The following is a 56,340-nucleotide window of genomic DNA, read 5'->3' on the forward strand; positions in this document are numbered from 1 at the left end:
TGCTCGGCACCGAGTCCGGGCGCACGGGGTCGAAGTAGCCCGGCTTGCAGTCCAGGGCGGGCCGGCTCCGGCCGACGCCGCGCGGGTCGAAGCCGATGACGTCGTACTGCGAGGCGACCGACTTGGGCAGCGCGGAGGCGACGAATCCGGCCAGCGACAGACCGCTGCCACCGGGGCCGCCGGGGTTGACCAGCAGCGGACCCTGGCTCTTTTGCGCGGTGTGCGGCACGCGCGAGAGGGCGAGCGTGATCTGCCGCCCGTGCGGCCTGTCGTGGTCCAGCGGCACCTTCAGCGAGGCGCACTGCAGCGTCGGATAGTCGGTGGTGCCGCAGCCCTTCCAGGTCAGTTTCGCGGCGGTGGGCGAGGGCGGTGTCTGCGCGGTGCTGGCGTCGGCCGGGAGCGCCGTGAAGGACCCGGCCACGACGACGACGGCACCGCACAGCACCGCTGCGCGTTTTCTCATGCGTCCTCCCAGGACGGAGGGTTGCGGACCGCGAGTCTCACGGTTCTCGCCGCATCGTCCCGGAAAGCGCCCCCGGAAGAACTCGTTCTGGCAAGACTTGACCCAATCGGGTCGCGGGATGCGCTCGAATGATCTCAAATGAGCGTTAGTTGGGTCGATTCGGTCACGGCCGGGGCCGGTGGCTCCGGTGGCCGGATCCGGCGGGGCATCCCCGCGTGCGCCGGCCCGATCCCGTACTCCTGCGCCAGCTCGTGGACCTGACGGGTGATCCGGCGCTGGTACCACTTCGGGGCGTAGGAGCCGTCCGCGTACAGCCGCGCGTAGCGGCGCACCAGGTGCGGGTGGTGCTGGGCCAGCCAGGCCATGAACCACTCCCGGGCGCCGGGCCGCAGGTGCAGCACCAGCGGTGTGACGGAGGTGGCGCCGGCGGCCGCGATCGCCCCCACGGTGGCGCGCAGTTGGGCCGGGTGGTCGCTCAGGAACGGCAGCACCGGAGCCATCAGGACGCCGCAGCCGAGGCCGTGCTCGGCGAGGGTGCGCACGACGTCCAGGCGGCGCTCCGGAGCCGGTGTGCCCGGCTCCACCGTGCGCCACAGCTCGGGGTCGGTGAAGCCGACCGAGACGGAGACGCCGACGTCCGTCACCCGCGCCGACTGCACCAGCAGGTCCAGGTCCCGCAGGATCAGCGTGCCCTTGGTCAGGATCGAGAACGGGTTGGCGTGGTCGCGCAGGGCGGCCAGGATGCCCGGCATCAGGCGGTAGCGGCCCTCGGCGCGCTGGTAGCAGTCGACGTTCGTGCCCATCGCGATGTGCTCGCCGGGCCAGCGGCGCGAGCCCAGCTGGCGGCGCAGCAGCTCCGGGGCGTTCACCTTCACCACGATCTGCGAGTCGAAGTCGATCCCCGCGTCGAGGTCCAGATAGGTGTGCGTCTTCCTGGCGAAGCAGTACACGCACGCGTGCGAGCAGCCGCGATAGGGGTTCACCGTCCACTCGAAGGGCATGCGCGAGGCCCCGGGCACCCGGTTGATGATCGAGCGCGCCCGCACCTCGTGGAAGGTGATCCCGCGGAACTCGGGTGTGTCGAAGGTGCGGCTGACGACCGCGTCCGCGCCGAACAGCGCGGCGTCGGCCGCGCGGCCGTGGCCGCCGGACTCCACTGTGAGGTTCTCCCACCGCATGACGCCTCCTCGGTAGCGCTGCCACCCGAGTGAAACACGTGTTCGAATTTACGCGCAAGGGCGGTTTCCGATCGCTTCGGGCCGTCCCGGGGCACCCCGATTTGGGGGCTCGTGGGCGGGGGTGGTTGGCTTGCCCCAACCCCGAGAAGCAAGTCCTGGAGGAACCGATGGCGCAGGTCGAGGCCACTACCGAGCGGGTCGTCGCGGCAGACGCGGAGAAGGTGTTCGACGCCCTCGCCGACTACAGCGGCACGCGCGCGAAGCTGCTGCCCGAGCAGTTCAGCGAGTACGAGGTGCGCGAGGGCGGCGACGGCGAGGGCTCCCTCGTCCACTGGAAGCTCCAGGCCACCAGCAAGCGGGTCCGCGACTGCCTGCTGGAGGTCACCGAGCCCACCGACGGCGAGCTCGTCGAGAAGGACCGCAACTCCTCGATGGTCACCACCTGGCGGGTCACCCCGGCGGGCGAGGGCACGTCCCGGGTCGTCGTGACCACCGTCTGGAACGGCGCCGGCGGCATCGGCGGCTTCTTCGAGAAGACGTTCGCGCCGAAGGGTCTCGGCCGGATCTACGACGCGGTGCTCGCGCGTCTCGCCGCCGAGGTCGAGAAGTAGAACGACCGAGGTCACCGAGCGCGACGGCCGGCGCCGCCAGGTGAAGCGGCCGGCGTCGCGCGGCAAGTCCCCGGTGCACGGCGGGCGTTGGCCCCCTCACCGGATCGAGTGGATCTCCCGGCGCCGCGCCGTTGCGCCGTAACTCGTCGCGCCTGCCCGTAGTTGTCGCCCAAGGCGGCAATCGCGTGGCAGCGTGACGAGGGAGCAGTAGTGGGCGGGACGACTTCGGTGTACGAGGAAGCGGCGCCGGCACCCCCGCGGGCCCCGGCCTCCCCGCCCGCCGTGACGGCCGAACTCAGCCCGCGCCGGGTGCGGTTGGTCTTCCTCGGGCTGATGCTGGCGCTGCTCCTCGCCGCCCTGGAGCAGATGATCGTCGCCACCGCGCTCCCGAAGATCGTCGGCGAGCTGCACGGCCTGGACCGGATGTCCTGGGCGATCACCGCCTATCTGCTGACCGCCACCGTCGGGCTCCCGGTCTACGGCAAGCTCGGCGATCTGCTGGGCCGCAAGGGCGTCTTCCAGTTCGCCATCGTGGTCTTCGTCATCGGCGCCGCGCTCGCCGGCCGGGCGCGGTCCATGGACCAGCTGATCGCCTTCCGCGCGGTCCAGGGGGCCGGCGCGGGCGGGCTGATGATCGGCGTGCAGGCGATCATCGCCGACATCGTGCCGCCCCGGCGGCGCGGCCGCTTCATGGGACTGATCGGCGCCGCGTTCGGCCTCGCGTCGGTCGCCGGGCCGCTGCTGGGCGGCTACTTCACCGACCACCTCTCCTGGCGCTGGTGCTTCTACTTCAACGTCCCCTTCGGACTGGTCACCCTGGCCGTCGTCACCGTCGTGCTGAAGCTGCCCAGGCCGAGGACCAGGCCGCGGCTCGACGTCCTCGGCGCGCTGCTGCTGGCCGCGGCCTCCACCTGCCTCGTGCTGCTGACCAGTTGGGGCGGCACCGAGTACGCGTGGGGCTCGCGGGAGATCATCGGGCTCGGCGCGGGGGCGGGGGCCGCCGTCGTGCTCTTCCTCGTCGCCGAGCACTTCGCGGCCGAGCCCCTCATCCCGCTCAGGCTGTTCCGGGACCCGGTCTTCAACGTCACGAGCCTGGTGGGCCTGGTGATCGGTGTCGCGCTGTTCGGCGCCGCCAGCTATCTGCCGACCTTCCTGCAGATGGTCGACGGGGCCTCCGCCACCGAGTCCGGCCTGCTGATGCTGCCGATGATGGGCGGGATCGTCGTCGCCTCCGTCGTCGCCGGGCAGCTCATCAGCCACACCGGACGCTACAAGCCGTACCCGGTGCTCGGCAGCGCCCTCTCCATGCTCGGCATGTGGCTGCTGTCCCGGCTGGAGGCCGACACGCCCCGCCTGCAGTACAGCGTCTGGATGGCCGTCCTCGGCGCCGGCATCGGCATGGTGATGCCGGTCCTGGTCCTCGCCGTGCAGAACTCGGTGCCGCCGGCCGACCTCGGCACCGCCACCAGCGCGAACAACTACTTCCGGCAGATCGGCGGCAGCGTCGGCGCCGCCGTCTTCGGCACCCTCTTCTCCCGCCGGCTCACCGACGCCCTCGCGCAGCGGCTGCCCGCGCGCGAGGGGGCGCGCCTGCCCGACCCCGAGTCGATCACCCCGCAGCTCGTGCGGGCCCTGCCCGCGCCGCTGCGCGACGACTACGTCCGGGCCTACGCCGACGCCATGCCCCGGATCTTCCTCTATCTGGTGCCGGTGCTCGCCCTCGGCCTCGTCATCGCCTTCTTCCTCAAGGAGATCCCCCTCTTGAACAGCGCAGCGCCCCACCACGCGGGCGAACCGGACTCCGCGGACGCCGCGCTCCCGCAGGCCCTGCCCCGGCCTTCGGCCGGGGGGACCGCCGTCCCGCTGCGCCCGCCCTCCGCCGCCGGCATCCCCGTCCGCGGCACGGTGCAGCACCCGGACGGGAGCGCCGTCCCGCGCGCGGCGCTCACGCTCATCGACGTGGCGGGGCAGCAGATCGGGCGGGGCGCGAGCGGCGAGGACGGGCGGTACGCGCTGTCCGCGCCAGGCTTCGGGCCGTACGTGCTCATCGCCGCCGCGGGCGGCCATCAGCCGCAGGCCGTGTCCGTGACCGTCGGTGAGCGCCCGGTGGAGCTGGACGTGGTCCTCGGCGGCGCCGGACGCCTCGCGGGCAGCGTGCTGACCGCCGAGGGAGTCCCCGTGCGGGACGCCTCCGTCACGCTCACCGATGCGCACGGCGAGGTCGTCGCCACCACCCGCAGCGGACGCGAGGGCGGTTACGTCTTCACCGAGCTGGTCGCGGGCGAGTACACCCTGGCCGCCGGCGCGCCCGCGCACCGCCCGGCCGCGCTCCCGGTCACGGTCCGGGCCGCCCGGGAGACCCGCCAGGACGTCGAGCTCGCGGGCGGCGCCGTGCTGCGCGGCACCGTGCGGGCGAGCGGCGGGCGGCCCGTCGAGGACGCGCGCGTGACGCTGCTCGACGCCGCGGGCAACGTCGTCGACACGCTCACCACCGGACCTGACGGAACGTTCCGGTTCGCCGACCTGTCGTCCGGCGAGTACACCGTGATCGCCGCGGGCTACCCGCCGGTCGCCACCGTGCTCCAGGTCGCCGGAGGCGGACGGACCGAGCGGGACCTGCAGGTGGGGCACGAGGACTGACGGCGCCGCGCCTGCCGGGCGTGGCCCGGCGGCGTGTCCGGCGTGGTGTGACGCAGCGTCACACGGGTCTGTGCGCCCCGGCGCACGCCCCCGCGCTCGGACGGCCGTGCCGCTGCACCAATTCCCCTGTTGCCGCACATCACCACCGGCCGGAGCCGTACGGTGGAGCAGGCGGCACAGATCTTCCGGAGCCGTGGGGAGAGAGGGCCTGGGCCATGGAGAACGGCACCGACCGTGGCACCGAGAGGGACGCACCTCCCCGCCGCGGGGACGGCGTGGCGGCGGAGCCTGCCGTGGTCGGCCGTGTCCCGCTGGCCGTGGTGGTCGTGGACCGCGACGGCCTCGTGTCCCACTGGAGCCGGGGCGCGGGCAAGCTGTTCGGGGTCCCCAAGGCCGAGGCGCTCGGGTGCTCGGCGGTCGACCTGCTGCCCGTCTCCGGCGCGCTGCCCGACGACGACGTCGCCCCCTACGGTGCCTTCGCCCCCTACGACGATCTCGGGCCCGACCTCGAATCCTCGCTGGACGGACGGCTCTCCTACCCGGCCGCGGGCCGTGCCCGGCTGACCGTTCCCGCTCCCGGCCCGGACCGCGCCGCGTCCGCGGACCGGCACGCGCGCGCCGACGTGCTGTGGTGGGCGTACCCCCTGGTGGGCCCCGGCCAGGAGCGGCTGCTCGTGCTCGCCGCCGACGCGGCCGGACTCCGCCAGGACGAACACGGCGACGACGACACGGACATGGCCTTCGAGCGCATCGCGCCCGGCTTCGCCCTGCACACCGACTTCCCCGGGGCCGAGCAGCTCGCCCGCCGGCTGCCCGAGATCCTGCCCAGCATGAGCGTCGGCGAGAGCGCCCGTATCGTCGCGCAGGTCCTCGAACTGGGCTATCCGATACTGGAGTTCAGCCAGAACGACCGGGTGCCGGTGACCCCCGACTGGGGCGTGCCGCGACGCGCCGAGCGCAGGGCCCGGCGCGAGCGTACCGCCCGTGCGAGGGCCGCGGGGCTGCCGGTGGCGCGCGAACCCGCCGACGTGGGCGAGGACCTGGAGTACGCCGCCGTACGGGAGCACCTGGAGTTCCTCAAGGAGGTCAGCGGGCACATCGGCACCTCCCTCGACCTGTCGCGCACCGTCGTCGAGGTCAGCAGGGCCGTCGTCCCCCGCTTCACGGACGTCGCCGGCACCTATCTGCGGGAACAGGTCGTCGCCGGCGAGGGCTTCCCCGACGGCGTGCCGGACACGACCACGCTGTGGCACCGGGTCGCGCTGGAGCACACCGACGAACCCGGGCGCTGGGACGACGTCGTGCCGGTCGGCGAGGCCATGCCCTTCCCGGCGCACACGCCCTTCTTCCAGTGCATGACCAGCGGCGAGCCCGTCCTGGTGCCGCGCATCGACGAGGAGACGGGCCACGCGATCGCAGCGCAGTTCGAGAAGCGCGACATCCGGCCGCTGATCACCCACCGCTCCATGCTGGTCGTGCCGCTCAAGGCGCGCAACGTCGTGCTCGGGTTCATGATCCTGCTGCGCCATCCGGAGCGGCCCGTCTTCAACGACATGGACCGCGTCACCGGCGCCGAACTCGCCGCGCGCGCGGGCCTCGTGCTCGACAACGCGCGCATGTACACCTACCAGGAGAGCGTCGCCGAGACCCTCCAGGACAGCATGCTGCCGCACATCCCGCCGCGCATGGCGGGCTGCGACATCGCCACCCGCTATCTGCCGGGCACGCTGCTCGGCCGGGTCGGCGGCGACTGGTTCGACTCGGTGAAGCTGCCCGGCGCCCGTACCGCCCTCGTCGTCGGCGACGTCATGGGACACGGCCTCAACTCCGCCGCGATGATGGGCCAGTTGCGGACGGCCGTACAGACCATGGCCGCCCTCGACCTGCCGCCCGCCCAGCTGCTGCGCAACCTCGACGACCTCGCGCAGCGGCTCGGCGACACCTACCTCGCGACGTGTCTGTACGCCGTGTACGACCCGATCGCGGGCGAGCTGGACATCGCCAACGCCGGGCACATCCCGCCCGTCCTGGTCCGCGCCCGGGACGGCCGCAGCGAGCTGCTCGACCTGCCGACGGGCGCGCCGATCGGTGTGGGCGGGGTGCCGTTCGAGGCGGTGCGCGTGCCCGTGGAGCCCGGCGACCGGCTCGTGATGTGCACCGACGGCCTCGTCGAGGTGCGCGGCGAGGACATCGAGCTGGGCCTGGCGACGCTCTGCGAGTCCGCGGCGCACCCGGCCGCCTCCATGGACGACGCCTGCGACATGATCATCCGCGCTCTCAACACCCGCGGCGGCCGCAAGGACGACGTGGCCCTGCTGATGGCCCGGCTCAACGGCGTGCGGCCGGACGACGTGGCCGGCTGGTGCCTGGCCCTCGACCCGATCGAGGTCGGCCGCGCGCGTGCCGTCGTCCGCGAACAGCTGCACGCCTGGGGGCTGCACCGACTCGTCCACCCCGCCGAGCTGCTGGTCGGCGAGCTGGTCACCAATGCCCTACGGCACTCCCACAGCCGCCCGGTCGAACTGCGGCTGATCCGGGGCGACACCCTGCTGTGCGAGGTGGACGACGACGACCACGAGCTGCCGGCGCTGCGCGACGCCGGTCCCTGCGACGAGTTCGGGCGCGGGCTGCGGGTGGTCAGCACGCTGGCCCGCGAGTGGGGCACCAGCCGCACGAAGACGGGCAAGACCGTCTGGTTCGAGCTGGCGCTGCCGCGGCGCTGACCGCCCGGCGGGGCCCGCGGGGCGCGCGGGAGCGCATGCCGCTCGAATACGGAGTGAAGGAACGCGCCATGCGCTTGTCGCCGTGACCGGGGCGCGATAGACCGTACTCGCCCGTCACTTGGGGCGGGCGCCGTCGCACCCTGGGGAGTCGGACATGAGCGTGACGAGTCGGTACCGCGAGGCCTGGGAGGGCTTCTGGCGCGAGGCCCCCGAGGAGCAGGGAGCCGTCTTCTGGGACGCGGAGCCGGCGCTGACCGCCGGTGTCCATCTGGCGCTGTTCGAGCCGCACCTCACCGACCCGGGGCTGGCGATGGTGGACCTGGGCTGCGGCAACGGCACCCAGACGCGCTTCCTCGCCGAACGCTTCGGGCACGTCGTCGGCGCCGACCTGTCGGACGCCGCCGTGGAGCACGCCCGGCACGCCGACCCGGCCGGGCAGGCCACGTACCGGGTGCTGGACGCCGTGGACAAGGGCGAGACGGAGACGCTGCACGCCGAGCTCGGCGACGCCAACGTCTATGTGCGCGGCGTCCTGCACCAGGCCGAGCCGGACGACCGGCAGCCGATGGCGGACGGGATCGCCGCGCTCGTCGGCGAGCGGGGCCGTGCCTTCCTCGTCGAGCTCTCCGAGGCGGCCAAGCCCGTCCTGCTGGGGCTGGCGCACGGCCCCGCGGGACCGCCGCCCAAGCTCGCCCCGATCTTCCAGCACGGCATCGCCCCGGGCGAAGTCGCGGACGAGGCGCTGCCCGCCTATGTGCGGGCGGCCGGTCTCACCGTGCTGGCGAGCGGTGAACTGCCCCTGACCACGACGGAGTTCGCCCCCGACGGCAGCCGGATCGAACTGCCGTCGAAGTGGCTGGTGGCGGGGCGCGCGCACTGAGGGCCGGCCCGCCGCCCGTCTGCGGGGCCTGCGGACCCCACCGGTGGCGGACGGGAGGCGGGGGACGTCCCGCGGGCCGGCGGCCTGGAGCGGCTGACACGGCCGCTTCCTGGCCCGTCGGGCCCGTGGCGCGTAACGTGACGCAGCATGAAGATCCTGATCAGCGCCGACATGGAGGGTGCCACGGGAGTGACCTGGCCGGCCGACGTGCTGCCCGGGACTCCGCAGTGGGAGCGGTGCCGCTCGATGTTCACCTCGGACGTGAACGCCGCCGTGCTGGGATTCTTCGACGGCGGGGCGGACGAGGTCGTCGTCAACGAGGCCCACTGGAGCATGCGGAACCTGCTCCTGGAGCGGCTGCACGAGCGCACCGAGATGCTCACCGGACGGCACAAGTCCCTGTCCATGGTGGAGGGCGTGCAGCACGGGGACGTGGACGGGATCGCCTTCGTCGGATATCACGCCGGGGCCGGGATGGAGGGGGTCCTGGCCCACACCTATCTCGCCAACTCCCTCACCGGCGTGTGGCTCAACGGCGTACGGGCCAGCGAGGGGCTGCTCAACGCGCACGTCGTGGCCGAGTTCGGGGTGCCCGTCGTCCTGGTCACGGGTGACGACGTGGCCTGCGAGGACGCGCTCGGATACGCGCCCGAGGCGCTGAAGGTCGCCGTCAAGGACCATGTCTCGCGGTACGCCGCCGTGTGCCGTACGCCCTCGCGCACCGCCTCCGACATCCGGGCCGCGGCCAAGGACGCCGCGCGGCTGGCGGTCCGTCACCGGCCGGTGCAGGAAGGGCCGTTCACCATGGCCCTGGAGTTCGACGCCGAGCACCTCGCGATGTCCGCCACCGTCGTGCCGGGCGTGGACCGGACCGGTGAGCGGAAGGTGGCGTACACCAGCGTCACCATGTACGAGTGCATCCGTACCTTCAAGGCGGTCACGACGATCGTCTCGGCCGCGGTGGAGGAGCAGTATGGCTGACGGACAGGCGCTGGACGAGGTCGTCGGGTTCACCTCCGAACTCATCCGCATCGACACGACCAACCGGGGCGGCGGGGACTGCCGGGAGCGGCCCGCCGCCGAGTACGCGGCCGAGCGGCTGGCCGGGGCGGGACTCGACCCCACGCTCCTGGAACGCACCGAGGGGCGCACCAACGTCGTCGCCCGGATCGAGGGGACCGACCCGTCCGCGGACGCCCTGCTCGTCCACGGTCACCTGGACGTCGTCCCGGCGCAGGCCGGCGACTGGAGCGTGCACCCCTTCTCCGGGGAGGTCCGCGACGGGGTGGTGTGGGGGCGCGGCGCGGTCGACATGAAGAACATGGACGCGATGATCCTCGCGATCGTGCGGTCCTGGGCGCGCGAGGGCGTCCGGCCCCGGCGTGACATCGTCGTCGCGTTCACCGCGGACGAGGAGGACAGCGCCCGGGACGGCTCCGGCTTCCTCGCCGACGCGCACGCGGAACTCTTCGAGGGCTGCACCGAGGGCGTCGGCGAGTCGGGGGCGTTCACCTTCCACGACGGCGGCGGCCTGCAGATCTACCCGGTCGCGGCCGGTGAGCGGGGCACGGGCTGGCTGAGGCTGACCGCGCGCGGGCGGGCCGGGCACGGCTCCAAGGTGAACAGGGAGAACGCCGTCACCCGGCTCTCGGCCGCCATCACCCGCATCGGCGAGTACGCGTGGCCGCCGCGGACGACCCCGACCGTGCGGACCGCGCTGAGCGCACTCGCCGGGCTCTACGGCCTGGAGGCCGACCTGGACGACGTCGACGGGCTGCTGAAGAAGCTCGGCCCGGCCGCGAAGCTGGTGGAGTCGACCGTCCGCAACAGCGCCAACCCGACCATGCTGGACGCCGGTTACAAGGTCAACGTGATCCCGGGCGAGGCCGTGGCGTACGTCGACGGCCGGTATCTGCCGGACGGCGAGGACGAGTTCCGCGCGACCCTGGACCGGCTCACGGGGCCGGACGTGGACTGGGAGTACCACCACCGCGAGGTGGCCCTCCAGGCACCCCTGGACTCACCGACGTACGCGAAGATGTGCGCGGCGCTCCAGGAGTTCGCGCCCGAGGGGCACATCGTGCCGTACTGCATGTCCGGCGGGACGGACGCCAAGCAGTTCTCGCGGCTCGGCATCACCGGATACGGCTTCACACCGCTGAGGCTGCCGGAGGGCTACGACTATCAGGCCATGTTCCACGGGGTCGACGAGCGGGTCCCGGTCGAGGCACTGCACTTCGGAGTGCGGGTACTCGACCGGTTCCTGCGGACGGCCTGACCGAGGTGGGGGAGAACGTGCAGACGCTGGCATACGGATCGTGGCCCTCGCCCATCCACGCGGCACTGGCCGCCGCGCACGACGGGCACCCCGAGTTCGTGGGATTCGTCGGCGACGAGGCGTGGTGGACGGAGCCGCGGCCCGGCGAGGGCGGCCGGCGCACCCTCGTGCGGCGGCGCCCCGACGGCCGCGAGGAGGCGGTGCTGCCCGCCCCGTGGAACGTGCGCAGCCGCGTCATCGAGTACGGCGGACAGCCCTGGGCCGGCACTGTGGTGGACGGCCGTCCGCTCGTGGTGTTCGTGAACTTCGCCGACCAGCGGCTCTACCGCTACGAGCCCGGCGGCGAACCGCGCCCCCTGACCCCGGTGTCCGCGGTGGGCGGCGGACTGCGCTGGGCGGAGCCGCAGGTGCTCACGGAGCGCGGTGAGGTGTGGGGCGTGCTGGAGGAGTTCACCGGCGAGGGGCCCACCGACGTGCGCCGCGTGCCGGCCGCGGTGCCGCTGGACGGCTCGGCCGCCCGGGACCGGGACGCCGTACGCGAACTCACCGACGACCGCCACCGGTTCGTCACCGGGCCCCGCCTCTCGCCCGACGGGCGGAGCGTCGCCTGGCTGGCCTGGGACCACCCGCGCATGCCGTGGGACGGCACGGAGCTGATCGTCGCCGCGGTCGACGACGCCGGAACCTTTCGGCGGGCCCGTACGGCGGCCGGGGGAGCCCAGGAGTCGATCGCCCAGGTGGAGTGGGCCGCCGACGGCGCGCTGCTGTACGCGAGCGACCGCACGGGCTGGTGGAACCTCTACCGCGACGGCGTTGCGCTCTGCCCGCGGGAGGAGGAGTTCGGCGGGCCGCTGTGGAACCTCGGCCGGCGCTGGTTCGCCCCGCTGCCCGGCGGCCCGATCGCCGTCGTGCACGGCCGCGGCGCCACCGCGCTCGGGATACTGGACCCCGAGACCGGTGAGGTGGTCGACGCGGCCGGCCCCTGGACCGAGTTCGCCCCCACGCTCGCGGTGCACGGCGAGCGGGTCGTGGCCGTCGGGGCCAGTCCGCGCAGCGCCTACGAGGTCGTGGAGCTGGACACGCGGACCGGCCGGGCCCGGGTGATCGGCGCCGAGCACGACGACGCCGTCGACCCCGCCCACTACCCCGAGCCGCAGATCCGCACCTTCACCGGACCGGCGGGACGCGACATCCACGCGCACATCTACCCGCCGCACAACCCGGGCTGCGTCGCCCCCGGCGACGAGCTGCCGCCCTACGTCGTCCGGGTGCACGGCGGCCCCACCAGCCGGGCGCCCCTCGTGCTCGACCTGGAGATCGCCTACTTCACCTCGCGCGGCATCGGCGTCGCGGAGGTCAACCACGGCGGCTCGACCGGGCACGGGCGCGAGTACCGGGGCCGGCTGCGCGAGCAGTGGGGCGTGGTCGACGTCGAGGACTGCGCGGCGGTCGCCCTGGCACTCGCCGAGGAGGGCACCGCCGACCGCGCCCGGCTGGCGATCCGCGGCGGCAGCGCGGGCGGCTGGACCTCGGCCGCCTCGCTCACCGCCACCGACGTGTACGCCTGCGGCACGATCCTGTACCCCATCCTCGACCTCGCCGGCTGGGGCGCGGGGGAGACCCACGACTTCGAGTCGCAGTACCTGGAGACGCTGGTCGGGCCGCTCGCCGAGGTGCCCGGCCGGTACGCGGAGCGCTCGCCCGCCGAGCACGCCGACCGCATCACCGCGCCCTTCCTGCTGCTGCAGGGCCTGGACGACGTGATCTGCCCGCCCGCGCAGTGCGCACGGTTCCTGGAGCGGATCCGGGGACGGAGCGTGCCGCACGCGTACATCGCCTTCGAGGGCGAGGGGCACGGGTTCCGGCGCGCGGACACCATGATCCGTGTCCTGGAGTCCGAACTCTCCCTGTACGCCCAGGTGTTCGGCCTGAACCCGCCGGGCGTCGCGACTCTGGAGCTGTCCGGATGAGCGGGCACGCCGGAGAACTGCGGCGGCCGTCCCGGCTCGCACCGGGTGCCCGGGTGGCCGTCGTCGCCCCGAGCGGGCCCGTGCCCGAGGAACGCGTGCAGGCCGGGCTCGACGTGCTGCGCGGCTGGGACCTCGACCCGGTGGTGGCCCCCCATGTGCTGGAGAGGCACCCCGAACTGGGATACCTGGCGGGCACGGACGCGGACCGCGCCGCCGATCTGCAGCGGGCCTGGTGCGACCCGTCGGTGGATGCGGTGCTGTGCGCGCGGGGCGGGTACGGGGCGCAGCGGATGGTCGACCTGCTCGACTGGGCGGCGATGCGGGCCGCCGGACCCAAGGTGCTGGTCGGCTTCAGCGACGTCACCACGCTGCACCAGGCGTTCGCCACCCGGCTGGGCCTGGTCACCCTGTACGGCCCGGCGGCCGCCGGCGTCGACTTCATCAAGAACGCGCGGGCGCAGGAGCACCTGCGGACCACGCTGTTCGCGCCGGAGGAGGCCCGTGTCATCGCCTCCGCGGGCGCCACCCTGGTGCCCGGCCGGGCCCGGGGTGTCACGCTGGGCGGCTGCCTGGCCCTGCTCGCCGCCGACCTCGGCACGCCGCACGCGCGCGACGGAGCCCGGGGCGGGCTGCTGCTGGTCGAGGACGTCGGCGAACGGCCGTACCGCATCGACCGGACGCTGACCCAGCTGCTGCGCAGCGGATGGCTGGACGGTGTCACCGGGATCGCGCTCGGGTCGTGGCAGGAGTGCGGTCCCTACGCCGACGTGCGCGCGGTGCTCGCCGACCGGCTCGCCGGCCTCGGTGTCCCCGTCGTCGAGGAGTTCGGATTCGGGCACTGCGCGGGCGCGTTGACCGTGCCCTTCGGTGTGACGGCCGAACTGGACGCGGACGCAGGAACCTTGACGCTCGCTCAGCCCGCCCTGCGCTGAACGCCCTTCACCGAATGTCCGCCGACAACACTCGACTGGGCGATTGACCTGCCGTGACACGTGTCACACGATGACAATCGGCCGGTACTTACTGGTCGGTAAGCAGGGCTGTCCCGAGTGTGGAGGTCTCAGTGTCCCGACGCGTGCCCAGATCCCGAGCCGCTCTCGCCCTCGCCCTGGGCGCGGCGCTCACCGCGCCCCTGGCACTCACCGCTCCAGCGGCCTCGACCGGCCAATACACCGTCTCCGCCCTGAAGTTCACCGTCCGCGCGGGCGGCCGCAGCTGCACGGTCGACGCCGATCTGTACCGCCCCGCGGGCGTCGACCGCGCCCACCCCGCCCCGGCCGTGCTCGCCACCAACGGCTTCGGCGGCAGCAAGTCCGACGGCTCGACCGACGCCATCGGCAAGGCCTTCGCCGAGCGCGGCTACGTCTCCCTGATCTACTCGGGCCTCGGCTTCGGCGACTCCGGCTGCCTGATCTCGCTCGACGACCCCGGTGTCGACGGCACGGCCGCCTCGCGGCTCGTCGACTTCCTCGGCGGCACGCGCGCCGCCGACGACGGCACCCGGGCCGACTACGTCACCCTGGACCGTGCGGGCGACCCGAGGGTCGGCATGATCGGCGGTTCGTACGGCGGTGCCGTCCAGCTGGCGACGGCCGCCGTCGACCACCGCGTCGACGCGCTCGTCCCCCTGATCACCTGGCACGACCTCGCCTACTCGCTCGACCCGAACAACGCCTCCCGCACCGTGCCCGGCGCCTTCAAGTGGCAGTGGACCAACGGCTTCTACCTCATCGGGGAGGGCCAGCCGCTGACCCGGCCGAACCTCGATCCCTCCCGCTTCGACGCGCTCACCTGCCCGCACTTCGTCACCAGGGCCTGCGACACCATCCGCACCCTGAACTCCGGGAGTTACCCCGCCGGCCCGACGGCCGCGATGCTCGCCTACGCCCGCAGCGTCTCCCCGGTGTCGTACCTGAGCCGGGTCAAGGCGCCCACCCTGCTGATCCAGGGGCAGGCCGACAGCCTGTTCAACCTCAACGAGGCGGCCGCCACCTACCGCACCCTGACCGCGCAGGGCACCACCGCCAAGATGATCTGGCAGTCGTGGGGGCACAGCGGCGGCATCACCGATCCGGCGATGGGCGAGCTCGACCTGAGCAAGGGCAACCTGGAGTCCTCCTACGTCGGCCGGCGGATCCTGGCCTGGTTCGACCGCTACCTGCGCGGACACGACACCGGCACCGGCCCGGCCTTCGCCTACTACCGCGACTGGATCACCGACCCCGCCCACACCTACGCCACCGCCGGCCGGCTCCCCGCGCTCAGCCGGACCTACTACCTCTCCGGCGACGGCAAGCTCGTCGACAACCGCCGGAAGGTCGCCCGCGGCAGCCGCACCTACGCCAACCTGCCGACGCCCTCGAGCCACTCGGAGAGCTCGCTGGCCGGGACCGCGGGACTTCCGGACCCGGGGCCGTACGACACTCCGGGCACCTACCTCGGCTGGACCGGCGCACCCTTCTCCCGGGCCACGGACGTCGTCGGCGCGCCCCGGGCCACGCTCAAGGTCCTCTCCCCGGCGGCCGCGCGGGTACAGGACTCCGGCGACGCGGCCGACCGGCTCGTCCTGTTCGCCAAGCTCTACGACATCGCGCCCGACGGCAGCACGACACTGGTGCACCGCCTGGTCGCACCGGTCCGGGTGCCGGACGTGGGCAAGACGTTCACCGTGACGCTGCCGGGCATCGTGCACCGCTATGAGAAGGGGCACCGCCTGCGGTTCGTGATCGCGGCGAGCGACGACGCCTACTTCGGCAACCGGGGGATCAAGCCGGTGACCGTGGTCAGCGCGCCCGGAAGCGCCGGGTCGCTGGAATTGCCCGTGCTGGGCGGATGACCCCGCCGTAGGGTGGCGGGATGCCGCACACCGTGTCCCGCTATCTCGCCGAAGGCCCTCGCGTGGGCATACGTCACTTCCGCCACGAGGACGGCGCCGAGTTCACCGCCCGCGCCCGCGAGAGCAAGGGGCTGCACCAGCCCTGGCTGTTCCCGCCGGACTCCCCGAGCGCGTACACCGCGTACGCGAGCCGGCTCATCGACGACCCGACCAAGGCCGGGTTCCTGGTCTGCGAGACGGGCGGCGGGGCGGACGGCGGGCACCCCGACGGGGCGATCGCCGGCTTCATCAACATCAACAACATCGTCGAGGGCGGCTTCCGGTGCGGCGCCCTCGGTTACGGCGCCTTCGCGCACGCGGCCGGGCGCGGGCTGATGCGCGAGGGCCTGGACCTGGTCCTCGGCCACGCCTTCGGCCCGATGCGGCTGCACCGCCTCGAGATCAACGTGCAGCCGCGCAACGCCGCGTCCATCGCCCTGGCCCGCTCCTGCGGCTTCCGCCTGGAGGGCTTCTCACCGAAGATGATCTACATCGACGGCGACTGGCGGGACCACGAGCGGTGGGCGATCACCGCCGAGATGCGGGCTTCCGGTTGATCTTCATGGTGTCGAGGTCGGTCACGGTCGACCTCAGGCCCCGGAAGCCGTAGCCGAGACCGGTGAGCGTGGTCCCGGCGCGGTCCTCGGCGATCGCGCCCGCCATCTCCTCCCCGTCCGCCGCGTCGGACACCACCACGTAGCGCATCGAGAAATGCTTCAGCGGCGCCGGTTCGTACGACAGCGAGCCCTCCTCGGTGAACCGCATGCTCGCCATGCCGTGCGCACCGGCCTCGGCGAGCAGCCGCTGCCGGGCCCGCTCGGTCAGCCCGTCCCAGATGCCGCGGACGATCACCCGGTACGTGTGCTGCTCGCTCATCCCTGCTCCCTGTTCCCTGTCCCGGTCCGTCGAGGGCCCGACCGTACGTCGGCGAGGACGGAGAGCGCACGGAATTTCGCCGTCGGCGCCTTTGCGCAATCCTGACCGGTACCTCCCCTGGCCGGTCCGCCGGCGAGCGGCTTCCATGGTGATCGTGACGACGATCCGACGTGAGGTACTGACGCTGCCCGCGGCGCAGTTGGGTCCGGACAACCCCCTGCCCCCGCTGCGCCTGCTCCACGAGGCGCACCGCGTCGAGGACCGCGACCTGCCGGAGCTGCCGCGCGACATGGCGCGCCAGGCATGCTACGAGCCCCTGCGCAGCCTGCTCCCGGTGCGCGTGCGGGACGGCTACGGCAGAGCACGCGAGCCCCGGCGCGTCGACGCCCTCGTACTCGAGAACGACCGGCTGCGCGCCACCGTCCTGCCCGGACTCGGCGGCCGGGTCGCCTCCCTCCTGCACCGGCCGACCGGCCGTGAACTCCTCTACCGCAACCCCGTGTTCCAGCCCGCCAACTTCGCGCTCAACGGCGCCTGGTTCTCCGGCGGCATCGAGTGGAACATCGGCGCCACCGGCCACACCACCCTCTCCTGCGCCCCGCTGCACGCCGCCCGCGTCCCCGCCCCCGACGGCGGCGAGATGCTCCGGCTGTGGGAGTGGGAGCGGCTGCGCGACCTGCCCTTCCAGATCGACCTCTGGCTGCCGGCGCACTCCGACTTCCTGCATGTCGGCGTCCGTGTCCGCAACCCGCACGAGCGGCCCGCGCCGGTCTACTGGTGGTCCAACATCGCCGTGCCGGAGGAGCGCCGGGTCCTGGCACCCGCCGTGGAGGCCTGGCACTTCGGCTACGAGCAGCGGCTGCGCCGGGTGCCCGTGCCGTCGTACCAGGGCGTCGACCGCACCTACCCGCTCAACAGCCCCTACGCCGCCGACTACTTCTACGAGCTGCCCGAGGACCGGCGCCGCTGGATCGCCGCCCTCGACGACCGCGGGCACGGCCTGGTGCAGACGTCCACCGACGTCCTGCGGGGCCGCAAGCTGTTCCTGTGGGGCACCGGCGGCGGGGGGCGGCGCTGGCAGGACTGGCTCACCGAGCCGGGCACCGGCGGCTACTGCGAGATCCAGGCGGGGCTCGCCCGCACCCAGCTGGAGCATGTGCGCCTGGAGGCGGAGAGCGAGGTGAGCTGGCTGGAGGCGTACGGGCCGCTGGACGCGGCGCCCGAAGGGCCCTCCTGGGCGGCCGTCGTGGACGGCGCCGAGGCCCGGCTGCAGGCCGCGCTGCCCCGCGCGGACGTCGACGCCGCCCACGCCGCCTGGATGCCGCACGCCGACGCCGAACCCGGCGAGATCCTCGCCACCGGCTCCGGCTGGGGAGCGCTCGAAGTGCTGCGCGCCGACCTCAAGCTGCCCGGTACGCCGTTCGGCGCCGGCACGCTCGGCGAGGCCCAGGAGCCCTGGCTGCACCTGTTGCGGTCCGGTGCCCTGCCCGAGCCGCGCCGGGTGCGGCCGCCCGGCGAGACGCTGGTCGCCCCGCACTGGCGGGACATGCTGGAGACCGCGCCCGCGAGCCCGCTCACCGAGTACCACCTGGGCGTGGCCCAGTGGCACGCCGGCGACCTGGCGCAGGCGGTGCGCAGCTGGGAGCGGGCCCTCGAACTCGCCCCGTCCCTGTGGCCGTTGCTGCGCTGCCTGGCCGTCGCGGACCGGGAGGCGGGCCAGCACGAGCGGGCCGCGGACCGTTACACCGACGCCTTCGACGACCTGTGCCACGAGCGGCGCGACGACGGGGAGCGGTGGACGGCGGCCACCGCCGCACTGGGCCGCGAGGCGATCGAGACCCTGCTCGCCGTGCGCCGCACCGAGCAGGCGCGCGCCGTCTGGGAGCGGCTGCACCCGGCCACCCGGGTGCGGGGCCGATTCCGGCTGCTGGAGGCACAGTTGCTGCTCGCGGAGGGGCGGCGGGAGGAGGCGCGGGACGTCTTCCGGGCCGGCTTCGAGGTGGCCGACCTGCGGGAGGGCGCGGAGGCCGTCGGCCTGCTGTGGGCACGGCTGACCGACGAACCGCTCCCGGCGCACTACGACTTCAGGATGCGGCCCCCCGAGTCCTGAGAGCAGCCGGGCCCTGGCCGCCTACGCGTTGCGGTCCACGTACTCGTAGATCGCGCCGTCCGGGTGCATGGCGATCAGGTTGCGGCCCACCGGGGTCGCCACCGGGCCGGCGATGATGTGCGCGCCGAGCTCGGTGAGCACCCGGTGGGCCTCGTCGACGTCCTTGACGGCGATGGTCGCGGCGACCTTGCGCAGCACCTCGATCTCGGCCTCGGACCCGCTCATCAGCAGGAAGCAGCCGACCGCCGCCACCTGGACGCCGCCGCGTTCGAAGCGGAGGGCCCGGCCGCCCGCGAGCCGTTCGTAGAAGGGGACCGCGGTCTCCAGGTCGTCGACGCAGATGCGCAGCGTGGCTCCCAGAATGTCCATGCGACGAGCCTAGTTGGGGCGGCCGGGGAAGGTGATCGTTTCGGTCGATCGGCCCTCTGCGGGCCGGCGCCGTGCCCGCCGGCCGGCCCGGAGCGCGTTATGCGTACGCCGGTACGGGTACCCGCGAGCCATGGAAGGCCCGGAACATCCGGAACATCCGGAACATCTGGACAAGCACCTGGCCGACGGGCCGGCGCGGGTCGCGCGCGATGCCGTGCGCGAGGAACCGCAGCCGCACTTCCGGGTGTGATGCCAGGTGCCCGGGAGAGGAGGCGGAACGGTGCCGGAGCACAGCAGGACCGTGGTGGTGACCGGAGCCAGCGGCGGCGTGGGGCGGGCCACGGCCCGGGCGTTCGCCGCCCGTGGCGACCGGGTCGCCCTGCTGGCCCGGGGACGCGAAGGACTCGCCGCGGCCGCCGACGACGTGCAGCGGTCCGGGGGCGAGGCCCTGGTCGTGCCCGTGGACATGGCCGACGCCAAGGCCGTGGACAACGCGGCCCAGGAGGTCGCCGACACCTTCGGGCACATCGACGTCTGGGTCAACAACGCCTTCACCGGAGTGTTCGCACCGTTCACCGAGATCACCCCGGACGAGTTCCGCCGGGTGACCGAAGTGACCTATCTGGGCTGTGTGTTCGGCACCCGGGCCGCGCTGCACCACATGCTGCCGCGGGACCGGGGCACCCTCGTGCAGGTCGGCTCCGCGCTCGCCTACCGCGGGATTCCGCTGCAGTCGGCGTACTGCGGGGCCAAGCACGCGATCCAGGGATTCAACGAGTCGCTGCGCTGCGAGCTGCTGCACTCGGGCACCGGTGTGCGGACCACGATGGTGCAGCTGCCGGCCATGAACACCCCGCAGTTCGACTGGGTGCTGAGCCGGATGCCGGGGCGGGCCCGGCCCGTCGCGCCGGTGTACCAGCCGGAGGTCGCCGCCCGCGCGGTCGTGCACGCGGCGTCCCACCCGCGGCGGCGGGAGTACTGGGTCGGCGCCTCGACGGTGGGCACGCTGCTCGCCAACGCCGTCGTCCCCGGGCTGCTCGAGCGCTACCTCGCCCGCACCGGCTTCGCCGCCCAGCAGGACGAGGGCGAGCACCGTGCGTCCGGCAACCTGTGGAGCCCGGCGGACGGGCCGCACGGCCGGGACTTCGGAGCGCGCGGCCGCTTCGACGCGGAGTCGCACGGCGACAGCGCCCAGGAGTGGATGTCCCGCAACCGCGGCCGCGTCGCGACGGCCCTCACCGTCGGTGCGGGCGTCCTGGCGGCCGGCAGGCTGGCCCGCAGGGCACGGGCCTGAGGCGCCGCACCGGCACACGCCGGGCCGCTCCTCAGGCCACCTGGTACTCCGCCACGTCGTCCGTCCGCAGTGTCAGCCCGTGCCCGAGACCGGTCAGCGGCCGCACCGTGCCGCCCGTCGGATCGAGCGCCCCGTCGAAGAACATGTCCTCGATGCGCACATGGTCGTGGAACCACTCGAGGTGGCGGACGTTGGGGACCGAGGCGGCCGCGGCGGCGTGGACGTGCGGGGCGCAGTGGGCGGAGATCTCCAGGCCGTGCGCCTGTGCCAGCGCGGCGGCGCGCAGGAACTCCGTCAGGCCGCCGCACCGGGTCGCGTCGACCTGGAGGCAGTCGACGGCGCCCGCCGAGATCATGCGGGCGAAGTAGGGCAGGTCGTAGCCGTACTCGCCGGCGGCCACGTCGCACACGAGCGCGTCGCGGACCAGCCCAAGGCCCTGCAGGTCGTCGGAGGAGACCGGCTCCTCGAACCAGCCGACGCCCAGGTCGGCCAGGGCCCGGCCGACCCGGACCGCCTGCTTGCGGGTGTAGGCGCCGTTGGCGTCGACGTACAACTCCGCCTCGGGGCCGATGACATGGCGGGCCGCGCGGACCCGGGCCAGATCGCGGGAGACCTCCCGGCCCCAGTTCTCCCCGATCTTGATCTTGACGCGCGGGATGTGCTGCCCGTGCACCCAGCCGTTGAGCTGCGCGGCCAGGTGCGTGTCGTGGTACGTGGTGAACCCGCCGCTGCCGTAGACCGGGACCTGCTCGCGGCAGACGCCGAGCAGGCGGGCCAGCGGGAGTCCGAGCAGGCGGGCCTTGAGGTCCCACAGGGCGATGTCGACGGCCGACACGGCGCAGCCGGCGATCCCCGGGCGGCCCGCGTTGCGCACGGTGCGGCACATGGCGTCGTGGGCGGCGGGGACGTCGAGGGCGCTGCGGCCCTCCAGCAGCGGCGCGAGCTGGTCGCGGACGAACGCGCCGACCGCCGGGGGACCGTACGTCCAGCCCGTGCCGGACGTCTCGTCCGCCGCCACCTCCACGATCACCATGGTCGTGGACGACCACGCCAGCGTGCCGTCCGCCTCGGGTGCGTCGGTCGGCACGGTGTACACGGACACGACGGGACGGTGCAGTTTCATCGGCGCTCCTTCAGGACTCCTGGAGCTGCGGCAGCACCTTCGTACGGTAGAAGTCGAAGAAGCCGCGCTGGTCCGGTCCGATCTGGTTGACGTAGACCCGGTCGAAGCCGGCGTCCGCGAAGGCGCGCAGGGCCGCGACGTGTTCCTCGACGTCGTCGCCGCACACCGTGTTCTCGCGGACCGCGGCCTCGGTGACCAGCGGCCCGAGCTGCTCGAAGTGCCGCGGCGAGGGCAGGATCTGGCTCGTCTCGCCCGGCAGGAACTGGTTGGACCACCGCTCGCGGACGGTACGCACCGCCTCGTCGCGGTCGGTGCCGTAGCAGACCTTCGTGCCGCCGCTCACCGGTTTGCCGCCCCCGCCCCCCTTGCGGAACTGCTCCACCATCGGCTCCTCGGGCGTCATCGTGATGTAGCCGTCGCCCACGCGTGCCGCCAGCTTCGTGGCGGCCGGGCCGAAGCCGGAGATGTCGATCGGGACGGGCTCGTCGGGAACCGTGTAGAGGCGGGCGTTCCGCACCGTGTAGTGGGTCCCCTGGTGGGTGACCTCCTCGCCGGTGAACAGCCGGCGCATGATCAGGATCGACTCCTCCAGCATCTCCATGCGGACGGTCGCGGGCGGCCAGGCGTGTCCGAGGATGTGCTCGTTCAGGGCCTCGCCCGTGCCCACGCCGAGCCGGAACCGGCCGTTCGTCATCACGGCCGTGGTGGCCGCGGCCTGCGCCACCACCGCCGGGTGGATCCGTACGGTCGGGCAGGTGACGGCGGTCTGGACCGGCAGCGACACCGCCTCCGACAGGGCGCCGAGCACGGACCACACGAAGGGGCTCTGGCCCTGTGCGTCGTTCCAGGGGTGGTAGTGGTCCGAGATCCACAGCGAGCGGAAGCCGGCCTGCTCGGCCATCCTCGCCTGCTCGACGAGGTCCGCGGGAGCGAACTCCTCACAGGAGAGGAAACAGCCGTACTCGGGCATGGGAGGCACCTCCGACAGGTTCCGGGTCCATGGGGGACGCCGCCCGGGTACCCGGGGCCCGGGGAGGCAACCGGTCCACCTTCGGGTGCGGTGACCGGTTTGGGCGCCCTGGTCAGGGGGACGCGGAAGGTTCCGTACGACGCACGACACACGACGCACGACGGACGCGACGGCGCCGGGGGGCGAACCACGGCTCGACCCCGCACCGTGCTCGCCGGTACCGGCTTCGCCGGGTGCCCGCACCCCGCGAAGGCCGAGCGCCGGCCGTCTGCCCCGGCCCCGTCCGGCGCCACCGGCACAGCAGCGGAGGGAGACTCATGAACACCGATGAACTCGTCGAGCTCGCACAGCAGTTGAGGGTGGACGGAGTGCGGGCGGCGCAGGCCGCGGGGTCCGGGCATCCGACGTCGTCGATGTCCGCCGCGGACCTGATGGCCGTCCTGCTCGCGCACCACATCCGCTACGACTTCGAGCGGCCCGCCCACCCCGGCAACGACCGCTTCGTGCTGTCCAAGGGACACGCCTCGCCCCTGCTCTACGCCGCCTACAAGGCGGCCGGCGCCATCGACGACGAGGAACTGCTCACCTTCCGCGAGCTGGGCAGCCGGCTCGAAGGGCATCCGACGCCGCGCAGGCTGCCGTGGGTCGAGACGGCGACCGGCTCGCTCGGCCAGGGGCTGCCCGTCGGCGTGGGCATCGCGCTGTCCGGCAAGCGGCTGGACCACGCCGGGTACCGCGTGTGGGTGCTGTGCGGGGACAGCGAGATGGCCGAGGGCTCCGTCTGGGAGGCCGCCGAGCAGGCGGCGTACGAGCATCTGGACAACCTCACCGCGATCGTCGACGTCAACCGGCTCGGCCAGCGCGGCCCCACCCGGCACGGGCACGACCTCGATGCCTACGCCCGCCGCTTCCAGGCCTTCGGCTGGCACACCGTCGAGGTGGACGGGCACGACGTGGCCGCGGTCGACCGCGCCTACGGCGAGGCGCTGTCCACCACCGGACAGCCGACCGCGATCATCGCCCGCACCCTCAAGGGCAAGGGCGTCGAGGCCGTCCAGGACCGCGAGGGGCTGCACGGCAAGCCGCTGCCCGACGCCGACGAGGCGATCGCCGAACTCGGCGGCCGGCGCGACCTCCGCGTCCGGGTGCAGGAGCCGCCCGCCGCCCGCATGCTGCACGCCGTCCGCGCCGGCCACGTCGAACTGCCCCGCTGGGACAAGGGGGACGAGGTCGCCACCCGCAACGCCTACGGGGAGGCGCTCACCGCCCTCGGCGGCGCACGCGGCGACGTCGTCGTCCTCGACGGCGAGGTCGGCGACTCCACCCGGTCCGAGTTCTTCGCCAAGGAGTACCCCGAGCGGTACTTCGAGTGCTACATCGCCGAGCAGCAGATGGTCGCGTCGGCCGTGGGCCTCGCCTCGCGCGGCTGGGTGCCCTACGCCGGCACGTTCGCGGCCTTCCTCACCCGCGCCCACGACTTCGTGCGCATGGCCTCCGTCAGCGGCGCCGGCATCAACCTCGTCGGCAGCCACGCGGGCAGCGCCATCGGCCAGGACGGCCCCTCCCAGATGGGCCTGGAGGACCTGGCGATGATGCGCGCCGTGCACGGCGCGACCGTGCTGTACCCGTGCGACGCCAACCAGACCGCCCAGCTCGTCGCCGCGATGGCCGGCTGCGAGGGCATCCGGTACCTGCGCACCTCGCGCGGCGAGAGCGAGGTGGTCTACGGCCCCGACGAGGAGTTCCCGATCGGCGGCAGCAAGGTGCTGCGCTCCTCCTCCGAGGACCGGCTGACCCTGGTCGCCGCGGGCGTCACCGTGCCCGAGGCGCTGGCGGCGGCCGACGCGCTGGACCGCGACGGCATCCGGGCCCGCGTGATCGACCTCTACTCGGTCAAGCCCGTCGACCGGCCGACCCTGCGCGCGGCCGCCGAGGACACCGGCTGCCTGATCACCGTGGAGGACCACCACCCGGAGGGCGGCATCGGCGACGCCGTCCTGGACGCGTTCGTGGACGGCCGGCCCGTGCCGCGGCTGGTGCGCCTCGCCGTCCGTACGATGCCGGGCTCGGCCTCTCCCGAGGAACAGCTGCACGCGGCCGGCATCGACGCCGAGGCGATCGCCGCCGCCGGGAAGCTGCTGGTCGAGGAGGCGGTCGTGCGGTGAGTGACGAGGACGTACGCACCGTGCGGGCCGGGCGCCGCGCGGTGCGGGTCCACCGGCCCGGCAAGGTGCTCCTCCCGGCGCACGGCGACGCGGAGGAGTGCACCAAGGGCGACCTGGCCGACTACCACCGGTCCGCCGCGCCCTTGATGCTGCCGCAGCTGCGCGGCCGCCCGCTGATGCTGGAGCGGCACCCGGACGGGCTCGACGGCCCGCGCTTCATGCAGAAGAACACCCCGGACAGCTACCCGGAGTGGATCACCAGGGTCGAGGTCGCCAAGGAGGGCGGCACCGTCCGCCACACCGTGTGCGACGACACCGCCACCCTCCTCCACCTCGCGGACCAGGCCGCCGTCACCCTGCACCGCTGGCTGTCCCGGACCGGCGGCCTGGACCGGCCCGACCGCATGGTCTTCGACCTGGACCCGGCCGGGGACGACTTCGAGGCGGTGCGCGAGGCGGCCCGGCTGCTCGGCGCCCTGCTCGGCGAGCTGAGGCTGCCCTCGGGGCTGATGACCACCGGCTCGCGCGGACTGCACGTGGTCGTGCCGCTGAACGGGCACCACGACTTCGACGAGGTCCGTGCCTTCGCCCGGGACGTCGCCGACACCCTGGCCGGGGCGCATCCCGGCCGGCTCACCACCGCCGCCCGCAAGAAGGACCGCGGTGACCGGCTCTACCTCGACATCGCCCGCAACGCCTATGCGCAGACCGTCGTCGCGCCGCTCACCGTCCGGGCCCGTCCCGGCGCCCCCGTGGCCACCCCGATCGCCTGGTCCCAGCTGGACGACCCGGCCCTGCACGCCCGCCGCTGGACCGTCGCCGACGCCGTCGGACAGGCCCGTTCCGGCCCCTGGGACGGCGTCATGAGCCGCCGCCGCGCCCTGGGACCGGCCCGCCGCCGGCTCGACGCGCTGCGCTCCTCCTGAAGGTTTGGTTGTCGGCACAACGGCCACCCGCAATGAAGAGGTGGCCATGTCCCGCACGCGAGAGCGATCGGCGAGATCACCGGATCCGGTGCCCGCGAGAAGACGTCCGAGTCCCGGGCCGCGCGCCCGTGGGACCACGTCCTCGCGGTCCCCGTGCGGCAGGAGGGAGGAGCAGGAATGAGTACGTACGTCTACGGCATCACCGCGAGCTCTCACCCCGCGCTCCCCGAGGGGATGGAGGGTGTCGGCGATCCGCCGCGCCCGGTGCGCGTCCTGACGGAGGGCGGCCTCGCGGCCGTCGTGAGCGACGCACCCGAGGGGTTGCGGCCCGAGCGCAAGGACCTGCTCGCCCACCGGAACGTACTCGCCGAGGCGGGCGCGGCGGCCGTCGTGCTGCCCATGCGGTTCGGCAGCCTCGCGGAGGACGACGCCTCGGTCACGGATGTGCTCGCCGGCGGCGCCGACCACTACAGGGAGCGCCTCGGGGCGCTGGACGGCAAGGTCGAGTACAACGTCAAGGGCACGCACCAGGAAGAGGCGGTCCTGCACCGCGTGATGGCGGAGAACGCCGAGATCCGCTCCATGAGCGAGGCCAATCGGCGGTCGGGCGGCGGGAGCTACGACGACCGGCTGCGACTGGGCGAGATGGTCGTGGCCGCCGTGAAGGCGCGCGAGGTCGAGGACGCCGCCGACCTGCGGCGCGCGCTGGAATCCGGCGCCGACGATCTGAGCCTGGGCCCCGGGTCCAGCGGATGGCTGGCCAATCTCTCCTTCCTCGTGGACCGCGGGACGGCCGAGCACTTCCTGGCCGCCGTCGAGGAGTTCCGCAAGGGCCATCCGCACATCGAACTGCGCGTCAACGGACCGCTGCCGCCCTACAGCTTCGTGGAGCCCGACCCCGCGGAGCACGCGCGCGGCACGGCGGGTTCGGGCGCCGCCCGGGAGTGAGGACGCAGGGGACCGATCGAGGAAGCGGTCCGCCACGGCGCGGACGGAACTCGCCCGTGCGGACGCCGGGTTGCGGGAGCGGCCGGCCAGGCCGGAGTCTGAGCTGGAGCCCGGTCCGGCGTCCGGCCGCGGCCGCGCCAAGGAGAGGGAGGAGGGCTCCATGACAGCGCTGCGATACGTCTACGCCGTCTGCCGCCCCTTCGACGCGGCCCTGCAGGCCCAGCTGACGGGGGTGGCGGGCGACCCGCCACGCATGCTCAGCCACCGCGGCCTCGTCGCCGTCGTCAGCCACGTGCCGGAGCGGGACTTCGCCGAAGACCCGCTCCGGCGCCGTCTCGAGGACCCGGACTGGCTCACCGGGACCGCCCGCGCCCACCAGGGCGTGATCGACGCGCTCACCGCCGTCACCACCCCGCTGCCCCTGCGGCTGGGCACGGTCTTCCTCGACGACAGCGGCGTCCGCGTCATGATGGAGGCGCGCGAGGAGGCCTTCCGGCGCACCCTCGACCGGCTCGCCGGCCGGGTCGAATGGGGCGTGCGGGTGTACGCCGGGAACGAGCCGCCGAAGCCGTCCGAACCGGCGCCGCAGGCGGCGGCGCACGCGGACAGGCGGGAGCGGGCCGAGGAACGCGCGGGGCGGCTGCACGCGACGCTGTCCGCGTACGCCGAGGACGCGAAGCTGCACGCCCCGCAGGATTCCCCCCTCCCGGGCGCCACGGGACGGAATGTGCTCAACGCCGCCTATCTGGTGCCGCGCGGTCGTTGCGAGGAGTTCGTGGAAGCGGTGGGCCGCACGCAGGACGACCTGACGGGAATGCGCGTCGAGCTCACCGGGCCCTGGGCGGCCTACTCCTTCGTCGAAGAGGCGTCGAACCCGTACTGACCGCCGCCGCGCCGCTGCCCCGCACGGGAGAGCGGTTCAGGCGTCCTTGCGGCACAGGATCTCCCCGTGCAGCACACTGAACCAGCCGTCCTCCCGGGCGCCCCATTCCCGCCAGGCGTCGGACACCGCGCGCAGCTCCTTTGGGGTGGCGTGACCGCCCTCGGTGGCCCGGCCGGCGTAGGCCGAGGCCACCGTCCGGTCCGCCCACAGCCCGCTCCACCACGACCGCTCCTCGGGCGTGGCGAAGGTCCATGTGCTGGACGTCGCCGTGATGTCCCGCAGCCCGGCCCGCAGTGCCCAGGACTTGAGCCGCCGGCCGGCGTCCGGCTCTCCGCCGTTGGCCCGGGCCACCCGCCGGTACAGGTCCAGCCAGTCGTCCATCCCCTGGGACGCCGGGTACCAGGTCATGGCCGCGTAGTCGGAGTCGCGCACCGCGACGAACCCGGTCGGCCTCGTCACCCGCTTCATCTCGCGCAGCGCCTGCACCGGGTCGCCCACGTGCTGGAGCACCTGGTGCGCGTGCACCACGCAGAACGTGTCGTCGGGGAAGTCCAGGGCGTGCACGTCCGCGACCGCGAAGTCGGCGTTCGCCAGGCCGCGTTCGGCGGCCGTCGCCCGGGCCCGGTCCAGGATGCCCGGTTCGTGGTCCACGCCCGTGACGTGCCCGTCCGGGACCAGCGCCGCCAGGTCGGCGGTGATGGTGCCCGGGCCGCAGCCGATGTCCAGGATCCTCATGTGCGGCTTCAGGACGCCGAGCAGGTAGGCCGCGGAGTTGGCGGCGGTCCGCCAGGTGTGGGAGCGCAGCACCGACTCGTGGTGCCCGTGCGTGTAGACGGCGGTCTCCTGCTGCTTCGACATGGCTGAACTCCCTCGTTCGACATCGTGCCGGTGCGTGTCACGCTACGCCCGCATGCCGAATGATGAGATACGCGTTTTGGCATATGGACTGACGCTGCGTCAGTCACGGTGGCGGCGGTCGGGTGCCGGTTACCCTGAGGTGCCCGTTTCCTGTCCCACGGGCGGTGAACGACACCCCCGGAGGGTCCCGGCATGCGTCTGCTCCTCATACGCCACGGTCAGACCCCCTCGAACGTCGGCCTCCTGCTCGACACCGCCGTGCCCGGCGCGGGCCTGACCGCACTCGGCGAGCGGCAGGCCGCCGCCCTTCCCGCGGCGCTCGGCGACGAGGACATCCAGGCCCTGTACGCCTCCACGCTGGTGCGGACCCAGCTGACCGCGGCCCCGCTGGCGGCCGCGCGCGGCCTGGACGTCCAGGTGCGCGACGGCATCCGCGAGCTCGCCGCGGGCGACCTGGAGATGCTGCCCGGCGACACCGAGCAGGGCCGCCTCTACATGAAGACCGTGTTCGCCTGGGCGGACGGGGACACCGCGCTGCGGATGCCCGGCGGGGAGAGCGGCGAGGAGGCGCTCGGGCGCTACGACGCCGTGATCGCGGAGGCCGCCCGCAGCGGCGCCGGGACGGTCGCGATGGTCAGCCACGGCGCGGCGATCCGCGTGTGGACGGCGGCTCGCGCCGACAACGTCGACGTGCCCTTCGCCGCCGCCCGCCCCCTCGACAACACCGGTGTGGTGATCCTGGAGGGCTCGCCCGCCGACGGCTTCACGGCCCTGTCCTGGGCGGGCGCCCTGGTGGCCCCGGCGGGCGAGGGCGGCCCGACGGGCCGGCCCCTATAACCGTTTGCCCGCCCCTCACGGCGGCCCGCAGAATGCGATCTCATGGGACATCTGGAAGCAGCACACCTCGAGTACCACCTCCCCGACGGGAGGACGCTGCTCGGCGATGTCTCGTTCCGGGTCGGCGAAGGGGCCGCCGTGGCCCTCGTCGGCCCCAACGGCGCCGGCAAGACGACGCTGCTGCGGCTGATCTCCGGCGAGCTGAAACCGCACGGCGGCACCGTCACCGTCAGCGGCGGCCTGGGCGTGATGCGGCAGTTCGTGGGCTCCGTACGGGACGAGACGACCGTACGGGACCTGCTCGTGTCGGTCGCGCCGCCCCGCGTCCGGCAGGCCGCGCAGGCCGTCGACCGGGCCGAGCACGCCATCATGACCGTCGACGACGAGGCCGCCCAGCTCGGCTACGCGCAGGCGCTCGCCGACTGGGCCGAGGCGCGCGGCTACGAGGCGGAGACGCTGTGGGACATGTGCACCACGGCCGCGCTCGGGGTGCCGTACGAGAAGGCGCAGTGGCGGCAGGTGCGCACGCTCTCCGGCGGTGAGCAGAAGCGGCTCGTCCTGGAGGCCCTGTTCCGCGGCACCGACGAGGTATTGCTCCTCGACGAGCCGGACAACTACCTCGACGTGCCCGGCAAGCGGTGGCTGGAGGAGCGGCTGAAGGAGACCCGCAAGACGGTCCTCTTCGTCTCCCACGATCGCGAACTCCTCGCCCGCGCCGCCGAGAAGATCGTCTCCGTGGAGCCCTCGCCGGCGGGCGCCGACGCCTGGGTGCACGGCGGCGGCTTCGCCACGTACCACGAGGCGCGGCGCGAACGCTTCGCCCGCTTCGAGGAGTTGCGCAGGCGCTGGGACGAGAAGCACGCCCAGCTGAAGAAGCTGGTGCTCAACCTCCGTCAGGCGGCGAGCATCAGCCACGAGCTGGCATCCCGCTACCAGGCCGCGCAGACCCGGCTGCGCAAGTTCGAGGAGGCCGGCCCGCCGCCGGAGCCGCCCCGCGAGCAGGACATCACCATGCGCATCAAGGGCGGCCGCACCGGTGTCAGGGCCGTCACCTGCAAGGGCCTTGAGCTGACCGGCCTGATGCACCCCTTCGACCTGGAGATCTTCTACGGCGAACGGGTCGCCGTCCTCGGCTCCAACGGCTCCGGCAAGTCGCACTTCCTGCGCCTGCTGGCCGGTGACGACGTGGCGCACACGGGGGAGTGGAAGCTCGGGGCGCGGGTCGTGCCGGGGCACTTCGCACAGACCCACGCCCACCCCGAGCTGCAGGACCGCAAGCTGGTGGACATCCTCTGGCAGGAGCACGCGCAGGACCGCGGCGCGGCGATGTCGCGACTGCGCCGCTACGAGCTGACCGGCCAGGCCGAGCAGACCTTCGACCGCCTCTCCGGTGGTCAGCAGGCCCGTTTCCAGATCCTGCTGCTCGAACTCCAGGGCGTCACCTCCCTGCTCCTGGACGAGCCGACGGACAACCTCGACCTGGAGTCCGCGGAGGCCCTCCAGGAGGGGCTGGAGGCCTTCGACGGCACGGTGCTCGCGGTCACGCACGACCGGTGGTTCGCGCGGTCCTTCGACCGGTACCTGGTCTTCGGCAGCGACGGCCGCGTCCGCGAGAGCACGCAGGCCGTGTGGGACGAACGGCGGGTGGAGCGGGCGCGCTAGCCGCCGCCGGCCGGGGCGGCGGCGGGCCGCGGCGCTCACGGCGCGTGTCCCGCGGACGCCGGGAAGCGGCGGCACACGCGGAGGCCCGGGGGCCGGGATGTTCGTAAAGTGGAGGCAGTAGGTGAGATCCATGGCTTCCACATGGACGGACACGACGAGCGGGGTACCACCATGACCGGAGTCGACCCCAGCCGGCTGGACGACCAGCAGCTCATGAAGGAGCTGGAGACGATCCACCGCACACGCCACGACACGCTGCTGTACGGATCGACCGATGCGCTGCGGGCGCACAACGACCGCATGGCCCAGCTGGAGGGTGAGTTCCTGCGCCGCAACCCGCGGCGCATGGTGGCGGCGGGCCGCACCCGGGAGGGGGCCCGGGAACGCCGCTGCGGGGAGTCGGCGACTCCCCGCAGCTGAGACCGGTCAGCCCCCTGTCCGGGCGAACACCTGCGGGAACGCTGCGCGGGCCCGGCCAGGACGTGAGCACCCGGCCCCGGACCGCACCGCGAGCCCTTTCAGGGGCCTCCGGGGCGGTCCAGCGCCGTGGCCAGTTCCTGCACGTTCGTGTAGCGGTCGGTGCCGGGCAGCCGCTCCAGCGCCTCGACGAGGACGTCGGGCGCGTTCTTGCGGCGCAGCACGTCCGTCAGCTCGCCCGGTCCTGCGGGGAAGGAGCCGCGCCCCAGCAGCCGGGCCAGCTCCAGCCGGACCGTCTCGAACGAGGCGCCACCGCCTCCCGGCGCCACCGGGCCTCCCGCCACCTCGGGATCGTCGTCGGCGACCGGTTCCGGGTCGTGCCACTCCTCGGTCCGCGTGGGGCGCCCGGAACGGAGCAGCCCCTGCAGTTCGTGCTTCATCTCCTCGTCGCGGTGCGCGCTCAGCCGGTCGTTGCCTCGCTGCATGACTCCCTCCAGATCTTCGGGTCCGCACCGCGTACCCGGAGACCGGACGCCGACACGGGGTTCTCCCGACCCGCTCAGTTCTCGCGGTCCGACCGCTCGCGGTGCGGCAGGAACTCCTGGACCTTCGCCTTGAGGCCCTGCCTGACCATGCCGGCGCGGTCCGCGTCGCCCTTCAGGATCGCCGCGGCGGTGGCCTCCATCTGTTCCCAGGTGGCGTGCGGCGGGATCGGCGGGACCGCCGGGTCGGTGAGGAACTCGATCACCGCCGGGCCGTCCGCCTCCAGACCCGCGCGCCAGCCGGCCTCCACGTCCTCGGGCTTCTCCACCCGCACCCCGGTCAGCCCGAGCGAGCGGGCGAAGGCGGCGTACTGCACGTCCGGGATCTGCTGCGAGGGCAGGAAGGACGGGGCGCCCTCCATGGCGCGCATCTCCCAGGTGACCTGATTGAGGTCGTGGTTGTTCCACACGGCGACGACCAGCCGCGGGTCCTCCCACAGATCGCGGTACTTGGCCGCCGTGATCATCTCCGCCAGGCCGTTCATCTGCATCGCCCCGTCGCCGACCAGCGCGATCACCGGCCGGTCCGGGTGCGCGAACTTCGCGCCGATCGCGTACGGCACTCCGGGGCCCATCGTCGCGAGCGTGCCGGAGAGCGAGGAGCGCATGCCGGGCCGCATCGTCAGATGGCGGGCGTACCAGTTGGCCGCCGAACCGGAGTCGGAGGTGATGATCGCGTCGCCGGGGAGCATCGGGTCCAGCGCACGGGCCACGTACTCCGGGTTGATCGGGTCGGCGGACTGCTGCGCCCGCCGCTCCATCACCTCGTGCCAGCGCGTCACGTTCGCGCACACGGTGTCGTACCACGCGCCGCCGCGGTCCGCGCCGATCAGCGGGAGCAGCCGCTGCAGGGTCGCCTTCGCGTCGCCGACGAGATTCACCTCGTAGGGGTAGCGCATCCCGACCATGTGCGGGTCGATGTCGATCTGCACCGCGCGCGCCTGCCCGAACTCCGGCAGGAACTGTGTGTACGGGAAGGACGAGCCGATGGTCAGCAGGGTGTCGCAGTCCCGCATCAGCTCGTACGACGGACGTGTGCCGAGCAGCCCGACCGAGCCGGTGACGTAGGGGAGTTCGTCGCTGAGGACGTCCTTGCCCAGCAGCGCCTTGGCCACGCCCGCCTTCAGCCGCCCGGCGATCTCCTCCACCTCGGCCCGGGCTCCGGCGGCGCCCTGCCCGACCAGAATGGCTACCTTGTCACCGGAGTTGAGGATGTCGGCCGCCCGCTGCACGGAATCCTCGGAAGGGACCGAGGTCCACGAGCTGCGGTCGAGGCTGGAGGGCACCATCTTGAACTCGTGCGTGGGCGCGGTGTAGTCGAGCTCCTGCACGTCCCCGGGGACGATGACCGCGGTCGGGCAGCGGCGGGCGAGGGCGGTGCGGATCGCCCGGTCGAGGACGTTCGGCAGCTGCTCCGGGACCGTCACCGTCTCCACGAACTCCGAGGCGACGTCCTTGTACAGGGTGTGCAGGTCCACCTCCTGCTGGTACGAGCCGCCCATCGCGGTGCGGTGCGTCTGGCCGACGATCGCCAGCACCGGCACGTGGTCGAGCTTGGCGTCGTACAGGCCGTTGAGCAGGTGGATTGCGCCGGGGCCCGAGGTCGCGGCGCACACGCCGAGCCGGCCGCTGAACTTCGCGTAGCCGACCGCCTGGAACGCGGACATCTCCTCGTGCCGGGACTGGACGAAACGCGGCTGGTTCTCCGCGCGGCCCCAGGCGGCGAGCAGGCCGTTGATGCCGTCGCCGGGGTAGCCGAAGACGTGCTCCACACCCCACTCGCGCAGGCGCTGCAGAATGTGGTCGGAGACCTTGGTGCTCATGTGCGGGACCTCCCGTGCCCTTGACGTGAGAATGCGGCAGTCGTTCACCGGTCGGGTCACCCGGTCCACCGCCGGAAAACATGCGCGGGTGTTTGCGGCCTCGGCCGGTGGGCAGGCGGAGGTGAGTGCTTCGGACAGGAGGCACGTCCGTGGGTGCGGTACCGCACCGCCCCGGTCATGCCTGTCCGAGCGCGCGTCCGCCTTCCCACGGTGTCCGAGTCAGCGCACCACCAAGGGAGTTGCGACGCAGCATGCCCACCGATGTGAGCGCGAAGCACCACCCGCACGACGACGCCCCCGACACCGCCGAGGCATTCCGCCGGCTCGCGGGGCTCCCTCCGGGCCCGCGGCGCGACGCCGTGCGCGGGCAGATCGTCGAGGCCTGGCTGCCCATGGCCGAGCGGCTCGCGGGACGCTTCCGCAGCCGCGGCGAGAGCTTCGAGGACCTGCGCCAGGTCGCCTCCCTCGGCCTGGTCAAGGCCGTCGACCGGTACGACCCCGAGCGGGGCAGCGCCTTCGAGAGCTACGCGGTGCCCACCATCACCGGCGAGATCAAGCGGCACTTCCGTGACCACATGTGGACCGTGCACGTGCCGCGCCGGGTCCAGGACCTGCGCAACCGCGTCCGGTTCGCGACCCAGGACCTCTCCCAGGCCGCCGTGGGCCGCAGGCCCACCGTCGCGGAGATCGCCGCGTACGCCGACCTGACGGAGGAGGACGTCCGCGTCGGCCTTCAGGCCCTGGACAGCTTCGGCGCGCTCTCCCTCGACGCCGAGGTGCCCGGCAGCGACGACGGCTACTGTCTGAGCGACACCCTCGGCTCGCCCGACCCGGCGCTGGACACCGTGGTGGACCGCGAGTCGGTCCGGCCCCGGCTGGCCGCGCTGCCGGAACGGGAGCGGGCCATCCTGTACATGCGCTTCTTCGGCGACATGACGCAGAGCCGGATCGCCGAGCAGCTCGGCATCTCGCAGATGCACGTCTCGCGCCTGATCAGCCGCTGCTGCGACCGGATGCGGGACCAGATCATGCGCGAGGCCGCGTAGGCCGGTCGGGCCGCCCTGCGCGAGGCCGCGTCGGGCCGCCCCGCGCAGGCGCACCCGGCACGCGGCACGCCCCGGACGCCCGGCGGGTCCGTTCACCCGCTCGGGCGTCCTTGTCGCGCGAATGGGGCTCGGCCGCGCGCGCCTCACGGCGGGGCGGGCTGTGATGGGCTACGGGGCACGACCACCGTGCTCCTGAGAACCCGCCGGTCGAAGGAGCTCCACCCATGCGTTCCACCGCCCGTGTCCTCTCCGTGGCGGCCCTGGCCAGTGCCACGCTCGGTTTCGCCGCCTCGGCCGCCCTCGCGGACCCCGGGGCGGAGGTCACTCCGAGCACCGTCTCGCCGGGTGGCAGCGTGACCGTCTCGGTCTCCTGCGAAGCCACCGACGGCGAGGCACCCGCCACCATCGACGCCACCTCCGACGCCTTCGACGAGGGCACCGTCCAGCTGCGGCGGGTGCCCGGCAACGACGACATCGCCGCGGGCCCCGCCTACCGCGGCACGGCCCGCGTCTCCTCCGCCGAGGACTTCGCGGCGGACGACGGCCCCGACGGCGAAGCGGCCGGGGACGCCGCCCTGACCGTCGACGGCACCTGCCCGGCGGCGCCCGGCGGCACGGGCAAGCCCTGGCGTGCCACGTTCCACGCGAACCATGCCGGCGCGAGCGGCGGGGCGGTGACCGGCGGCGACGCCGGGGCGGTGCCGGGAGGCGACGGCGCTGTCGTTCCCGGCGGCGGTGTCGTCCCCGGTGGCGGCGGTGGCGGCGTCGTCCCGGGTGGCGACGGCACCGGCCGGCCCTGCGAGGAGCCCGTCGCCGGACCCTGTGCGGACGCGCCTCTCCGGCACGGCGTGCAGGCGGGCGAGGGCGGCACTTTCACCGACTCCGTGCCGGCTCTGGTGGGCGGCGGCATCCTGATGGCGGGAGCGCTGGGCGCGGCCGTGTACCGGCTGTGCCACCGGGGCTCCGTCCTGCGCGGCTGACCCCGCGCGCGACGGGCAACGCCGGCGGACGCCCATGGCACCGCGGCACCCCGGGTACCCGGGGTCCGAGGGCCACGACTGCGCGGAGGTACGCATGCGGCGGACGGACCCGGAAGGCCGCGGCCCCGTCCGTTACGGGCCCCCGCTTCCCGAGGACGGGCTGCCCGTGCCGCCCGGACTCGCGGCCGCGCTGACCGCCGCCGCGACCCGGACCGGCGGCGAGCCCATCGGCGGCGGACCCGAACTGATCCAGGCCGCCTGCGGCTACTGGGGCAGGCGGGGCCTGGCCGCCGAGCCCGCCCTGGTGGCCGCGGCCCCCGGCGCGCCCGCCCTGCTGCTCGCGCTGACCGCCGCGCTCGGCGGCGACGTCCTGGTGCCCAGGCCGTGCGCGGCCTGGTGGGGGCCGTACGCACGCCTGCTGGGAAGACCCGCCTTCCATGTCGCGACGCCGGCCGAGAGCGGCGGCGTCCCGGACCCGTTCGCGCTCCTGGAGACCGTGCGCCGGGTGCGTGCCGAGGGCGGCGACCCGCGGCTGCTCGTGCTGTCGGTCGCCGACGACCCCACCGCCACCGTCGCCCCGCCCGACGTGCTGCACGAGTGCGTGGAGGCCGCCGCCGGCGAGGGCCTGCACCTGGTCAGCGACGAGACCTGGCGCGACACCGTGCACGCCCCGCACGACACCGTGCTGGTCAGCCCCGCGGAGATGCTGCCCGACCGGGTCACCGTCGTCTCCGACCTGGCGGGCGCGCTGCTGCCGCAGGGCTGGCCGGCCGCGATCGCCCGGTTCCCGGCGGACGGGCCCGGCCGCGACCTGCACGCGCGCGTGCTCGACGTGCTGACCGCGCTCGGCGCCGGGATCGCGGGGCCGGTGGCCGCCGCCGCCGTCCACGCGCTGGACGAGCCGCGGCCGCTCACGGCGCGGCTGACCGCCGCCGTACGCCTGCACGCGCGGGTGGCCGCCGCCGTGCACCGGGAGATCGTCGCCGCGGGCGCCCTGTCCCGGCCTCCGCAGGCCGGCCGCCACCTCTACGCCGACCTCGGCCCGCTGCGCTCCGCGCTCACCGCGCACGGCGTCGGCGACGCGCAGGAACTGGAGGACTTCCTGACCGCCCGGCTCGGCATGCCCGCCCCCGGCGGCCACCGCTTCGGCGACGAACTCGGCGCCCTGCGCGTACGGCTGTCCACGGGCCCGCTCCTGGGGCGTACGGACGAGGAACGCGCGGAATGCCTCACCTCTCCCGCGCCGTTGGAACTGCCACATGTGCAACGCGCGTTGAACCAGGTGAAGTCGGTCTTCGACGACCTTCGCGACGACGCTCAGCGACGGGAGCCTCCTCGATGACGCAGCAGTCCGAGTCGACCACCAGCACGAGCACGACCACCCGGGAGGCCGAAGGCCCCGCGTCCACGCGGACGTCCGCGGCCCCGTTCCCGCCGCTGGCCGAACCGCGCCCGCCGGGCGAGCGCCGGGTCTGGCCGCGCACCTTCCACGACCGCCTGACCGCTCCGCTGCCCGGTCTCAAGGCCATGGCCCGCTTCGCCCGCGAGGGCTCCATCCGCCCGGGCCCGGAGGGCCTCGCGGACATCTCCCGGCTCCCCCGCGAACCCGGGCCGGTGCCCCGCGTCGACTCCCGCACCGTCGCCGTCTCCTGGGCGGGACACGCCAGTTGGGTCGTGCAGATCGGCGGTCTGACCGTCCTCACCGACCCGGTCTGGTCGCGCCGCATCCTCGGCACCCCCGCGCGCGTCACCCCGGTGGGCATCGAATGGAACAGCCTCCCGCGCGTGGACGCGGTCGTCATCAGCCACAACCACTACGACCACCTGGACGCCCCCACGCTGCGCCGTCTGCCGCGCGACACCCCGGTGTTCGTACCCGCCGGACTCGGCGCCTGGTTCCGCCGCCGGCGCTTCACCACGGTCACCGAGCTGGACTGGTGGGAGGCGTCCGAACTGCACCCGAGGGACGGCGCCGCAGGCGCCTCGGGCGAGGGTGGTGGCGGGCGACGGGTGGGAGTCCGCATCGACTTCGTCCCCGCCCACCACTGGTCCAAGCGCACCCTCACCGACACCTGCCACTCCCTGTGGGGCGGCTGGGTCCTCACCGCCCCCGACGGGCAGCGCGTGTACTTCGCCGGCGACACGGGCTACGGCCACTGGTTCTCCCGGATCGGCCGCCGCTACCCGGGCATCGACCTGGCCCTCCTCCCGATCGGTGCCTACGACCCCCGCTGGTGGCTCAGCGACGTCCACTGCGACCCGGAGGAGGCGGTCCGGGCGGCCCAGGACGTCGGCGCGCGAAGAATGGCCCCGATGCACTGGGCCACCTTCGTCCTGTCGGCGGAACCGGTCCTGGAACCCCTCATCCGGGTCCGCGAGGCGTGGGAGACGGCGGGCCTGCGCCGCGAGGACCTCTGGGACCTCCCCATCGGGGCGTCCCGTGTCCTGCACCAGCCCTAGGGGCACGCGAACGGCGCGACCCGCCCCCCACCGATCCGCCCCCCACCGACCCGCCCCCGGCGACCCGACCTCACTGCGCGGACCGAACCCGCCTCCACACGCCGGGCGTCAGGCCGATCACCACGGTCAGCGCGACCGCCGCCACCACGCCCTCCCAGGGCTCGGGAAACAGTGAACCCCCCAGGATCCCGATCACCTGATACGTCACGGCCCAGGCGACACACGCCGGCAGGTTCCCCCGGGCGAACCGCCGCACGGGCCACCTCGCCAGCAGACAGGCCAGCATCACCGGAATCCGCCCGGCGGGCACCAGCCGGGACAGCACGAGCACGGCGACCCCGTGCTCCGCCAGCTTCCCCTGCGCCCGCTCCAGGCGGTCCTCCGGCGCCCGCGCCCGGATCGCCGCCAGCCACCGCGACCCGTTCTTCGAATCCATCCCGCGCCGGCCGAGCCAGTACAGCGCCGCGTCCCCGAAGAACGCGGCCAGCGACGCCGTGACGAACACCAGCGCCAGGGAGAACGGCGCCGTCTGGTGGAAGGCCACCACGGCCGCCGAACTCACCAGCGCCCCCGTAGGAATCACCGGCACCAGCGCCCCGAACAGCACCAGCAGGAACAGCGACGGGTAGCCGATCGCCTGCTGGGTGGACTCCGGCGGCACGGCCGCCGGCGCGGAGAGCCACGTCACCGCGCCGCCTCCAGCCGTACGCTCTCCCCGTGCCCGAGCCGGTGCACCGCGACGTCCGGGGCGTGGTCGGCCGCCAGGCGCACGAACTCGTCACCGGGGGAGTGGAATTCGTGCGGGCGTACCGCGTCCATCCCGACCGGCCAGTAGGTGCCGTAGTGCACCGGGACCGCGCTGCGCGGCGCGAGCCGGGCCAGCGCCCGGGCCGCCCGCCCCGCGTCCAGGTGCTCCTCGCCGAGGAAGGGGCCCCAGCCGCCCACCGGCAGCAGCGCCACGTCGACCGGCCCGACCTCCCGCGCCATCGCGTCGAACAGCCCGGTGTCGCCGGCGAAATAGGTGCGCGCCTCGCCCTCGACGACGTAGCCGAGCGCGGGGGAGCGGTGCGGTCCGAGCGGCAGCCGCCGTCCGTCGTGCCGCGCGGGGACGACCCGTACCACGACCTCACCGACCGTCACCCGGTCCCCGGGCACCACTTCGCTCACTCTGAGATGAGTGAGCCGGCGCAGCGCCGGAACCGCCCGGGGTGCGCCCCGGGGCACCAGCAGGCGCGTGCCCTCGGCGAGCCGCTCCAGGGACGGAACGTGCAGGTGATCGGCGTGCAGATGGGAGACCAGGGCCGCGTCGGCGCGCCAGGCGCCGGGCGGCGGCAGCGCCCCGCGCCGCCGCCGGAGGTGGGCGAGGCGGCGGGTGAACAGAGGGTCGGTGAGCAGGCGCACGTCCGAGTCGGTGACCGTGCAGGTCGCGTGACCCCACCAGGTGATCTCCACCGGCACCTCTTTGCCTCCTTCGCGCGACTCCCCCGAAGCCTACGGGCAGGAGTAGGGTCGGCGCCGAAACCCAGAGGTGAGGGGGACGCCATGGGACCGGTGCGTGTCACGGCGATCGCGAGTCTGACGCCGCTCGAGGAACTGGACGCCGATCCCTTCCTGGTGGACTCCCGCAGCCAGCACGCGATGTGCGCGCGCTGGGCCGCCGAGCGGGGCTACATCGTCTGCCGGGAGCTCCTGGTGCGGGGACTGCGGGCGGACCACTGCGTGCTGTGGGACGGCGTCCGGCCGGGCGTCGACCTGTTCGTGGCGCCCAGCCGCCGGGTGCTGGAGAGCGCCCTGTCGTCCGTGGAGGAGTTCGCCGCGGAGTGCGCGCGGCGCGGGGTGCGGGTCGAGACGGTGGGCTCCGCGGAACCCTGCTACGACGCACAGATGAAGGCACGGGTGCACCGCCGCCTGTCGATGCCGACCGCCGGGTACGACGGGCGCTGAGCCGCCCCCGCCGAGGCGGAAACGGGTCGCCCGGCCCGTATGACAGTCTGAGGGCAGGCCCGCACCGACGACGGGCCGGGACGTGAGGTGGTCGGGGCGTGCGTGGCGGGCGGTGGCGGCGGATCGCCAGTCAGCTGGGGCGGAGCGTCACGGTGTGGGCGGTCTCCACCCTCACCATGCTCGTGCTCGCCGGCATTCTGCCGGACTTCCGCCTCCAGTCCCCCGACGGCGAGAGCGCCACCCACATCGCCGTCACCGCCGCGTTCGGTGCCGGCGCCTTCGGTGTGCTGTCGGCCCTGGTCTGGCCGCTGCTGGTCCGGCTGCTGCTGCTCGTGCCCGCGCTCGTGCTCGGGCTGCTGGTCTTCGTGCTGAACGGCTCCCTGCTGCTGGTCGCGCTGCGGCTCAACCCCGCCAGCAGCGCCGAGGCGGCCCCCGAGACCGCCGTGGTGGTGGCCGCGGTCATGTCCGCCGTGGCCTCCGCGACCGGCGCCGCCCTGGCGGTCCGCGACGACGACGCCTACCGGCGCCGTCTCTACCGCCTCGCCGACCGGCGCCGCAGACGCGGGCCGGCGGGCCCGTCCGCCCCGGGCACGGTCTTCCTGCAACTCGACGGGGTCGGCCACGACGTGCTCGTCGCCGCGGCCGGGAAGGGCGTGATGCCCACGGTCGCGCGCTGGCTGCGGGGCACCCACCGGCTCACCGCCTGGCGCACCGACTGGTCCAGCCAGACCGGTGCCAGCCAGCTCGGCATCCTGCACGGCAGCAACCACGACGTCCCCGCCTTCCGCTGGTACGAGAAGGACACCCGCGAGGTGATGGTCTGCAACCGGCCGACCAGCGCCGCCGAGCTCCAGCGCCGGGCCGTCGAGCGCACCGGGGACGGCGGGCTGCTCGGCGCCGACGGCGCGAGCCGCGGCAACCTCTTCAGCGGCGGTGCCGACGAGCAGGCCCTGGTGCTGTCCATCGCCACCCGCCGCCGCGGCCGGGAGAACCGCTCCCGCGCGGGCTACTTCGCCTACTTCTCCGACCCGGCCAACGCCGTGCGCACCGCCATGTCCTTCGTCGCCGAGGTCGGCCGCGAGATCGGCCAGTCGACGCGGGCCGTCGCCCGCGGGCAGCGCCCGCGCGTCGCCCGTGGCGGCCTCTACCCCCTCGTCCGCGCCTTCGCGACGGTCGTCGAACGGGACGTCGTGGTCGCCGCGGTGATGGGCGACATGCTCGCCGGGCGCACCGCCGTCTACGCCGACCTGGTCGCCTACGACGAGGTGGCGCACCACTCCGGGCCGGTGAGCCGGGACGCCGAGCAGGTCCTCGCACGCCTCGACCGCGCGCTGGCACTGATCGCGCAGGTCGCCGAGCACGCCCCGCGGCCGTACCGGATCGTCGTCCTGTCCGACCACGGGCAGAGCCCCGGCGAGACCTTCCGCGCCCGCTACGGCCTCGGCCTCGGCGACCTGGTGCGGGCCGGCTGCGGGCTGCCCGTGCCGCGCAGGGCACGGCGCACCCACAGCGGCGCCGAGGCCCGCGCCGCCGTACGGGCCGCGCTGCGCCGCCCCGTCGAGGCGGGCGGCGAGCAGCAGCACCCCGCCCGCCGCCGCTCGGAGCCGCTGGTCCTGGCCTCCGGCAACCTCGGCCTGGTCTCCTTCCCGGACGTGCCGCACCGGATGAGCAAGGAGGAGATCGACGCCCGCCACCCGGCCCTGCTGACCACGCTCGCCAACCACCCGGGCATCGGCTTCCTGCTGGTGCGCAGCGAGGAGCACGGCGGGGTCGTGCTGGGCGCGTACGGTGCGGAGATCCCGCTCGACATGCTCGACGACAAGCCGGGCCCCCTGGAGGTGTTCGGTCCCGGCGCCGCCGACGCCGTGCGGCGCACCCACTCCTTCCCGCACACCGCCGACATCATGGTCAACTCCTCCCACGACCCGGCCGACGGCGAGGTGCTGGCCTTCGAGGAGCAGATCGGCTCGCACGGCGGGCTCGGCGGTGCGCAGGCGCGGCCGTTCCTGCTCTCCCCGCTCGCCTTCTCCGAACCGGTCGAGGCCGGTGCCGACCTGGTGGGCGCCGAGCAGGTGCACCGCGTCCTGCGCCGCTGGCTGCACGAGTCCAACGGCCCCCAGGTGCCGCTCGACACAAAGCCGGAGGAGCGGGCCGCCTGAAAATCGGCTGCGCCCGCCGATCCGTACGCCCACACTGTCGGTATCCGAGCGCCCCTGCGCGCCCTTCTCGACCCTTTGGGAGCCGCTGCGTGCAGGCAGCCGTCACCGTCACGCCCGCCCGCCCGTGTACCGGAGCTGCTGCTCGGTCTCGCGACCGTGCGGCCGGTCTTCGTCTGGGGTGCCCCCGGCATCGGAAAGTCCTCCCTCGTACGGGACTTCGCCCAGTCGCTGGGCCTGGAGTGCGTGAGCCTGCTCGGTACCCAGCTCGCGCCCGAGGACCTGATCGGCGTCCCGCAGATCCGCGCGGGCCGGTCCGTGTTCTGCCCGCCGGAGGCCATCGCCCGCGACGAGCCGTACTGCCTGTTCCTGGACGAGCTGAACGCCGCGACGCCGGACGTGCAGAAGGCGTTCTACTCGCTGATCCTGGACCGCCGTATCGGCAGCTACGAACTGCCGAAGGGCTCGATCGTCATCGGCGCCGGCAACCGCTCGACCGACAACGCGCTCGCGCGCCCCATCGCCTCCGCCCTGGTCAACCGCCTCACCCACGTCCATCTGGAGGCGTCCGCGAAGGACTGGCTGGTCTGGGCCGGGGAGAACGGCATCCACCCGTGGGTCGTGGACCACCTCACCGACCGGCCCGACCACCTGTGGTCCAGGCCGCCGAAGACCGAGGAGCCCTTCTCCACGCCCCGCTCCTGGCACATGCTCTCCGACGCGCTGCACTCCTTCGGCCGCGACCTCGACGAGGAGACGCTGAAGATCCTCGCGCACGGCACGCTCACGCCGCGGCACGCCACCGCGTTCTGCGGCTACGTCAAGATCGTGCGCAGCCGGTTCGGCATCGAGGCCGTCATCAGGGGCGACGCCCGCTGGCCGAGCCGGCCGGAGGACCGCGACCTGCTCTACTACCTCGCCGAGTCCTTCCGCGCCCGGCTGATCAAGGAACTCCCGGCCCGCAAGGAGCACATGTCGGCGAACGGCCGGCAGACCGCGTACCGCGCCAAGTCGCTGCTGGTGCAGCTCGCCGAGATCTCCGTGGAGGTCGCGCAGACCGTCATCGCCTCCGACGCCGACGGCAACCCCGTGCTGCCCTCGTGGTTCCTCATCGAGGCCGCCCGGGACATGCCGCGGCTGGTGGAGGCGCGCCGGTGAGCCGCGGCCGCGGCAAGGGGCGGACGAAGCGGGACCCGGCGGCCGAGGCGTTCGCCGAGGGCCTGCGGCTGGTCAAGGCCAACCCGGCCCTCGCGGCCGTGGAGTTCGGCGTCTGCCGGCAGGAGGAGTGCAGGTTCGCGCCCCGCGAGGGCCTGGTCGCCGTCGACTCCGACGGCGACCTGCACGTGCACCCGCACCGGCTCGCCGACCCCGCCACCTGGGCCTGGGTGCTCGCACACGCGATCCTCCACCTCGGCTTCGGGCACGTCCCGGCGGCGAAGGGCGAGCGCACCCAGCCGGACCGCTTCGACCTCGCCGCCCGCTGCGTCGTCGTCGACCGCTTCCTGCTGACCTTCAGCGTCGGCACCACCCCCGAGGACCTGCCCGCCTCCTATCCCGACGGGGACGAGGAGCGGCTCGCCGCGCGCTGGCGGCGGCACGGGCTCCCGGCCGTCTACGAGCGCTGCGGCACGGCGGGCGCGGAACCCGACCAGCTGCTCATGCGGTGGGTGGGCTGGGCCCAACCCCCGGACCACCAGCTCGCGTTCGCCGCCGCGCTGACCCGGACGATGTCGGCGGCGATGGATCTGGCGGGCGGCCGCCGGGACACCCTCGACGGCGCGCTCGTACCGCGGCGGCCCTGGCAGAAGGCGCTGAGCTGGTTCATCTCCTCCTACCCGCTGCTCGGCGGCATCGCGGCCGGCATCACGCTGGTCGCCGACGCCGAACTCGCCCGCGCGCACGGCATCTCCGTGGCCGCCGTCAACCCCGAGGCGGGCGAGATCTACGTCAACCCGCAGCGCCACCACGACGACGAGGAGTGGCGGTTCATCCTCGCCCACGAGATGCTGCACGCCGCCCTGCGCCACGGCGACCGCTGCGGCACCCGCGACCCGTACCTGTTCAACGTCGCCTGCGACTACGTGATCAACGGCTGGCTGTGCGAGATGCAGGTCGGCACGATGCCCGAAGGGCTGCTGCACGACCCGGAGCTCACCGGCCTGTCCGCCGAGGAGGTCTACGACCGCATCGCCGGCGACCTGCGCCGGATGCGCCGCCTGGCCACCCTGCGCGGCAAGGGCCTGGGCGACGTCCTGGGCGCACCGCTCGGCAGCCCGCGCGGCCACACCGACCTCGACGCCTTCTACCGCCGCGGCCTCAGCCAGGGCCTTGACCTGCACCAGCGGCAGGAGCGCGGCCTGCTGCCCGGCGGCCTGGTGGAGGAGATCCGCGCGCTCAGCCACCCGCCACTGCCCTGGGACGCGCAACTGGCCCGCTGGTTCGACGAGTTCGTGCCGAGCCCGCAGCCCGTCCGGTCCTACGCCCGCCCCTCGCGCCGCCAGTCCGCCACCCCGGACATCCCGCGCGCGGGCCGCTACTTCCCGCCCGAGGAGATCGCCCGCTGCACCTTCGGCGTGGTCCTGGACACCTCCGGCTCCATGGACCGCACCCTGCTCGGCAAGGCGCTCGGCGCCATCGCCTCCTACGCCGAGGCGCGTGACGTCCCGGCCGCCCGCGTCGTCTTCTGCGACGCGGCCCCGCACGACGCGGGCTACGTCCCGGTCACCGAGATCGCCGGCCGGGTGCGGGTGCACGGCCGGGGCGGCACGGTCCTGCAGCCCGGCATCGACCTGCTGCACCGTGCGGACGACTTCCCGCCGGGCGCACCGGTCCTGGTGATCACGGACGGCTGGTGCGACGTGCTGCGGCTGCGGCGCGAGCACGCTTATCTGATCCCGCAGGGCGCCCGGCTGCCGTTCACCGCGCGTGGGCCGGTCTTCCGGGTGTGCTGAGAGGGAATGTGATCGGATGGTGCACACGAATCCCGTCCAAGGGACCGCGTCGAAAGGAATCATCGTGGCTACCACGCGCACCGCACACACCGTGTGGGAAGGCAACCTGCTCGAGGGCAACGGTGTCGTCACCTTCGACTCCTCCGGCATCGGCCAGCAGCCGGTGACGTGGGCGTCGCGGGCGCAGGACGCGAACGGGAGGACCAGCCCCGAGGAGCTGATCGCCGCCGCCCATTCCAGCTGCTTCTCCATGGCGCTGTCGCACGCCCTCGCCGGCGCGGGCACCCCGCCCACCAAGCTGATCACCAACGCCGACGTCACGTTCCAGCCCGGCGAAGGCATCACCGGCATCCACCTCACGGTCGAGGGCTCGGTGCCGGGCCTCGACCACGACGGCTTCGTCGCGGCGGCCGAGGACGCGAAGAAGAACTGTCCGGTCAGCCAGGCCCTGACCGGAACGACCATCACCCTGTCGGCGAAGCTCGCCTGACCCCGCCCCGCCTGCGATGCCGCGCCCGGAAAACGGGCGCGGCATTGACATTCCTGCACTCAAGTTTTGTGCTGGTGTGTGACGAGTGCCCTGGCGGAAGGGGACGGACATGGCACGTGCGGTCGGGATCGATCTCGGGACCACGAACTCGGTGGTGGCCGTCCTGGAGGGCGGCGAACCCACGGTCGTCGCCAACGCGGAGGGAGCCAGGACCACACCGTCGGTCGTGGCCTTCGCCAAGAACGGCGAGGTGCTGGTCGGAGAGGTCGCCAAGCGGCAGGCCGTGACGAACGTGGAGCGGACCGCGCGCTCCGTGAAGCGGTACATGGGCGACGCGCACTGGCGCTTCCCCGAGCAGGGGTCCGTCGACGGCACGCGCTACCGCGCGCAGGAACTGTCCGCGCGCGTGCTCCAGAAGCTCAAGCGGGACGCCGAGTCCTACCTCGGCGAGGACGTCACGGACGCGGTGATCACCGTACCGGCGTACTTCGACGACTCCCAGCGGCAGGCGACCAAGGAGGCCGGGGAGATCGCGGGCCTGAAGGTCCTGCGGATCATCAACGAGCCGACGGCCGCCGCCCTCGCCTACGGCCTGGACCGGGGCGAGGAGCAGACCGTGCTCGTCTTCGACCTCGGCGGCGGCACCTTCGACGTGTCCCTGCTGGAGATCGGCGACGGCGTCATCGAGGTCAAGGCCACCAACGGCGACACCCACCTCGGCGGCGACGACTGGGACCAGCGGATCGTCGAGCACCTGGTGAAGAAGTTCCAGGGGCAGTACGGCATCGACCTGGGCAAGGACAAGATGGCCCTCCAGCGGCTGCGGGAGGGTGCCGAGAAGGCCAAGATCGAGCTCTCCAGCTCCTCCGAGACGACGATCAACCTGCCCTACATCACCGCCTCCGCCGAGGGTCCGCTGCACCTCGACGAGAAGATGACCCGCGCCCAGTTCCAGGAGCTCACCGCCGATCTCCTCGACCGCTGCAAGACCCCCTTCCACCAGGCGGTCAAGGACGCCGGCATCAAGCTGTCCGTGGTCGACCACGTCATCCTCGTGGGCGGCTCCACCCGGATGCCGGCCGTCACCGAGCTGGTCAAGGAGCTCACCGGCAAGGACCCGCACAAGGGCGTCAACCCCGACGAGGTCGTGGCCGTCGGCGCCGCGCTGCAGGCCGGTGTGATCCGCGGCGACGTGAAGGACGTCCTGCTGCTCGACGTCACCCCGCTGTCCCTGGGCATCGAGACCAAGGGCGGCATCATGACGAAGCTGATCGAGCGCAACACCACCATCCCGACCCGGCGTTCGGAGATCTTCACCACGGCGGCGGACAACCAGCCCTCGGTGGGCATCCAGGTCTACCAGGGCGAGCGGGAGATCGCCGCGTACAACAAGAAGCTGGGCGTCTTCGACCTGACGGGACTGCCGCCCGCACCGCGCGGCGTACCGCAGATCGAGGTGGCCTTCGACATCGACGCGAACGGCATCATGCACGTCTCGGCGAAGGACCTGGCGACCGGCCGCGAGCAGAAGATGACGGTGACCGGCGGCTCGGCCCTGCCCAAGGACGACATCGACCGCATGATGCGGGAGGCGGAGCAGTACGCCGAGGAGGACCGGGCACGCCGGGAGGCCGCCGAGACCCGCAACCAGGCGGAGCAGCTCGTCTACCAGACCGAGAAGTTCATGCGGGACAACGAGGAGCGGATCCCGGCCGAGACCAGGTCCGAGGTCGAGGCCGCGGCGACCGAGCTCAAGGACCTGCTGGAACGGAACGCGGAGACGAACGAGCTGCGCGCCGGCGTGGAGAAACTGGCCTCCGTCAGCCAGAAGATGGGCCAGGCCATGTACGCCTCGGCCGACGGCGGCCCGACCGGCGAACCGGAGGCGGCGCACGAGCGGAGCACGTCCGACGAAGAGGGCGTGGTGGACGCGGAGATCGTCGACGACGAGAGGGACGAGAAGGGCGGAGCGGCCTGAAGCGGCGGCGTCGGCCGCCACGCCTCACGCCGTGCCGTCGCCTCACGCCGTGCCGTCGCCTCACGCCGTGCCGTCGTGGCGCGCTCGGACGCCGGCGGCCGGCAGCGCGGCGCACACGGCGTCCAGGACGGCCGCGTACGGCGTGCCGAGGCCGGTGAGCCGGGCACGGAGCTGATCCAGGGCGTCGCGGTACTCCGTGAGGATCTCCGTGTCGCCGGTGCGGGCCGTGTACTCCAGGACCGCGGGCAGGAAGTCCGGCTGCTCCTCGCCGGTGAACTCCAGCCCCGCGGCCCGGTAGAGGTCCGCGAGGCGCACCGGCGGCATGCCGTACCGCCCGGCCCCGCCCTCCCCCCACCGGCTCAGATGGAGGCTGGGCCGGTCCGTCGGACCGAAGACCCGTACGTAGTGCGCGGCCAGCTCCGCGGCCGGGGTCACCGCCGCGTGGTCCACGAACTCCCGCAGCTGCGGGGCGGCTTCACGCAGCAGCGGCAGCCGGGCGCGGAAGTCCTCGTCGGGGTAGGTGAGACAGAGCGCGGCGGCCTGGTACAGCACGGTGTCCGAGGGCATCGGGCCTCCTTCACGTCGGTGCCGCTCGCGGCCCGGTGGGCGGTGTCCGCGTGCCGGTCACGTGCGCTCCCTTGCTCGCCCCGTGCCTCGACGCTAGGGGCGGGCGCGCGAACGCACCTGTTCACGGCACCCGTACGGGTGCCCGCACGGGGGTGTCAGGGTGTGCGGGCGACCCCCGCGTGCACGGGCACGACGTGCTCCGCCTGGGACGCGACGCAGAAGGGGGTGCCGCCGGCCTCGAAGGCGCCCGCCGCCTGCGCGACGGCCTCCGGACCGAGGTCGGGGGTGACCTGCGACAGGTCCCGCACGTCCGCGTGCACCCGCGGCTCCGGGGCCACGCCCTGCGCGATCCGGCGCGGAGCGGGCTCGGGGGAACGGTCCGTCCCCCGCCTTTCGAGGAGACGGCACCACGTGCCCGGATCCGACGCCGCACCGCAGATCGCCACCGGCCGTCCACCCCGCCCTGGACCACACCGCCCTGAGGCGCCCTGCGTGATCAGAAGTCCTCGCGGTACTCCCGCAGGATCTTCCGGGTGCGCTGGGCCGACGCGGCCCGCGCCGTCATGTGGTCGAGGACCTCCAGATGCGCGGAGACCTCCGTGCGCGAGTCGAGGTACAGGGCTCCGGTCAGGTACTCGGTGAAGACCATGTCGGGCAGTTCGGGCTCGCCGAAGCGGAACAGCGTGAAGGGCGCGTACGTCCCCGGGTGCGGGCCGTCCTTGAACTCCGCCAGCTGAAGGGTCACCCGGTCCCGCTCGGCGAACTCCAGCAGCTTGTCGAGCTGCGTGCGCATCACCTCGCCGCGGATGCTCACCGGGCGCCGCAGGACCGTTTCGTCCATGATCACCCACAGGTGCGGCGGATCCGGTCTCTCCAGCAGCCGCTGCCGGGTCATCCGCAGGGACACATGGCGCTCGATCGTGTCCGGCCCGGTCTGCCCTATGGTGCCCGCCTCCAGCACCGCGCGCGCGTAGTCCTCGGTCTGCAGCAGCCCGGGCACGAAGTGCGGCTCGTAGGAGCGGATCAGGGTCGCGGCGCCCTCCAGACTCACATACAGGCTGAACCAGTCCGGCAGCACGTCGTGGAACCGCTGCCACCAGCCCGGTTGGTTCGCCTCCTCGGCGAGAGCGACGAACGCGGCCGCCTCGTCGTCCGGAACGCCGTACGTCTCCAGCAGCACCTGTACGTACGGGATCTTCAGCGCGACCTCGGCCGTCTCCATGCGCCGGACGGTCGCGGGGGCCACCCGCAGGACGCGCGCCGCCTCCTCGCGCTTGAGCTGTGCCGCCTCGCGCAGCTCCTGCAGACGCTTGCCGAGCACAACCTGGCCCACGGTGGGCGCGGGACGCCGCTCACTCACGCCACGCCTCCCCATACGCGCCTCAGTATGCGCGAAGCAGTGTGTCATGTTCCGGTGACCTTCTCACGGGGTCTGCGGCGACTCGCTCGCCACGCGCACCGTCCGCGCGATCACCACTCTCCGGGCGCACCGCCATGGCCCCGGGGGGCGCCCGGTGCGGGCGAGTGCGGTGAGCTGGGTCGCGGCGCTCGGCCGCCTGCTCGGCGTCGAGCGGGACCAACCTCGCCTGGACCGCGCCGAGTCTTCTCGCTCTGGCCCTGTGGCTGTCGCCGACGACGGCCGGCGCGGTGTGGACCGTGCTCCAGGCACTGACCGTCGCCGGCTTCGCCGTCCTGCAGCACCTGGGACTGAGAGCCCGTCAGGACATCAGCGAGTGAAGGTACTTGACCGTCGCCGGGTCGGCCGGGAGCAGCGTCTCGATGGCCAGCTCGGCGACGGTCACGTCCATCGGGGTGTTGAACGTGGAGATCGACGAGATGAACGACAGCACCCGGCCCTCGTGCTCGATCCGCATCGGCAGCGCGAAGTAGGGGACGGGCTCGGCCGGTTCGCGGTCCGCGGCCGTCTCGGGCACCGGATACGCGGCGACCTCCTCGTACAGCGCGCGCAGCGGCCCGGAGCGGTGCAGCGCGATCTGCCGCTCCATCTGCGCGAGCAGATGGCCCCGCCACTCGCGCAGGTTGCGGATGCGCGGCGCCAGGCCCTCCGGGTGCAGGGTCAGCCGCATCACGTTCAGCGGCGGCTGCAGCAGGTGCTCCGGGACGCCCTCCATCAGCATCACCACGCCCCGGTTGGCCGCGACCACGTCGTACATCGCGTCGACGACCAGCGCGGGGTAGGGCTCGTAGCCCTGGATGAGGCGCTCCATGCCCTCGCGCAGGGCCTCCAGCTCCGGGGAGTCCAGCGGGGTCTCCGGATAGTGCGGGGCGTAACCGGCCGCCAGCAGCAGGGCGTTGCGCTCGCGCACGGGCACCTCCAGGTGCTCGGCGAGACGCAGGACCATCTCCTCGCTCGGCCGGGAGCGGCCCGTCTCGACGAAGCTGATGTGCCGGGCCGAGGAGTCGGCCCGCAGCGCCAGCTCCAGCTGGCTGACCCGCCGCCGCTCCCGCCACGCCCGCAGCAGCGGGCCTACGCCCTTTCCGGCGGGGGAGACTGCGGAGGAGGAGGGTCCGGTCGTGGCAGCGGTCATACGTACGACGGTAGTCGAGGACATGTGCCGCACGGAGCCCGGATACGCCGGCGGCCGGGCGGCGGGGCGGGCCCCGCGACGCCCGCCGGACGTGTCGGCCCGTCCGTCCCGGGCACCCGTCTGACCAGGGCCGTGGTCACTCGCGTATGGCAGGCTGAAGAAGAACCCGGCGTCGGGGAAGGAGCGAGGTCATGGCCGTCGAACCGCTGTCGCAGAAGGAGATCGAGGAACGGCTCGCGGAGCTGCCCGGCTGGTCCGTCGACGACGGCCGCCTCACGCGCAGCTACCGCCTCGGCTCGCACTTCGGGGCGACGGCGCTGGTCGTGCACATCGCGCAGGTGCAGGAGGAGCTGAACCACCACTCCGACCTCACCCTCGGATACGACACGGTCGTCCTGTCCGTGCACACGCACAGCGCGGGCGGCAGCCTCACCGGGAAGGACTTCGAGCTGGCGCAGAAGGTGGAGGCCCTCGCGCCCGCGCACGGAGCCCACTGACGCCGTGCTCGACTACGACAAGGAGGCCGGCGCCTACGACGCCAGCCGGGGCGGCGAGCCCCGCGCGGCGGCGGCCGCGGCCGCCGTCCTCGGCCTGGTTCCCTGCGACGCCGGCCGGCTCCTCGACCTCGCCTGCGGCACCGGCATCGTCACCCGCAGGCTCGCCTCGGCCCGTCCCGGCCTGCGGGTGACGGGCGCCGACCTGACGTACGGGATGGCCCGGATGGCGGCCGTACGGCTGCCCGGCGCCGTCGTGCTCGCCGACAGCCGCCGGCTGCCCTTCGCCGACCACGCCTTCGACGCCGTCACCAGCGTCTGGCTGCTGCACCTGCTCGACGACGCCCGGGCCGTGCGGCGCGTCGTCGCCGAGTGCGCCCGGGTGCTGCGGCCCGGCGGGGTGTACGTCACCACCGTCGACAAGGCCGCCGCGCACGACGTGGGCAGCGACATCGACGCCGTGCTCGCCGGGCGGCCGCGCCGGGCGGCCCGGGACGCCGCGCCCCTGGTCGAGGCGAGCGCGGCGGCGTGCGGGCTGCTCCCCGCCGGACGGGCCGGCTTCCGGGGCCACGGCCAGGGCCGCAGCCCCCGGCGCACCGCGGCGGACCTCGGGCGCGGCTGGTTCACCACGCTGCCGCCCGGCGATCCGCTCACCGAGCGCTTCGCCGCCGGGCTCGCCGCGCTCCCGGACCAGGACCGGCCGCGCGCCGACCCGGTCTTCGGCCTGCGGTCCTTCAGGAAGCCGGACGCGTGAAGTCCATCGTCCAGTTGGTCACCCAGTTCGCGCCGCCGTCGGTGGAGAACGCCTGCTCCCAGTGGGCGGCGGCGGGGGAGACGTCCGCCCGGACGAACCGCACCCGCACGTCCCTCCCGTCGTGCACGTCGTCGCCGTAGAACTCGCCGCGGTCGCCGTCGAAGCGGCCGGTCACCGGCGGGAACAGGGTGCCGGTGCGGCTGGAGGACCAGTTCAGCGACCACTGCTCGTGCTCCGCGTCGAACAGCCGCAGCGTCAGCCCCTTCGCGCCCAGGCGGGGCAGGTCGATCTCGTCGATGTTCGCGGCGCCGTCGAACAGCGGCGTGCACCGGCTCGTGGACGCGAACTCCAGCCAGCCGCTGTCCGGGTCGAGGAAGTCGGTGCGGCGGCGGTGGGCGACCCGCCACGCGCCGTGCAGGAAGTCGAAGTCGTGCGGGCCGCTCATCGGCGCTCCCCGGTGGTTCCCTCGGGCAGGGAGTCGGCCAGGTAGGCGTCCAGGTCCGGGACGTCGGGCACCAGCATGTGCCGTACCCAGGCGTCCCGTTCGTGCTGCAGCGGCGGCAGCTCGAAGACGCAGCCGATCCAGGGCAGTTCGGGCCGGACGAAGTGGGTGGGGTCGTGGTCGGGACAGCCGACGACCGGCTGGCCGGCGGCCGCGTTCGCGTAGTGCAGGACGTTGTCCCAGACCCAGCTGTAGGCGTTGACGTAGGCGCCGTCGTCGTCTCCCCGGTGCACGACGACGAAGGTCACCGGCGCGGTCCCGTCCGGTTCCGGCAGCAGTTCGGGAAGGATCGCGTACGCCGCCTTCTCGACGTCCGGCGCGATACCCGCCGGGTCGGCCGTGACGTGGTAGCGCTTGATGTGCCTGCCTGCCACCCGGATCGGGGGCGGCACGGTCAGGAGTTTCTCCGTGAAGGCCATGGGAGGACGCTAGGCGGACTTCACTGACATCCTGTGTCAGTGAAGTCCAGTCGACTCGTCTCGATCCTGCTCCTCCTCCAGACCCGGGGCCGGATGACCGCCGCCCAGCTCGCCGAGGAGCTGGAGGTCTCGGTGCGCACGGTCTACCGGGACGTGGAGGCGCTGGGCGCGGCCGGCGTGCCGCTGTACGGGGACGCGGGCCATGCCGGCGGCTACCGGCTGCTCGACGGGTACCGCACCCGCCTGACCGGCCTCACCGCCGACGAGGCCGAGGCCCTGTTCCTGGCCGGAGCCCCCGGTCCGGCCGCCGAACTGGGCCTCGGCGCGGTGCTGGCTGCCGCCCAGCTCAAGGTGCGCGCCGCGCTGCCGCCGGAGCTGCGCGCCCACGCGGACCGTGTCGGCGGCCGCTTCCACCTCGACGCACCCGGCTGGTACGCGGACGCCGAGGAGGCGCCGTTCCTGCCGGAGGTCGCCCACGCCGTGTGGCACAGCCGCGTGCTCGACGTCCGGTACCGCCGCTGGGCCGAGCCCACCGACGTCGAGCGCCGGCTGGAGCCGTACGGACTGGTGCTGAAGGCGGGCCGCTGGTACGTCGTCGCGGGCCCGGGACCGCGCACCTTCCGGGTCGACCAGATCCTCCGGCTCACCGCCACGGACGAGGAGTTCACGCGCCCGGACGGCTTCGACCTGGCCGCCTGGTGGACGGAGTACCAGCGCGGCTTCCCCGCGCGGCTGTACCGCGCGGAGGCGCTCGTCCGGCTCGCGCCGGGCGTGACGCTGCCGCGCGCGGCCGTCGTCCGGGCGCAGGAGGGCGGCTGGACGCTCGCCCGGGTCCAGGTCGAGTCCGTCGAGCGCGCCCACGGCGAGTTCCTGCGCATGGGCACGTCCGTCGAGGTCCTCGAACCGCCCGAACTGCGGGCCCGCCTGGCGGGCACGGTGGCCGAACTGGCCGAGCGGTACGGCGACTCGGCGCCGGCCGCCGCCCCGTGACACGCGGAGGCGGCCGCCCGCGGGCTGCGGACGGCCGCCTCACCAGGTGCTCAGAGCAGCCCGCCGAGCAGCCCGCCCAGGAGGCCGGTCACGGCCCCCAGGAGCCCGCCGACCAGGTCGGACGAGGAGGAGCCGTCGTTCGAGGAGGAGGACGACAGGCAGACCTCGTGGCCCAGGAGGGACACATGGGTCGGCCCGTCGCACACGGCGGGTGTGACGGTCGTGGTGGGCGCCGTGGCCGCGGTGGCCGTGGTGGGCGTGGTGGGCGTGGTGGGCGTGGAGGCCGCGGAGGCGGACGGTGCCATCAGGGTGAGAGTGAGTACGGGAGCGGCGAGGATCGCCGCGGCGCGGGCGCGGGTCGCCCTGCTGATGCGCTGCGACATGTCTGTCCTTTCGACAGCTATGAGAAAACTTCCTTGATCAGCCTCACGTGATCCTGTACGCTCCGCAACTTGGCTCTGACCCTCCGTGACCGTCCGCCCGGTCGGGTGAGCCCGGCCGCTCCAGGCGCTCGATCCGGTGGGGTGGGCGTGTCCTGCTGAGGGGTCCTGCTGAGGGCGCGAGTGCCGGGCGGCCCCGGTACAGGTGGGGCCGCCCGGCTGCGGGCCCCGACGTCAGGTGTCAGGACCGTGCACGCGGAGCGTCGACGGGGCTGTTCGAGAAGCTCCGCGTACGAGCCCAATGGCCCGGGCGATGTCCACCTGGGCCCAGAACCGGTGGTACGTGAACGAGGCGCCGCCCCGCCCGCCGGATACGTCGTTGGTGTAGCCGGCGACGGTGACGTGAAGTCCGCTGTTGGCACCGGGACTTGACGCGTTCCAGGTGTCGGGCTGGCAGTGCCCGGCGACCCGCTCCGTCGAGCCCCGGTCGTTCGTCCGGCAGCCGACGCTGCACCGGAGTGCGGCCGCGTGGGCGGGCGTCGTCCCGCCGCCGGGCAGGGTGAGCGGCAGCGCCAGGGCCGCCGCACGGCTCCGCGTCTCCTTCTGGGGTGCATGTGCTGGTTCCTCCTTGCGGCTCGGAGGAGTGGGGGGAGGAGCAACAAGCCTTGAACCAGTGGGAGCGCTCCCATAGTGCGGAAGGAGGTGGGAGCGGTCAAGGTGCTCGAAGAGTCGAAAACATTCGACGGGGTGAGTTGAGCGAAAGTCAGCGAACTTTCGTGACCCCCCTGTCCTTTGCCGTCACTTGGCGCTAGCTTCAAGGGCACCAGTGGGAGCGATTCCATCAGTCGGCGCGTCCGTCACGGCGCGCCTGAGCTGCAAGGAGTCGCTCATGCGACACCCCCCGCGTTCAGTACTCTTAGCCGTCGCCGGAGCGGTCGGACTTGTCGGGTCCATGACCATTCTGGCGGTCACGGCGCAGGGAGCCGCCCCCGCCTGCTCGGTGGAGTACTCCGTCACCGGGCAGTGGGACACCGGCTTCCAGGCTGCCGTGCAGATCACCGACAACACCGCGGCCCTGAGTGGTTGGAGCCTGAGCTTCGACTTCGCCGACGGCCAGAAGATCACCCAGGGCTGGAACGCCAAGTGGTCCCAGTCCGGCACGACGGTGACCGCGACGAACGAGAGCTGGAACGGCTCGCCGGCGGCCGGTGAGAGTGTCGGCGCCGGGTTCCTCGCCTCCTGGCCCGGGACGGGGAGCAACACGCCCCCGGCGTCGTTCAAGCTCAACGGGACGGCGTGCAACGTGGAATCGGAGCCGACGCCGCCGCCCACCGATCCGCCCGCGGACACCACGGCACCCGCACTGCACGTCGAAGGCGGCAGGCTCGTGGACGCCGGCGGCGCCACACGCCGGCTGCTCGGCGTCAACCGCTCCGGCGGCGAGTTCATGTGCGTCCAGGGCCGGGGCATCTTCGACGGGCCGGTCGACGACGCCGCGATCCAGGCGATCGCCGACTGGAAGGCGAACGTGGTCCGCATTCCGCTCAACGAGGAGTGCTGGCTGGGCCTTTCCCCCGTCCCGTCGCAGTACGGCGGCGCGAACTACATCGGTGCCGTGAAGGGTCTGGTGACCCGGGTCGAGGCGCACGGCATGACGCCGATCGTCGAACTGCACTGGACCTACGGGCTGTACACCGGCAACTCGGCGGGCTGCTCGGACGTGCACGCCACCTGCCAGAAGCCGATGCCGGACGCGCAGTACACGCCGTCCTTCTGGTCGTCGGTGGCGAACACCTTCAAGGCCGACCAGGCGGTCGTGTTCGACCTGTTCAACGAGCCCTACCCGGACCGGGCGACCTCCGGCACCGCCGACGCCTGGAGGTGCTGGAGGGACGGCGGCAGCTGCCCCGGCATCGGCTACCGGGTGGCCGGAATGCAGGACCTCGTCGACGCGGTGCGCGGTACCGGCGCGCAGAACGTCGTCATGGCCGGCGGTCTCGCGTACGCGAACGACCTGAGCCAGTGGCTGACGTACCGGCCCGTTGACCCGACGGGCAATCTCGCCGCCGCCTACCACGTCTACAACTTCAACACCTGCTCCGACGAGAGCTGCTGGAACTCCACGCTCGCCCCCGTCGCGGCCCAAGTGCCGCTGGTCGCGGGGGAGATCGGCGAGAACACCTGCGCGCACTCGTTTGTCGACCGGGTCATGAGGTGGTTCGACGACCGGGGGCTCTCCTACCTCGGCTGGACCTGGAA

51 protein-coding genes (2 of these 51 running past the window's edge) are annotated in these 56,340 nt (G+C 73.5%); 33 read left to right on the top strand and 18 right to left on the bottom strand.

What is annotated here, in order from left to right; all coding sequences use genetic code 11:
• On the bottom strand, nt 1–463 hold the start of the coding sequence (locus ACIRPX_RS14120; protein ID WP_404193091.1) for an alpha/beta hydrolase. 1,115 nt of this gene lie to the left of the window's left edge; 463 of the gene's 1,578 nt are visible here — the first part of the coding sequence; it begins with the start codon at nt 461–463; its stop codon lies beyond the left edge, outside the window.
• 134 nt (nt 464–597) lie between these two features.
• Nucleotides 598–1,641, bottom strand: coding sequence for an Rv2578c family radical SAM protein (locus ACIRPX_RS14125; protein WP_404193094.1), 1,044 nt, complete (start codon nt 1,639–1,641; stop codon nt 598–600).
• Between the two features lie 167 nt (nt 1,642–1,808).
• On the opposite strand from ACIRPX_RS14125, the gene ACIRPX_RS14130 reads away from it, so the two are divergent.
• The 10 genes from ACIRPX_RS14130 to ACIRPX_RS14175 all read left to right on the top strand — a co-directional run bounded on the left by ACIRPX_RS14130 (nt 1,809) and on the right by ACIRPX_RS14175 (nt 16,175).
• Complete coding sequence (locus ACIRPX_RS14130) at nt 1,809–2,252, top strand: SRPBCC family protein (protein WP_404193097.1); 444 nt, start codon at nt 1,809–1,811, stop codon at nt 2,250–2,252.
• A gap of 210 nt (nt 2,253–2,462) precedes the next feature.
• Nucleotides 2,463–4,892 (top strand): MFS transporter, encoded by a 2,430-nt coding sequence (locus ACIRPX_RS14135; protein WP_404193100.1) that lies wholly within the window; start codon nt 2,463–2,465, stop codon nt 4,890–4,892.
• Between the two features lie 215 nt (nt 4,893–5,107).
• The gene (locus ACIRPX_RS14140) at nt 5,108–7,615 is read left to right on the top strand and encodes a SpoIIE family protein phosphatase (protein ID WP_404193103.1); all 2,508 of its coding nucleotides are present in this window, start codon (nt 5,108–5,110) and stop codon (nt 7,613–7,615) included.
• Between the two features lie 154 nt (nt 7,616–7,769).
• Nucleotides 7,770–8,495 carry a class I SAM-dependent methyltransferase gene (locus ACIRPX_RS14145; protein ID WP_404193105.1) on the top strand — a complete coding sequence of 242 codons (726 nt, stop codon included), beginning with the start codon at nt 7,770–7,772 and terminating at the stop codon, nt 8,493–8,495.
• Between the two features lie 147 nt (nt 8,496–8,642).
• Nucleotides 8,643–9,476, top strand: a complete 834-nt coding sequence (locus ACIRPX_RS14150) for a M55 family metallopeptidase (RefSeq protein ID WP_404193107.1) — start codon at nt 8,643–8,645, stop codon at nt 9,474–9,476.
• Nucleotides 9,469–10,773, top strand: coding sequence for a M20/M25/M40 family metallo-hydrolase (locus ACIRPX_RS14155; RefSeq protein ID WP_404193109.1), 1,305 nt, complete (start codon nt 9,469–9,471; stop codon nt 10,771–10,773). The genes ACIRPX_RS14150 and ACIRPX_RS14155 overlap by 8 nt, the downstream gene beginning before the upstream one ends.
• 17 nt (nt 10,774–10,790) lie before the next feature.
• Nucleotides 10,791–12,743: a prolyl oligopeptidase family serine peptidase gene (locus ACIRPX_RS14160; protein WP_404193111.1), complete on the top strand. Its 1,953-nt coding sequence runs from the start codon at nt 10,791–10,793 to the stop codon at nt 12,741–12,743.
• Nucleotides 12,740–13,675, top strand: coding sequence for an LD-carboxypeptidase (locus ACIRPX_RS14165; RefSeq protein ID WP_404193114.1), 936 nt, complete (start codon nt 12,740–12,742; stop codon nt 13,673–13,675). Before ACIRPX_RS14160 ends, ACIRPX_RS14165 begins: the two co-directional genes overlap by 4 nt.
• Nucleotides 13,676–13,806: 131 nt before the next feature.
• The gene (locus tag ACIRPX_RS14170; protein ID WP_404193116.1) at nt 13,807–15,579 is read left to right on the top strand and encodes a CocE/NonD family hydrolase; all 1,773 of its coding nucleotides are present in this window, start codon (nt 13,807–13,809) and stop codon (nt 15,577–15,579) included.
• A gap of 20 nt (nt 15,580–15,599) precedes the next feature.
• On the top strand, nt 15,600–16,175 hold the full coding sequence (locus ACIRPX_RS14175; RefSeq protein WP_404193119.1) for a GNAT family N-acetyltransferase: 576 nt from the start codon (nt 15,600–15,602) through the stop codon (nt 16,173–16,175).
• Here the strand turns inward: ACIRPX_RS14175 and ACIRPX_RS14180 are convergent.
• Entirely contained in the window at nt 16,147–16,494 is a 348-nt protein-coding gene (locus ACIRPX_RS14180) for a DUF6204 family protein (protein ID WP_404193122.1), read from the bottom strand. The genes ACIRPX_RS14175 and ACIRPX_RS14180 overlap by 29 nt on opposite strands.
• Before the next feature lie 145 nt (nt 16,495–16,639).
• Here ACIRPX_RS14180 and ACIRPX_RS14185 point away from each other — a divergent pair, with 145 nt between their 5' ends.
• Nucleotides 16,640–18,604 (top strand): DUF5107 domain-containing protein, encoded by a 1,965-nt coding sequence (locus tag ACIRPX_RS14185; RefSeq protein ID WP_404193124.1) that lies wholly within the window; start codon nt 16,640–16,642, stop codon nt 18,602–18,604.
• 21 nt (nt 18,605–18,625) lie between these two features.
• Here ACIRPX_RS14185 and ACIRPX_RS14190 read toward each other — a convergent pair whose 3' ends face one another.
• A complete protein-coding gene (locus ACIRPX_RS14190; protein WP_404193127.1) occupies nt 18,626–18,973 on the bottom strand; it encodes a VOC family protein in 348 nt (115 codons plus the stop codon).
• A gap of 280 nt (nt 18,974–19,253) precedes the next feature.
• Here ACIRPX_RS14190 and ACIRPX_RS14195 point away from each other — a divergent pair, with 280 nt between their 5' ends.
• On the top strand, nt 19,254–20,267 hold the full coding sequence (locus tag ACIRPX_RS14195; protein WP_404193128.1) for an SDR family oxidoreductase: 1,014 nt from the start codon (nt 19,254–19,256) through the stop codon (nt 20,265–20,267).
• 31 nt (nt 20,268–20,298) lie between these two features.
• Here the strand turns inward: ACIRPX_RS14195 and ACIRPX_RS14200 are convergent, their stop codons facing one another.
• Nucleotides 20,299–21,390 (bottom strand): enolase C-terminal domain-like protein, encoded by a 1,092-nt coding sequence (locus tag ACIRPX_RS14200; RefSeq protein WP_404193129.1) that lies wholly within the window; start codon nt 21,388–21,390, stop codon nt 20,299–20,301.
• 10 nt (nt 21,391–21,400) lie between these two features.
• On the bottom strand, nt 21,401–22,360 hold the full coding sequence (locus ACIRPX_RS14205; protein WP_404193131.1) for a TIGR03557 family F420-dependent LLM class oxidoreductase: 960 nt from the start codon (nt 22,358–22,360) through the stop codon (nt 21,401–21,403).
• A gap of 317 nt (nt 22,361–22,677) precedes the next feature.
• Here ACIRPX_RS14205 and ACIRPX_RS14210 point away from each other — a divergent pair, with 317 nt between their 5' ends.
• From ACIRPX_RS14210 to ACIRPX_RS14225, 4 genes are all read left to right on the top strand, one after another.
• Nucleotides 22,678–24,525: a transketolase gene (locus ACIRPX_RS14210; protein ID WP_404193133.1), complete on the top strand. Its 1,848-nt coding sequence runs from the start codon at nt 22,678–22,680 to the stop codon at nt 24,523–24,525.
• Nucleotides 24,522–25,451 carry a non-homologous end-joining DNA ligase gene (gene ligD / locus ACIRPX_RS14215; protein ID WP_404193136.1) on the top strand — a complete coding sequence of 310 codons (930 nt, stop codon included), beginning with the start codon at nt 24,522–24,524 and terminating at the stop codon, nt 25,449–25,451. The genes ACIRPX_RS14210 and ligD overlap by 4 nt, the downstream gene beginning before the upstream one ends.
• Before the next feature lie 177 nt (nt 25,452–25,628).
• Complete coding sequence (locus tag ACIRPX_RS14220; RefSeq protein ID WP_404193139.1) at nt 25,629–26,399, top strand: GvpL/GvpF family gas vesicle protein; 771 nt, start codon at nt 25,629–25,631, stop codon at nt 26,397–26,399.
• Nucleotides 26,400–26,559: 160 nt separating this feature from the next.
• Nucleotides 26,560–27,282, top strand: coding sequence for a GvpL/GvpF family gas vesicle protein (locus ACIRPX_RS14225; RefSeq protein ID WP_404193142.1), 723 nt, complete (start codon nt 26,560–26,562; stop codon nt 27,280–27,282).
• 36 nt (nt 27,283–27,318) lie between these two features.
• On the opposite strand, the gene ACIRPX_RS14230 is transcribed toward ACIRPX_RS14225, so the two are convergent.
• A complete protein-coding gene (locus ACIRPX_RS14230; RefSeq protein ID WP_404193145.1) occupies nt 27,319–28,140 on the bottom strand; it encodes a class I SAM-dependent methyltransferase in 822 nt (273 codons plus the stop codon).
• Between the two features lie 192 nt (nt 28,141–28,332).
• On the opposite strand from ACIRPX_RS14230, the gene ACIRPX_RS14235 reads away from it, so the two are divergent.
• The 3 genes from ACIRPX_RS14235 to ACIRPX_RS14245 all read left to right on the top strand — a co-directional run bounded on the left by ACIRPX_RS14235 (nt 28,333) and on the right by ACIRPX_RS14245 (nt 31,059).
• Nucleotides 28,333–28,977 carry a histidine phosphatase family protein gene (locus ACIRPX_RS14235; RefSeq protein WP_404193148.1) on the top strand — a complete coding sequence of 215 codons (645 nt, stop codon included), beginning with the start codon at nt 28,333–28,335 and terminating at the stop codon, nt 28,975–28,977.
• 42 nt (nt 28,978–29,019) lie between these two features.
• Complete coding sequence (locus tag ACIRPX_RS14240) at nt 29,020–30,639, top strand: ABC-F family ATP-binding cassette domain-containing protein (protein WP_404193151.1); 1,620 nt, start codon at nt 29,020–29,022, stop codon at nt 30,637–30,639.
• 141 nt (nt 30,640–30,780) lie between these two features.
• Nucleotides 30,781–31,059, top strand: coding sequence for a DUF6158 family protein (locus ACIRPX_RS14245; protein WP_384260150.1), 279 nt, complete (start codon nt 30,781–30,783; stop codon nt 31,057–31,059).
• Nucleotides 31,060–31,157: 98 nt separating this feature from the next.
• Here ACIRPX_RS14245 and ACIRPX_RS14250 read toward each other — a convergent pair whose 3' ends face one another.
• Both ACIRPX_RS14250 and ACIRPX_RS14255 read right to left on the bottom strand, forming a co-directional pair.
• Nucleotides 31,158–31,541, bottom strand: coding sequence for a DUF2795 domain-containing protein (locus ACIRPX_RS14250; protein ID WP_404193154.1), 384 nt, complete (start codon nt 31,539–31,541; stop codon nt 31,158–31,160).
• Nucleotides 31,542–31,615: 74 nt separating this feature from the next.
• Nucleotides 31,616–33,421 carry a thiamine pyrophosphate-requiring protein gene (locus ACIRPX_RS14255; RefSeq protein ID WP_404193158.1) on the bottom strand — a complete coding sequence of 602 codons (1,806 nt, stop codon included), beginning with the start codon at nt 33,419–33,421 and terminating at the stop codon, nt 31,616–31,618.
• Nucleotides 33,422–33,672: 251 nt separating this feature from the next.
• Between ACIRPX_RS14255 and ACIRPX_RS14260 the strand changes: the two genes are divergently transcribed.
• The 4 genes from ACIRPX_RS14260 (at nt 33,673) to ACIRPX_RS14275 (ending at nt 37,907) form a co-directional block, all read left to right on the top strand.
• Nucleotides 33,673–34,467 carry an RNA polymerase sigma factor SigF gene (locus tag ACIRPX_RS14260; RefSeq protein WP_404193161.1) on the top strand — a complete coding sequence of 265 codons (795 nt, stop codon included), beginning with the start codon at nt 33,673–33,675 and terminating at the stop codon, nt 34,465–34,467.
• 224 nt (nt 34,468–34,691) lie between these two features.
• Entirely contained in the window at nt 34,692–35,447 is a 756-nt protein-coding gene (locus ACIRPX_RS14265; RefSeq protein ID WP_404193163.1) for a hypothetical protein, read from the top strand.
• 94 nt (nt 35,448–35,541) lie between these two features.
• Complete coding sequence (locus ACIRPX_RS14270) at nt 35,542–36,789, top strand: aminotransferase class I/II-fold pyridoxal phosphate-dependent enzyme (RefSeq protein WP_404193166.1); 1,248 nt, start codon at nt 35,542–35,544, stop codon at nt 36,787–36,789.
• Entirely contained in the window at nt 36,786–37,907 is a 1,122-nt protein-coding gene (locus tag ACIRPX_RS14275; RefSeq protein ID WP_404193169.1) for an MBL fold metallo-hydrolase, read from the top strand. Before ACIRPX_RS14270 ends, ACIRPX_RS14275 begins: the two co-directional genes overlap by 4 nt.
• Nucleotides 37,908–37,977: 70 nt before the next feature.
• Here the strand turns inward: ACIRPX_RS14275 and ACIRPX_RS14280 are convergent, their stop codons facing one another.
• On the bottom strand, nt 37,978–38,595 hold the full coding sequence (locus ACIRPX_RS14280) for a DedA family protein (RefSeq protein ID WP_404193172.1): 618 nt from the start codon (nt 38,593–38,595) through the stop codon (nt 37,978–37,980).
• On the bottom strand, nt 38,592–39,365 hold the full coding sequence (locus ACIRPX_RS14285) for an MBL fold metallo-hydrolase (protein WP_404193174.1): 774 nt from the start codon (nt 39,363–39,365) through the stop codon (nt 38,592–38,594). Before ACIRPX_RS14285 ends, ACIRPX_RS14280 begins: the two co-directional genes overlap by 4 nt.
• 84 nt (nt 39,366–39,449) lie before the next feature.
• Here ACIRPX_RS14285 and ACIRPX_RS14290 point away from each other — a divergent pair, with 84 nt between their 5' ends.
• From ACIRPX_RS14290 to dnaK, 6 genes are all read left to right on the top strand, one after another.
• Nucleotides 39,450–39,851: a hypothetical protein gene (locus tag ACIRPX_RS14290; RefSeq protein WP_404193177.1), complete on the top strand. Its 402-nt coding sequence runs from the start codon at nt 39,450–39,452 to the stop codon at nt 39,849–39,851.
• A 98-nt stretch (nt 39,852–39,949) separates the two neighbouring features.
• Nucleotides 39,950–42,010: a phage holin family protein gene (locus ACIRPX_RS14295; protein WP_404193179.1), complete on the top strand. Its 2,061-nt coding sequence runs from the start codon at nt 39,950–39,952 to the stop codon at nt 42,008–42,010.
• Between the two features lie 75 nt (nt 42,011–42,085).
• On the top strand, nt 42,086–43,165 hold the full coding sequence (locus tag ACIRPX_RS14300) for an ATP-binding protein (protein WP_404193182.1): 1,080 nt from the start codon (nt 42,086–42,088) through the stop codon (nt 43,163–43,165).
• Entirely contained in the window at nt 43,162–44,958 is a 1,797-nt protein-coding gene (locus ACIRPX_RS14305; protein WP_404193185.1) for a hypothetical protein, read from the top strand. The genes ACIRPX_RS14300 and ACIRPX_RS14305 overlap by 4 nt, the downstream gene beginning before the upstream one ends.
• A 64-nt stretch (nt 44,959–45,022) precedes the next feature.
• Nucleotides 45,023–45,448 (top strand): OsmC family protein, encoded by a 426-nt coding sequence (locus ACIRPX_RS14310; RefSeq protein ID WP_404193188.1) that lies wholly within the window; start codon nt 45,023–45,025, stop codon nt 45,446–45,448.
• A 109-nt stretch (nt 45,449–45,557) separates the two neighbouring features.
• Nucleotides 45,558–47,426 (top strand): molecular chaperone DnaK, encoded by a 1,869-nt coding sequence (gene dnaK, locus ACIRPX_RS14315; RefSeq protein ID WP_404193191.1) that lies wholly within the window; start codon nt 45,558–45,560, stop codon nt 47,424–47,426.
• Between the two features lie 60 nt (nt 47,427–47,486).
• On the opposite strand, the gene ACIRPX_RS14320 is transcribed toward dnaK, so the two are convergent.
• From ACIRPX_RS14320 to ACIRPX_RS14335, 4 genes are all read right to left on the bottom strand, one after another.
• Nucleotides 47,487–47,993, bottom strand: coding sequence for a nitrate reductase molybdenum cofactor assembly chaperone (locus ACIRPX_RS14320; RefSeq protein ID WP_404193194.1), 507 nt, complete (start codon nt 47,991–47,993; stop codon nt 47,487–47,489).
• A gap of 155 nt (nt 47,994–48,148) precedes the next feature.
• Entirely contained in the window at nt 48,149–48,331 is a 183-nt protein-coding gene (locus ACIRPX_RS14325) for a hypothetical protein (RefSeq protein WP_404193196.1), read from the bottom strand.
• A 158-nt stretch (nt 48,332–48,489) separates the two neighbouring features.
• Entirely contained in the window at nt 48,490–49,353 is an 864-nt protein-coding gene (locus ACIRPX_RS14330; RefSeq protein ID WP_404193198.1) for a helix-turn-helix domain-containing protein, read from the bottom strand.
• 358 nt (nt 49,354–49,711) lie between these two features.
• The gene (locus tag ACIRPX_RS14335) at nt 49,712–50,542 is read right to left on the bottom strand and encodes a helix-turn-helix domain-containing protein (RefSeq protein WP_404193201.1); all 831 of its coding nucleotides are present in this window, start codon (nt 50,540–50,542) and stop codon (nt 49,712–49,714) included.
• Nucleotides 50,543–50,733: 191 nt separating this feature from the next.
• On the opposite strand from ACIRPX_RS14335, the gene ACIRPX_RS14340 reads away from it, so the two are divergent.
• Nucleotides 50,734–51,039, top strand: coding sequence for a 4a-hydroxytetrahydrobiopterin dehydratase (locus ACIRPX_RS14340; protein ID WP_404193204.1), 306 nt, complete (start codon nt 50,734–50,736; stop codon nt 51,037–51,039).
• Between the two features lie 4 nt (nt 51,040–51,043).
• Complete coding sequence (locus tag ACIRPX_RS14345; protein ID WP_404193207.1) at nt 51,044–51,790, top strand: class I SAM-dependent methyltransferase; 747 nt, start codon at nt 51,044–51,046, stop codon at nt 51,788–51,790.
• Here ACIRPX_RS14345 and ACIRPX_RS14350 read toward each other — a convergent pair.
• Together ACIRPX_RS14350 and ACIRPX_RS14355 are read right to left on the bottom strand one after the other, a co-directional pair.
• Nucleotides 51,771–52,235, bottom strand: coding sequence for a hypothetical protein (locus ACIRPX_RS14350; protein WP_404193210.1), 465 nt, complete (start codon nt 52,233–52,235; stop codon nt 51,771–51,773). The genes ACIRPX_RS14345 and ACIRPX_RS14350 overlap by 20 nt on opposite strands.
• Nucleotides 52,232–52,711, bottom strand: coding sequence for a hypothetical protein (locus ACIRPX_RS14355; protein ID WP_404193213.1), 480 nt, complete (start codon nt 52,709–52,711; stop codon nt 52,232–52,234). Before ACIRPX_RS14355 ends, ACIRPX_RS14350 begins: the two co-directional genes overlap by 4 nt.
• Nucleotides 52,712–52,750: 39 nt before the next feature.
• Between ACIRPX_RS14355 and ACIRPX_RS14360 the strand changes: the two genes are divergently transcribed.
• Nucleotides 52,751–53,701, top strand: coding sequence for a helix-turn-helix transcriptional regulator (locus ACIRPX_RS14360; protein ID WP_404193216.1), 951 nt, complete (start codon nt 52,751–52,753; stop codon nt 53,699–53,701).
• Nucleotides 53,702–53,751: 50 nt separating this feature from the next.
• Here ACIRPX_RS14360 and ACIRPX_RS14365 read toward each other — a convergent pair whose 3' ends face one another.
• Nucleotides 53,752–54,084: a hypothetical protein gene (locus ACIRPX_RS14365; RefSeq protein ID WP_404193219.1), complete on the bottom strand. Its 333-nt coding sequence runs from the start codon at nt 54,082–54,084 to the stop codon at nt 53,752–53,754.
• Nucleotides 54,085–54,970: 886 nt separating this feature from the next.
• Here ACIRPX_RS14365 and ACIRPX_RS14370 point away from each other — a divergent pair.
• A protein-coding gene (locus ACIRPX_RS14370; RefSeq protein ID WP_404193222.1) for a cellulose binding domain-containing protein crosses the window boundary here: on the top strand, nt 54,971–56,340 show its 5' portion. 106 nt of this gene lie beyond the right edge of the window; only the first 1,370 of its 1,476 coding nucleotides appear in the window; it begins with the start codon at nt 54,971–54,973; its stop codon lies beyond the right edge, outside the window.

This window comes from Streptomyces sp. NPDC101225 (genome assembly GCF_044767585.1).
Taxonomy (GTDB): Bacteria; Actinomycetota; Actinomycetes; order Streptomycetales; family Streptomycetaceae; genus Streptomyces.

Excerpts from the sequence above, each read along its gene's own strand:
- ACIRPX_RS14125 (WP_404193094.1), bottom strand. The coding sequence starts at position 1,641 with ATGCGGTGGGAGAACCTCACAGTGGAGTCCGGCGGCCACGGCCGCGCG.
- ACIRPX_RS14130 (WP_404193097.1), top strand. The coding sequence starts at position 1,809 with ATGGCGCAGGTCGAGGCCACTACCGAGCGGGTCGTCGCGGCAGACGCG.
- ACIRPX_RS14140 (WP_404193103.1), top strand. The coding sequence starts at position 5,108 with ATGGAGAACGGCACCGACCGTGGCACCGAGAGGGACGCACCTCCCCGC.
- ACIRPX_RS14145 (WP_404193105.1), top strand. The coding sequence starts at position 7,770 with ATGAGCGTGACGAGTCGGTACCGCGAGGCCTGGGAGGGCTTCTGGCGC.
- ACIRPX_RS14150 (WP_404193107.1), top strand. The coding sequence starts at position 8,643 with ATGAAGATCCTGATCAGCGCCGACATGGAGGGTGCCACGGGAGTGACC.
- ACIRPX_RS14155 (WP_404193109.1), top strand. The coding sequence starts at position 9,469 with ATGGCTGACGGACAGGCGCTGGACGAGGTCGTCGGGTTCACCTCCGAA.
- ACIRPX_RS14165 (WP_404193114.1), top strand. The coding sequence starts at position 12,740 with ATGAGCGGGCACGCCGGAGAACTGCGGCGGCCGTCCCGGCTCGCACCG.
- ACIRPX_RS14175 (WP_404193119.1), top strand. The coding sequence starts at position 15,600 with ATGCCGCACACCGTGTCCCGCTATCTCGCCGAAGGCCCTCGCGTGGGC.
- ACIRPX_RS14180 (WP_404193122.1), bottom strand. The coding sequence starts at position 16,494 with ATGAGCGAGCAGCACACGTACCGGGTGATCGTCCGCGGCATCTGGGAC.
- ACIRPX_RS14185 (WP_404193124.1), top strand. The coding sequence starts at position 16,640 with ATGGTGATCGTGACGACGATCCGACGTGAGGTACTGACGCTGCCCGCG.
- ACIRPX_RS14190 (WP_404193127.1), bottom strand. The coding sequence starts at position 18,973 with ATGGACATTCTGGGAGCCACGCTGCGCATCTGCGTCGACGACCTGGAG.
- ACIRPX_RS14200 (WP_404193129.1), bottom strand. The coding sequence starts at position 21,390 with ATGAAACTGCACCGTCCCGTCGTGTCCGTGTACACCGTGCCGACCGAC.
- ACIRPX_RS14205 (WP_404193131.1), bottom strand. The coding sequence starts at position 22,360 with ATGCCCGAGTACGGCTGTTTCCTCTCCTGTGAGGAGTTCGCTCCCGCG.
- ACIRPX_RS14210 (WP_404193133.1), top strand. The coding sequence starts at position 22,678 with ATGAACACCGATGAACTCGTCGAGCTCGCACAGCAGTTGAGGGTGGAC.
- ACIRPX_RS14220 (WP_404193139.1), top strand. The coding sequence starts at position 25,629 with ATGAGTACGTACGTCTACGGCATCACCGCGAGCTCTCACCCCGCGCTC.
- ACIRPX_RS14225 (WP_404193142.1), top strand. The coding sequence starts at position 26,560 with ATGACAGCGCTGCGATACGTCTACGCCGTCTGCCGCCCCTTCGACGCG.
- ACIRPX_RS14230 (WP_404193145.1), bottom strand. The coding sequence starts at position 28,140 with ATGTCGAAGCAGCAGGAGACCGCCGTCTACACGCACGGGCACCACGAG.
- ACIRPX_RS14235 (WP_404193148.1), top strand. The coding sequence starts at position 28,333 with ATGCGTCTGCTCCTCATACGCCACGGTCAGACCCCCTCGAACGTCGGC.
- ACIRPX_RS14240 (WP_404193151.1), top strand. The coding sequence starts at position 29,020 with ATGGGACATCTGGAAGCAGCACACCTCGAGTACCACCTCCCCGACGGG.
- ACIRPX_RS14245 (WP_384260150.1), top strand. The coding sequence starts at position 30,781 with ATGGACGGACACGACGAGCGGGGTACCACCATGACCGGAGTCGACCCC.
- ACIRPX_RS14250 (WP_404193154.1), bottom strand. The coding sequence starts at position 31,541 with ATGCAGCGAGGCAACGACCGGCTGAGCGCGCACCGCGACGAGGAGATG.
- ACIRPX_RS14255 (WP_404193158.1), bottom strand. The coding sequence starts at position 33,421 with ATGAGCACCAAGGTCTCCGACCACATTCTGCAGCGCCTGCGCGAGTGG.
- ACIRPX_RS14260 (WP_404193161.1), top strand. The coding sequence starts at position 33,673 with ATGCCCACCGATGTGAGCGCGAAGCACCACCCGCACGACGACGCCCCC.
- ACIRPX_RS14265 (WP_404193163.1), top strand. The coding sequence starts at position 34,692 with ATGCGTTCCACCGCCCGTGTCCTCTCCGTGGCGGCCCTGGCCAGTGCC.
- ACIRPX_RS14270 (WP_404193166.1), top strand. The coding sequence starts at position 35,542 with ATGCGGCGGACGGACCCGGAAGGCCGCGGCCCCGTCCGTTACGGGCCC.
- ACIRPX_RS14275 (WP_404193169.1), top strand. The coding sequence starts at position 36,786 with ATGACGCAGCAGTCCGAGTCGACCACCAGCACGAGCACGACCACCCGG.
- ACIRPX_RS14290 (WP_404193177.1), top strand. The coding sequence starts at position 39,450 with ATGGGACCGGTGCGTGTCACGGCGATCGCGAGTCTGACGCCGCTCGAG.
- dnaK (WP_404193191.1), top strand. The coding sequence starts at position 45,558 with ATGGCACGTGCGGTCGGGATCGATCTCGGGACCACGAACTCGGTGGTG.
- ACIRPX_RS14320 (WP_404193194.1), bottom strand. The coding sequence starts at position 47,993 with ATGCCCTCGGACACCGTGCTGTACCAGGCCGCCGCGCTCTGTCTCACC.
- ACIRPX_RS14335 (WP_404193201.1), bottom strand. The coding sequence starts at position 50,542 with ATGACCGCTGCCACGACCGGACCCTCCTCCTCCGCAGTCTCCCCCGCC.
- ACIRPX_RS14340 (WP_404193204.1), top strand. The coding sequence starts at position 50,734 with ATGGCCGTCGAACCGCTGTCGCAGAAGGAGATCGAGGAACGGCTCGCG.
- ACIRPX_RS14350 (WP_404193210.1), bottom strand. The coding sequence starts at position 52,235 with ATGAGCGGCCCGCACGACTTCGACTTCCTGCACGGCGCGTGGCGGGTC.
- ACIRPX_RS14355 (WP_404193213.1), bottom strand. The coding sequence starts at position 52,711 with ATGGCCTTCACGGAGAAACTCCTGACCGTGCCGCCCCCGATCCGGGTG.
- ACIRPX_RS14365 (WP_404193219.1), bottom strand. The coding sequence starts at position 54,084 with ATGTCGCAGCGCATCAGCAGGGCGACCCGCGCCCGCGCCGCGGCGATC.